The organism is Mesorhizobium sp. B2-8-5 (assembly GCF_006440675.2).
Classification (GTDB): domain Bacteria; phylum Pseudomonadota; class Alphaproteobacteria; order Rhizobiales; family Rhizobiaceae; genus Mesorhizobium.
This window is the reverse complement of record NZ_CP083951.1, coordinates 6,260,980-6,318,650: the sequence shown is the minus strand read 5'-3', so window position 1 is coordinate 6,318,650 and position 57,671 is coordinate 6,260,980. Positions and strand designations below refer to the sequence as shown.

Below are 57,671 nucleotides of genomic sequence, written 5' to 3'. Positions count from 1 at the left end.
CGGAATATAGGGCGGCTCCGGTTCCCGGCGCTGCGTCTGCACGAAGCTGCCGCGACCGACCTCGCCGGAGATAAGGCCGCGCCGGATCAGTTCCTCATAGGCGCGGCTGACGGTCTGCACCGAAAGTTTCAGATCGTCCGCGAGGCGGCGGTGCGTCGGCAGCCGCGTCCCGTTGGCGAGCCGCCCGTCATGAATGGCGCGCGCGAACTGGTCGGCCAGCGAGAGATAGGCCGGGCGGCGGATGAGAGCAGGATCTGGCTGCCACAATGTCATGACTTATTAGAGAGCCAAATCAGTGCAATTGACAATCGAAATAATGCGTCGTCATGGTGTCCGCGACGAAAGGCGAATCCCGCATGGCGGCAATGAAACTCGACCCGATCGACTTCAGGATTCTCGACGCGATCCAGCGCGACGGGCGCATCACCAAGCTGGCGTTGGCCGAGAAGGTCGGCCTGTCGCCGACGCCGTGCTGGATGCGGCTGCGCAAGCTGGAGAAAGCCGGCATCGTGTCCGGCTACCACGCCGCGATCGCCATGCGCGCTATCGCGCCGGTGGCGACGGTGCTGATGGAGGTGACCCTGGCCAACCACCGCCAGGCGGACTTCGATCGGTTCGAGCGGGTCGTGCGCGATGTTCCGGAGATCGTCGCCTGCTGGTCGGTGGGCGGCGGCGTCGATTATGTCCTGAAGGTGATGGCGCGCGACATCGATGCCTACCAGCGGCTGGTCGACAGCCTGCTCGAACGTGAGATCGGCATCGACCGCTACTTCACCTACATCGTCACCAAAACGGTCAAGGACGAGACCGTGCTGCCTGTGGCCGACCTGCTGCCCGATCAATGAAAGCGCCATCGTCATCCACGGGCGGAGCGACGCGAAGCGGAGCGCAGACCCGAGGATCCATTCCGTGACTTTCACGTAGGGTGCTGCGGAGCAGAATTCTGCATCGTCGCAACGCCTCAACGTCACGGAATGGATCCTCGGGTCTACGCCGCGTCGCTTCGCTCCTTGCTTCGCCCGTGGATGACGACTTTGAGGAGGCTCGGCCAATTTTCACGGTTCGGCGCCGCCTGCTGGCCGGCCAGCTAGAGAGTTCGTCTGCTTCCGCGCGCCAATAGAGACAATCTCTCTACCAACAGCCGCTGAAACAGTCCCATTCTTTGCCCGACACGGCCGATGCTTCGGCATCGAATGGAGACGCCGATGTCCGCGCATTTTGCCCGTACCAACCACCATGACGCGCTCGATCGGCTCGACGATCGCCGGCTGCTGCGCGCGCTCGCCTATGTCGACGGCCACTGGACGGCGAGCGAAGCGGCGGCAAGTTTTGAGGTTACCGATCCGGCCACCGGCGCTACCGTCGCCTTCGTGGCCGCGCTCGATGCCGATCAGACGACAAAGGCAATCAACGCCGCATCCCGCGCCTTGCCGGCCTGGCGCTCGGCACTGCCGCAGGAGCGCTCGAAGATCTTGCGGAAATGGTTCGATCTGATCATCGCCGCCAAGGACGACCTCGCGTTGCTGATGACGCTCGAACAGGGCAAGCCGCTGAAGGAATCGCTCGGCGAGATCGGCTACGCCGCCTCCTTCGTCGAATGGTATGCCGAGGAAGCGAAGCGCCTCAGCGCCGAAAGTGTAACCAGCCATCTGCCGAATGCCGAGATGTCGGTGCGCCGCGAGCCGCTCGGTGTGGTCGGCGTCGTGACGCCGTGGAATTTTCCGTCGGCCATGCTCACCCGTAAGGCCGCCGCAGCGCTTGCCGCCGGCTGCACCATCGTGGCGCACCCGTCCTCGGAAACGCCGCTGTCGGCTTTGGCGCTGGCCGAGCTCGGTGAACGCGCCGGGCTGCCGGCAGGCGTCTTCAACGTCGTCACCGGCGATGCGCGCACGATCGTCGCGGCGATGTGCGCCGACGCCCGCGTTCGCGCCATGAGCTTCACCGGATCGACCGAGGTCGGCCGGCTGATCGCCGCGCAAAGTGCCGCGACCATGAAACGGCTGGTGATGGAACTCGGCGGCCATGCGCCGCTGATCGTGTTCGACGACGCCGATATCGACAGGGCCGTCACGATTGCGCTGGATGCCAAATTTGCAACGTCCGGCCAGGATTGCCTTGCCGCCAACCGCATCTATGTCCAGCGGCCGATCTATGATCGCTTCTGCGCCGCTTTTGCCCGCCGCGTCGAGCAACTCCATGTAGGTAACGGTCTATCCGCGGATGCCGATATCGGGCCTCTGATGCACGAACGTGCCGTCAAGAAAGTGGAGGAGCAAGTCGCCGATGCGCTCACCCACGGCGCGCGCTGCCTGACCGGCGGCAAGCGCCACGCTGCCGGGCCGCTGTTCTACCAGCCGACGCTGCTCGTCGACGTGCCGGACGAGGCGCTGATCATGCGCGAAGAGACCTTTGGCCCGGTCGCCGCGGTGACTCCGTTCGACGATGAGGCCGAAATTATCGCCCGCGCCAATGCCACCGAATATGGCCTGGTCGCCTATGTCGTCACCGAAAACGGTGGTCGCCAGGCGCGCATGGGCCGCGCCCTGGAGTACGGCATGGTCGCGATCAACCGGGTCAAGATCACCGGCGCGCCGATCCCCTTCGGCGGCGTCAAGCAATCCGGCATCGGCCGCGAGGGCTCGCGCCACGGGCTCGAAGCCTTCACCGATCTGAAATACCTTTGCCTGGACGTTGCCTGAGCGCGCCGGCAGGATCCGAACAAGGAGTCAAAAAATGCTCGAACAGTCCAACGAACTCTCCGCCTGGGACCGCGACCACTTCTTCCACCCCTCGACGCATATGGGCACGCATGCGCGCGGTGAATCGCCGGCCCGCATCATGGCCGGCGGCGAAGGCGTCACCGTCTGGGACAACACCGGCAAGAAGAGCATCGATGCCTTCGCCGGCCTCTATTGCGTCAATGTCGGCTACGGCCGCCAGAAGATCGCCGATGCCATCGCCGAGCAGGCCAAGAACCTCGCCTACTATCACGCGTATGTCGGGCACGGCACCGAAGCCTCGATCACGTTGGCCAAGATGATCATCGACCGCGCGCCGAAGGGCATGAACCGAGTCTATTTCGGCCTCTCAGGCTCAGATGCCAATGAGACCAACATCAAGCTGATCTGGTACTACAACAATGTGCTGGGTCGGCCCGAGAAGAAGAAGATCATCTCGCGCTGGCGCGGCTACCACGGCTCGGGCGTGATGACCGGATCGCTGACCGGGCTCGAGCTGTTCCACAACGCCTTCGACCTGCCGCGCGCGCCGATCCTGCACACCGAAGCGCCCTATTATTTCCGCCGCGCCGACCGCTCGATGAGCGAGGAGCAGTTCTCGCAACATTGCGCCGACAAACTGGAGGAGATGATCCTCGCCGAAGGCCCGGACACGGTCGCGGCCTTCATCGGCGAGCCGATCCTCGGCACCGGCGGCATCGTGCCACCGCCGGCCGGTTATTGGGAGAAGATCCAGGCCGTGCTGAACAAATACGACGTGCTGCTCGTCGCCGACGAGGTGGTGACCGGCTTCGGTCGCCTTGGCACCATGTTCGGCTCCGACCATTACGGCATCAAGCCGGACCTGATCACCATCGCCAAGGGCCTGACCTCGGCCTATGCGCCGCTGTCGGGCGTCATCGTCGCCGACAAGATGTGGCAGGTGCTGGTGCAAGGCTCCGACAAGCTCGGTTCGCTGGGCCATGGCTGGACCTATTCGGCGCATCCGATCTGCGTTGCCGCCGGTGTCGCCAATCTCGAACTGATCGACGAGATGGACCTGGTGCGGAATGCCGGCGAGACGGGCGCTTACTTCCGCGCCGAGCTCGCCAAGGCCGTCGGTGGCCACAAAAATGTCGGCGAGGTCCGCGGCGACGGCATGCTGGCGGCGATCGAGTTCGTGAAGGACCGCGACGACCGTGTCTTCTTCGATCCGGCGCTGAAGGTCGGACCGCAGATCGCCACGGCGCTCGCGGCAAGCGGCGTCATCGGCCGCGCCATGCCGCAGGGCGACATCCTCGGCTTCGCCCCGCCGCTCTGCCTGACGCGCGAGGAGGCCGACATCATCGTTGCAAAAACCACCGACGCGGTGAACAGCGTGTTTGCCAGTATCTGAGAAGCGACATCTGAGAAGTGACATGAATGCCATGACCAGAACCGTTCCCTCCACGATGGCCGCCGTGCAGCTTACGGCCCATGGCGGCCTGGAGAAACTCGTCTACCGCACCGATGTGAAGGTGCCCGCGCCGGCCGCCGGCGAGGTCCTGGTCAAGGTCAGCGCCTGCGGCATGAACAACACCGATGTCTGGGTGCGTCAGGGCGCCTATGGCACGGAGGAGGACGCGGCTGCCGTGTCGACCTGGCGCCGGCAGGGCAACACGCTCACCTTCCCGCGCATCCAGGGCACTGACACGGTCGGCGCCATCGTCGCAGTCGGCGACGGCGTGCCTGCCGACCGCATCGGCGAGCGTGTCATGGTCGACTTCTCGATCTACAATCGCGACGACGATTCGCTGGCCGACATCGACTATATGGGCCATGGGCGCGACGGCGGTTACGCCGAATACCAGGCGCTGCCGGCTGAGAACGCGCATGTCGTCGACACCAATCTGAGCGATGTCGAGCTTGCCACCTTCTGCTGCGCCTATCTCACTGGCGAGCAGATGCTGGAACGCGCCGCGCTGAAAGCCGGCGAGCGTGTGCTGGTCACCGGTGCCTCCGGCGGTGTCGGTTCCGGCATCGTGCAACTGGCTCGGGCACGCGGCGCCATCCCCTACGCGGTGGCCGGCAAGGGCAAGGAGCAGGCCGTGCTCGACATCGGCGCCGAGAAGGTGATCACGCGCGGCGTGGCCGATCTGCCGGCCGTCGTCAACGAAGCGACTAGCGGCCAGCCGATCGACGTGGTCGCTGATCTGGTCGGCGGCGCCATCTTCAACGATTTGCTGCGAATCCTGCGCCCGGAAGGCCGCTACACCACGGCCGGAGCGATCGCCGGACCGGTGGTGCAGCTCGATCTGCGCACCATGTATCTGAAGCAGCTGCAGCTCCACGGTTCGAGCCAGGGCACGCGGGCCGACTTCCGCCGCATCGTCCGCTACATCGAGGAGAAGAGAATCCGGCCGCTGGTCGGCGGCGTCTATAAGCTCTCCGATTTCCACCGGGCCCAGGCGGATTTCATCGCCAAGGACTTCGTCGGCAAGCTGGTGGTGGTGCCGGATGCGATGTGGAGCGGCGCCTGATCCAGGAAGGAGGCCGGCGCGGTCGCCCCGCCAGTCGAGCCGCCGCCGGCGTCAGGCGCCGTTGCGACCAGGCACAGCAGTGGTCGGCATCCAGGATTTCAGGCGTTCAAGCATAGGCTCCGTCAGCGGGGTGGATTTCCGCTCCGCAAGATTGAAGAAGACCGTCTTGGCGGTGAGCTTCGCCGCGAGCTCGCCGCCATGCAGCCTGCGCATCTCGTAGTCCGTCTGGATGGAGGTGCGGCCGATAGTGCGGACCGTGCCGTAGATTTCCACGATGACCCCCGATGGCACTTCGCCGACGAAGTCGATCTCGTGCCGGACGTCCGCCCATCCCCTGTCTGCCCATTCGGGCGTCGTCGGCGCCCAGCCGGTCGCCTGGCCGAGCAGGATGTTGATGGCGTCGTCGAAAAAGGCGACGTAGAACCGCGTCGTCATGTGGCCCATCATGTCGCAATTCCAGGGCTGAACCACAGCTCTCGTCAGTAAGATCATTTTTGCTCCCGATAACTCGTCCGATGCGGCCGCTATCTAGCGGGGATTGGTTATCTCTGGGAGAGCCAATCGATGGTTGGAGCATTGCTCGCCCCATTTTGGCGGGGGCAAGGCGATTACAGCGACGGCAGGACACCCCGGATGTGGCTGGCAAACGCCTCGACGGCCGGCGACCTCGTGGTCTCGGCGAAGGCGATCAGAACGCCGAGCCGGGACAATCTCGGAAGCGGCGCGTTGAGGATGAAGAGATCCGACGGGACGGCCCTCTGCGTCATCACGCTTATCGCAAGGCCGGACCGCGCCACCGCTATCAGGCCGGTGAGGCTGTTGCTGGCATAGGATATCTTGTAGCGCAGTCCGGCGCGGGACATGGCATCGCAGGCAGCCTTGTGGTCCATCGCGTTCGATGCCGGCAGCGCCAACGGCACGGTCTCGCCGAACTCGTGCAGCTCCAATGTCGGCTTGCTGCCGACCCAGACCATCGCTTCCGTGCGCACGACCTCCCTGGAGGCGCTCGCGTCCGGAATGGAGACAAGCGCCAGATCGACCTGGCGCGCATGCAGCAGATTGTGCAGTTCGACAGTCGGCGCCGACACGACCTTGATCTCGATGTCCGGATAAAGGCTCCCGAAGCTTCTCAAGAGCGTGGGAAAGAAGGCGCTCAAATAGTCTTCCGGGCTGCCGAAAATGATCGATCCCTGCAGGCCCTTGCCGGAGAAAGCCGAAACCGCCTCATCGTGGATTTTGAGGATGCGCTCGGCATAGGCAAGGAAGCGCTCGCCGCTGCCGGTAAGGCGAACGCCGCTGCCGCTTCGATGAAATAAGCTCTGGCCGCCGAGCGCGTCTTCGAGCCGCTGTATCTGCATCGTCACCGCCGATTGCGTGCGCCCGACCTGCACGGCGGTGGCGCTGAGCGTTCCCGAATGCGCCGCGCGGACGAAGGTCGACAGCAATCTGAGATCGAGGGGTGCGGGCATATCAATTCCATTGATATCAGAGTCCGACATCTATCAATTTTACTGCTGTAGCGCCAGACGCTAATCTACGGGCCTGCGTTTTGGCGAGGCTGCGAGATGTCGAGAAATCTGGATAATGCCTTCTGGTCGGCGGCGCGAAAGCACCTCATCCGATATGGCGGCGCCTTCGAGCCCGCCATCATCGAGCGGGCCGAAGGCTCGTTCGTCTACGACGCCGATGCCCGGCCCATACTCGACTTCACCTCCGGCCAGATGAGCGCGCTGCTCGGGCATGCGCATCCGAGGATCGTCGCGACGGTGCGCCGCCAGGTCGAAACGGTCGCGCATCTCTTCAGCGGCATGCTGTCCCGCCCGGTTGTCGAGCTTGCCGAGCGCCTCGCCGCGCTGGCGCCCGGCCTCGACAGGGCGCTCCTGCTTTCGACGGGCGCGGAGTCGAACGAGGCGGCCATCCGCATGGCGAAGCTGGTGACCGGCAAGCACGAGATCGTCGCGTTCTCCAAAAGCTGGCACGGCATGACCGGCGTTGCGGCTTCCGCCACCTATAGCGCCGGGCGCAAGGGCTACGGTCCCGCGGCGGTCGGCTCGATCGCGATTCCCCCGCCGAACAGCTTTCGCCCGCGCTTCAAGAAAGCCGACGGCTCGCTCGACTGGGCGGCCGAGCTCGATGACGCCTTCGCCCTGGTCGACAGCCAGTCGACCGGCAGCCTGGCGGCCTTCATCGCCGAGCCGATCCTGTCGAGCGGCGGCATGCTGGAGCTGCCGCAGGGCTATCTCGCGGCGCTGAAGCAGAAATGCCGCGAACGCGGCATGCTGCTCATCCTCGACGAAGCGCAAACCGGCGTCGGCCGCACCGGCGACATGTTCGCCTTCCAGCGCGACGGCATCACGCCGGACATCCTCACTCTGTCGAAGACCATCGGCGCCGGCCTTCCGCTGGCGGCGGTCATGACGACGGCCGAGATCGAGGAAACGGCGCATGAGCGGGGCTTCCTGTTCTACACCACCCATGTGTCCGATCCGCTGCCGGCCGCCGTTGGCGTGACCGTGCTCGATGTCGTGGAAGAGGAGCGCCTTGTCGAACGCGCGCGCCATCTCGGAAGAAGGCTTTTCGACGGCCTGTCCGACCTGAAGCAGCGCTTCGAGTGCGTCGGCGACGTGCGCGGCCGCGGCCTGATGCTGGGGGTCGAGATCGTCAAGAACGGAGAGAGCCGCGAGCCCGATCACGAGCTCGGCGCGAAAATTGCCGCGGAAGCATTCAAGCGCGGACTGAGCATGAACATCGTCAAGCTCCCGGGCATGGGCGGCGTGTTCCGCATTGCCCCGCCGCTGACGATTTCGGAAGAAGAGCTCGACCTCGGATTGCGCACGATCCGCGACGCCATCGAAGCGGTGCTGTCCGCGAGCGGCGGCCGCATGGCCGCGGAGTGACGGGCAGCGACCGATGAACGAAGCGAACATGACCGAACAGGCGCCGGGCGATGCGCCGGACCGGGACGCGATGACCGGCACCATCCGCGTGCTTGTCGCCAAGCTCGGGCTGGATGGGCACGACCGGGGCGCCAAGGTGGTCGCGCGGATCCTGCGCGATGCCGGCATGGAGGTCGTCTACACCGGCCTCTACAAGTCTCCGGACGAGGTCGTGGCGGCTGCGGTCCAGGAGGACGTGGACGTCATCGGCGTCAGCCTCCTTTCCGGTTCCCATGTTCCGCTCTTTCGTGAATTGGGGCGCTGCCTGCGCGAGCAGAAGGCCGATCACATCTTCGTCGTCGCCGGCGGGGTCATCCCCGAGCAGGACTATGCCGCTTTGTGGGACAGCGGCGTCGACGCGATCGTGCCGCAGGAGGCGCGGGCCGAACTGATCGTGACGACGATCAGGAACCTGATCGCCGCTCGTGGCCGGGTATGACCGTCTTCACGCCCTCGAGACCCGTGAGGCGCGCGGCATACAAGCCCTCGATCGAGCTCGTGCCCGAAATCCTCGCGGGCAACGTTGCGGCCATCGCCCGCATGATCACGCGCGCCGAGGCCGGCTATCCGGAAGCAGCGCCCGCGCTGGCGGAGATCTACAGGCATACCGGCAAGGCGCATGTCGTCGGCATCACCGGCGTTCCGGGAGCCGGCAAATCCACGCTTGTGTCTTCCCTTATCCGGGCATTCGCGTCGGAGGGGCGCAAGGTCGGCGTCGTCGCCGTCGATCCGAGCAGCCCGTTCTCCGGCGGCGCGATCCTCGGTGACAGGGTGCGCATGAGCGAGGCGGCCTCGTCCTCGCAGGCCTTCGTCCGCAGCATGGCGACGCGCGGCCATCTGGGCGGCCTTGCCCGTTCGACGCTGCAGGCAGTCGATGTCCTCGACGCCGCCGGCTACTCGCCCATCATCATCGAGACCGTCGGCGTCGGCCAGGACGAGGTGGAAGTCGTGACGGCGGCGCACAGCATCGTCGTTCTTTCGGCGCCTGGCCTTGGCGACGACATACAGGCGATCAAGGCCGGCGTTCTCGAAATCGCGGATATCCATGTCGTCAGCAAGGCCGACAAGCCGGAAGCGGCGGCGACCGTTTCGGCCCTGCGCGGCATGATGACCCTCGGTACCGAACGGACGGGGTCGAAATGGACGCCGCCGGTCCTGCCGGTCAGCGCGGTCTCGGGCGAGCGGATCGGCGAGCTGAAGGACGCCATCTCCAGGCACTGGTCGCATCTGCGCGACAGCGGCGAGCTGGCCGAGCGGCAGCGGGGCATTTGCCGGACGCGGATTCTCGGCGCGGCCAAATATCTTTTCCAGCGCAAGTTCGATGAGCGGGCCGGCGAGGTCGGAGAGCACATCCAGGCCGTCGTGAACAGGGACATGGACCCCGCCGGCGCGGCCCGCCTTCTGCTCGGCTGGACGAACGAGGGGCAAGCGACATGAACCTGTTCTCGCAAACCGCGATCGAGGACATCCGCGAAAAGCAGGCCGCGTGGGAGGAAAAGGAACTCGCCGCCGCGCTCGGCGGCAGGCCCGAGGAAAAGCCGGCCTACGCGACCGAATGCGGCATTCCGCTGAAGCGCGTCTACACAGCCGCCGACATCGCCGACATTCCCGCCGACGAGTTGGGTTTTCCCGGCGCCTATCCCTTCACCCGCGGAGCCTATCCGACGATGTATCGCGGCCGGCCTTGGACCATCCGGCAGGTCGCCGGCTTCGGCAATCCCGAGGCCACCAACCAGCGCTACAAATACATGATCCAGACCGGTCAGACCGGGCTCTCCACCGATTTCGACCTGCCGACGCTGCTCGGCCTGGACTCGGACGATCCGAGGGCCTTCGGCGAAGTCGGGCGCGTCGGCGTCGCCATCGACACCGTCGACGATGTCGATCGGCTGTTCGACGGAATAGACCTCGAAAAGATCTCGGTCTCGCTCACCATCAATCCGTCGGCCTGGGTGGTCTACGCCATGTATGTCGCCGTCGCTGAACGGCGCGGCTGTGACCTCCATAAGCTGGCGGGCACGCTGCAGGCGGACCCGCTGAAGGAGTATGTGGCGCAGAAGGAGTGGATCTATCCGGTGCGTCCCGCGGTGAGGCTGCTGCGCGACTTGATCATGTACAGCGCCAGGGCGACGCCGAAGATCAATCCCATCAGCCTCAGCGGCTATCATCTCTCGGATGTCGGCGGCAACGCGCTGCAGGAGATCGCCTTTATCATGGCTTTCACCATCGCCTATTGCGAGGAGGTCACCGGCGCCGGCATGGACATCGACGACTTCGCGCCCCGGTTGTCCTTCTTCTTCATCAGCCACCAGGACTTCTTCGAGCAGATCTGCAAGTTCAGGGCGGCAAGGCGGGTCTACGCCAAGATCATGGCGCAACGCTTCAAGGCCAGGAAGCCGGAGTCCATGCGGCTGCGGGTGCATGTGCAGACCGCGGCGATGAGCCTGACCAAGGTCGAGCACCATAACAATCTCATGCGCACGGCCATCCAGGCGCTCGGCGCCGTGCTGGGCGGCTGCCAGAGCATGCATACCAACGGCCTCGACGAGGCCTTCGCCATCCCGACCGAAGAGGCCATGAAGCTGGCCATCCGCACCCAGCAGATCATCCGCGACGAGATCAACGTGACCTCAGTGATCGATCCTCTCGGCGGCTCCTATTTCATCGAGCGCCTCACCCGCGACATGGAGACAGAAATCTGGAAGCTGCTGGACGAAGTCGACGAGCGCGGCGGCGCCGTGAAACTGGTCGAGGAAGGCTGGTTCCAGCAGAAGCTCGCGGACTCGGCTTACGCCACGTTCCAGAAGATCGATGCCGGCGAAAAGATCTCGGTCGGCGTCAACCGGTACGTCGACGAGACCAGCCGATCGGCCGAAGTGCACATCCATCCTTATGACGAAGAGTGCACGCAGTTGCAGATCGACCGCCTCCAAGCGGCGCGGGCGGACCGTGACAACGCCCGTGTCCGGCAACTGCTGAAGGAACTCGCCGAGCAGGCGAGATCCGACGACGTCAATCTTTTGCCGAAGACCATCGAGGCCGTGAAGGCGAAGGCGACGCTTGGCGAGATCTGCGCCGCGCTGCGCGAGGTCTGGGGCGCTTACGCCGAACCGATGATCGTTTGAGGAGGACGCCAAGATGGGCGATGCCAAGATGGGCGCAGTCATTTCCAGGCACGACGGCGCAATCGCCTGGGTCAAGCTCAACCGTCCCGAACGGCTCAACGCCATGAACAGGCAACTCGTCGACGACCTGTCCGAGGCGCTGGCGCGAGCCGAAGCGGACCCGTCGATCCGTGCCGTCATCCTGCACGGCGAAGGACGCGCCTTCTGCTCCGGCGACGACCTCAAGGATCTCGACTCCCAGACCACTTCCGAGGCCACGACACAGGCCTGGGTGGACGCCATCCAGAACATCACTTTGCAGATCATGCAGTCGCGCAAGATCGTGATCGCCGCGGTGCATGGCTGGTGCGTCGGCGGTGCGCTCGAATGGGCGGTGAATTGCGACTTCACGCTGTTCGCCGACAATGCGCGCTGGTTCTTCCCCGAAGTCAGCTACGGGCTGTTCGTCACCGGTGGCGTCACCGCCCTGTTGACCAAGCAGACCGGGCCGCAGGTCGCCAAGGAACTGATGATCCTGGGCGAGAAGCACGATGCCAGGAAAGCGCTGGAGGTGGGCATCGCGTGGAAGCTTTTTCCCGAGGCGCAATTGCTGGACGAGGCGGAAAAACTCGCTTTGGCGATAGCGGAGCGTCCGGAAAGCGCGGTGGCGGACATCAAGCATGCCATCAACAACGGCTTCCACTCTTCCCTGGCCGATGCGATGGCGCTCGAGACCAGGGCCACGGTGAGCGGTTTCCTTTCCCCCGATGCGCAGGCGCGGGCAAAGAATTTTTGATCCATGACCATGCTCGAACGCGCCCCTTCTTTCTACATCCCCGGCCAGCATGACGACGATCTGGAGAACCGGGTGCTGCCCAAGATCCTGCGCATGCAGGCCGAGCGCCTGGGCGACAGCCCGTTCATCGACATTTGCGGACGCTCCGCCGGCTTCGAGGAGATGCAGGTCGCTTCAGGGCGGCTGGCGCGAGGTCTTCGCGCCCTTGGCATCGGCAAGTCCGATCGTGTGGCGATGCTGTTGCCCAATTGTTTCGAGCTGGTCGCGACGTGGTTCGCGGTATCGAGCCTGGGCGCCATAGAGGTGCCCAGCAATCCGGGCCTGAAAGGCGACTTGCTTTGCCACAACCTGAACAATTGCGGCGCCGAAGTCCTGGTCGCCGAGGCCAACGCGCTTGACGAGCTCGCCAGGGTCCAGGACCGCCTGCCGGACCTGCGCACCCTCATCCTGGTCGGCGTCGATCCGAGCGAAGCCCGGGCGGCCGGCATCCGGATCGGCCGCATCGTCGGCTTCGAGGAATGCATGGCCGGGCAGCCGGATTTCGACCTCGCCGACATCCATTATTCCGACCCGATGGCGATCCTCTACACCTCAGGCACCACCGGTCCGGCCAAGGGCGCATTGATGTCCCATCATCACTGCTATTCCTGGGCCGCGGCCATGGCTCTCAATCTCGGCTACACGACCGCCGACAGCTATTTCTCGGCATTGCCTCTGTTCCACACCGACGCGCAGATGTTCGGCGTCTACCTGCCGTTGATCTACGGCACCCGCACGACATTGGTCGACGGCTTCAGCGCATCGCGGTTCTGGGACCAGGTACGCGAAGGCGGCGCCTCGGCGACGAACCTGCTCGGCGCCATGGCGGTCATCCTGTCGCGCCAGCCGCCGTCCGATGGCGACGGCGCCAACCCGGTGCGCATATGCCAGTGCATTCCCATGGTGCCGGACAAGGAAGCGTTCGAGCGGCGCTTCGGCATGCGGCTCGTCACCGGCTATGGGCAGACGGAGACAGGTTTCGTCACCCTCGACGCGGTGGGGGATACGAAAGCGGGTTCCTGCGGCCGCCCGCATCCCGATTGGGAGGTGGCGATCGTCGATGAGCGGGACCGGCCCCTGCCGCATGGGTCCGTCGGCGAGATCGTATCGCGCCCGCGCAAGAACTGGAGCATGTTTTCCGGCTACTACCGGGCGGACGCCAAGACGGTGCAGACGCTCCGGAACCTCTGGTATCACTCCGGCGACGCCGGTTGCCTGGACGAGGATGGCTGGCTCTATTTCAAGCACCGGCTGAACGAGGCGATCAGGCGGCGCGGCGAGAACATCTCCGCCTACGAGGTCGAGACCGTCGCCGAAAAGCACCCCGACATCGTCGAAAGCGCCGCGTTCGGGATCCCGTCAGAGTTCACCGAGGAAGACATCATGGTCGTTGCCCAGCGGCGGCCTGGCTCCACGCTGGGGGCGGCCGAACTGCTGGCGCATTTCAGGGCGATGGCGCCGCGCCACATGGTGCCGCGTTATATCGAGATCACCGACACGCCACTTCCGCGAACGCCGACGGAAAAGATCGCCAGGACCGCGCTGCGCCAACAGGGTGTCGGCGCCGCCACATTCGATCGGGGCGAGCGCTAGCCAGGTCGAACGCAGGCAGAAGGAGGACGGAGCCCTACGCGATGCAGCGCCGGATGATCGCCCCCTGTTTCATGGACGACACGCTCGAATGCCTTCGCCGCCACAATGTCGAGGTGGAGCCTCTGCTGGCTCGCGTCGGGTTGCCGCCGGTGATTTCCGAGCCGATCTCGGCCGAACAATATGGCGCGCTCTGGCATGCCGTCGCGCAGGAGATGGATGACGAGTTCTTCGGCGAAGGCGCCCGGCCGATGCGGGCCGGCAGTTTCGCGTTGCTTTGCCAGGCGCTGCTCACCACCGAGACGCTCGAGCATGCCTTGCGCAGGGGCCTGCGCTTCTTGCGCGCCGTGCTCGACGATCCGCATGGCGAGCTGACCGTCGGCAACGGGCTCGCCGAAATCAGACTGAGCGATTCCGGGCCGCTGCGCTCGGCCTTCGCCTATCGCACCTTCTGGATCATCGTCCACGGCGTGAACTGCTGGTTGGTGGGCCGGCGTCTCCCGATCCGCTGGGTGGATTTCAAATGCGATATCCCGCCGACGGGGAGCGACTACCGGCTGTTCTTCGGCGCGCCGGTGCGCTTCGACCAGCCCGAAAGCCGCCTCGTCTTCGACGCCGAATTCCTGAAGCTGCCGGTCATCCGCGACGCCTGCGCGCTGCGCGAATTCCTGCGCAGGGCGCCGGCCAACATTCTGGTGCGCTACCGTCATGACGAGGGGCTCTCGGCGGCCATACGCGGACGCCTGCACGCCACTGCGCCGGCGGCGTGGCCGAGCTTCGAGCGGCTTGCCGCCGGCATGCGCATGCAGGCGCCGACCTTGCGTCGCAGGCTTCAGTCCGAGGGCCAGAACTATCGCTCGATCAAGGACGAGATGCGCAGGGCCCTGGCGATGGAGGCCCTGCTCAACGGCAGCCGCAGCGTCGCCGATCTCGCCGCCGATATCGGCTTTTCCGAGCCGAGCGCATTCCACCGCGCGTTCCACAAATGGACCGGCAAGAGCCCGGCCTTGTTCCGCCGCGAGGCCTCGTCCGACGCCGATCCGCGCGACAATGCGTCCGCGAATTAGCAGGCGAGCGACGCATTCCCGAAACATTGCAAAATCGATCACAAAATCTGGGTCTTACGGTCATCGTATGCCACTTCGCTTGCAGCCAATATGCCCTGAAGACGGGGCATTTTGGGTGCGGATTGAAGGCAAGACATCTCTGGTGACGGGGCCTGCTCCGGCCTCATGTCCTGACCCGCTCGCCTGGGCCTGACCTTGCCCAACGGCAAAAACCGGCCCGCCCAATTCAAGTCAGCTCGATGCGTCGGACGTGGGCATCGCATCGAAGCCGCAACCAGTGCCCACCACGAAAATGGGAGCCTCATATGAAAAAATATCTTTTGTCGGCGGTAGCAGTGGCCGCGCTTGTCGCCTTCGCGGGCAACGCCTGGGCGGACATCGTCATCGGCGTCGCCGGGCCGATCACCGGTCCGAACGCGGCTTTCGGCGCGCAGTTCCAGAAAGGTGCGGAACAGGCGGCCGCCGACATCAACGCGGCCGGCGGCGTGCTCGGCCAGAAAATCAAGATCGAGATCGGCGACGATGTCTCCGATCCGAAGCAGGGCATTTCGGTCGCCAACAAATTCGTCGCGGACGGCGTGAAATATGTGGTCGGCCACTTCAACTCGGGCGTGTCGATCCCCGCCTCGGAAGTCTATGCCGAAAACGGCGTGCTCGAGGTATCGCCGGCATCGACCAATCCGCAATATACCGAGCGCGGCCTTTGGAACACCTTCCGCACCTGCGGCCGCGACGACCAGCAGGGCAAGGTCGCGGGCGACTATATCGCCGCGAATTTCAAGGACGCCAAGATCGCCATCGTCCACGACAAGACGCCTTATGGCCAGGGCCTCGTCGATGTCGCCAAGAAGGATCTGAACGCCGATGGCATCACCGAGGTGATGTATGAAGGCATCAATGTCGGCGACAAGGATTTCTCCGCGCTCATCGCCAAGATGAAGGCGGCCGGCGTCACGCTGATCTATTTCGGCGGTCTCCACACCGAGGCCGGCCTGATCATGCGCCAGTCGGCGGATCAGGGTCTGAAGGCGACGCTGTTCTCGGGCGACGGAATGGTCTCGAACGAGCTTGCCTCGATCGCCGGCGATTCGGTTATCGGCACCTTGAACACCTTCTCGCCGGACCCGCGGAAAAACCCCGCCGCCAAGGACATCGTCGAAAAGTTCCGTGCCTCGGGTTTCGAGCCGGAAGCCTACACGCTCTACTCCTACGCGGCGGTCCAGATCGTCGCCGCCGCGATCGACAAGGCGGGCTCGGCCGACGACGCGCAAAAGGTCGCCGCGACCATCAAGGCAGGCGGCCCGTGGAAGACGGCGATCGGCGACATCGGCTATGACGAGAAGGGCGATATCACGCGCCCCGACTATGTCATCTACGAATGGAAGAAGGGCGCGGACGGCAAGCCGACTTACGCCGAGAAATAAATGCCGCCCAGGCGGGTGAGCGTGACAGAGGATGCCCGGTCCAGACCGGGTGTTATCATCGGGATCACGCGCACTTGCCGTCGCGAATGCCGATGGCGGCGATGAAAACCGTCGTCAATTGCGGCTGGTTCGGCTTCGCTGCAGCCAGCCGTTCAACCCGTTCGGCCATGCGATGACGAAGACCGCCAGCAGCAGCCCAAGGCCGATGTTGCGGTAGTCGGACAACTCCCGCATGCCTTCGTCGGCCAGCATCAGCACGGCGGCGCCGAGCAGGGGGCCCCATATCGAGCCGAGGCCGCCGATGACGATCATCGCGATCAGGAACAGCAGCGTCGAGAAGGAAAAGACCGTCGGGCCGACGACGCGGAAATGGATGGCGTAGAAGCCGCCGGCGATGCCGGTGAAGAAGGCGGAGACCGCGAAGATCCACAGCTGGTATTTGAAACGGCTGATGCCGCGCGACATGGCGTAGCCCGGATTGTCGCGTAAGGCCCGGAATGCCAGGCCGAGCGGTCCCCGGATGACGACGATCGAAATCGTCACCGCGACCGCCAGCAGCGCGAGCCCGACATAATAGTGGGCGATGTACCATTTCGACGGGAACAGCGCGCGCAGGCCGATATCGCCGAACTGGCCGATGCCGCGCACGCCGCCGAACAGCGGCATGCAGCCGCCGACGGTGGTGAAGCAGTCGGTGTCGTTGACGATGAGCACATACATGACCTGCGCGATCGCCAGCGTCAACAGCGCCACGTAGGGGCCGCGCAGGCGCAGGCAGGCGAGGCCGATCAGCAGGCCCATCGCGACGGTAATGACACCCGCCATCGGGATGGCGGCAAGCATGGGCACCTTCCAGTAAAAGCCCAGCATCGCCGTGGCGTAGGCGCCGGTGGCGAACAGCGCCATCTGCGCCAGCGAGAAGATGCCGCCTATGCCGAGCACGAGGTTCCACTGCACCACGACGATCGCCCAGATGAAGAACAGCGTCGACTGGGTGATGACGTAGCGCCCGGGCATGGCGAGCGGCAGCGCGATGGCGAAAGCCAGGCAGATAATACCGATCAGGATGTCGCGGCGGATCGATGTCATAGGCGCACCACCTGCTGTTTGCCGAACAGGCCGTAGGGCCGCCAGATGAGCACGAGGATGACGAGAAGCAGCAAGGTGGCGAAGCTCCAGCGCACGCCGAGCACATATTGGGTGGCGGCCTCGAGCAGCCCAAGCGCGATCGCCGCGATCACGGCGCCGTAGACATTGCCCAACCCCGCGACCACGCAGACGATGAAGGCTTTCAGCATCGGGTCGCCGCCCATCACCGGCGTCAGCGTGGCGATCGAACTGATCAAGATGCCGGAAACGGCGGCGAGCGCGCCGGAGAGCGCCAGCACCTGCGCATAGACGCGGCCGACCCTGACGCCCATAAGCTGCGCCGCTTCGCGGTTCATCGAGGTGGCGCGGATGGCGCGGCCGGCGCTGGTGCGCTGCAGGAGGATTGCCACCGCCACCATCAGCACGATGGCGACGCCGAGGATGAAGACGTTCTGCAGCGGTATGTGCACATTGCCGATGACGACCTGGCCGCCAACCGCGAGCGGCTGCGGGATCGGATAGGGTCCAAAACCCTTCAGCATCAGGTTCTCGATGACGCTGCCGATGCCGATCGTGGCGATGAAGATGTTGGTCTCGAAATTCTCGGCCCTGAGCAACGGCAGCGCCGCGCTGAAATAGATCAGCAGCCCGACCAGCGCGCAGACGAATGCTGCGGCAAGAAGCGCGAGCACCGGATGCAGGCCGGCATGGACGATGGCCGCGTAGCAGATATAGCCGCCGAGCGTCAGGATGGCACCGTGCGCCATGTTGAGCATGTTGAGCGAGCCGTAGACCAGCGACAGGCCGATGGTGGCGACCGCGTACATGGCGCCGAGCGTCAGGCCGGAAGCGACGATCTGGATCAGGACGTCCATCGCTCACACTCCGAGATAGGTTTCGACGATTTCCGGGCGCGCCATCAGTTCCGCGCCCAGGCCCGACCAGGCGATGCGGCCATTGTCGAGCAGGTGGATCATGTCGGCATGCTCGGCGATCCGCTCGGCGTTCTCCTCGACCAGAAGAATGGTGCGGCCCTCGCGTCTTAGGTTGAAGATGACCTCGTAGATCTGCTCGATGACGATCGGCGCCAGTCCCAGCGAGGGCTCGTCAAGCATCAGCACCTCGCCGCCCGCCATCAAGCCGCGGCCGATGCCGCACATGCGCCGCTCCCCGCCTGAAAGCGTGCCGGCGGTCTGGTTGCGACGCTCCTTCAGCTTGGGCAGCAGCGCAAAGACGAAGTCGAGCCGCTCGGCCAGTCCGCCGCTGTTGGCGTAGGCGCCCATCAGCAGGTTCTCGTGCACGGTCATCGCCGGAAAGAGCAGGTCGCCCTGCGGAACCTGGATGACGCCGCGTTCGACGATCTGATCGGGGCGCAGGCGGTCGATGCGCAGGCCGTCGAGGCGGATCTCGCCCGACGTCACCGGCACCAGTCCGGAAATCGCCTTGAGCAGGGTGCTCTTGCCATGGCCGTTGGGGCCGACAATGGCGGTGAGCTCGCCCTTCCTTGCCGACAATTTGATGGCGTCGAGCACGATGCGGCCGGCATAGCCGGCGCTGGCGTCGACGATCTCGAGCGCCGCCTCAGCCATGCGTGGTTTCCATGAAGGAGCGCAGCCGCTCGGAGGCGCCCTGGCCGAGATAGACGTCGACGACGGTGCGGTCGTCGAGAAGCTTTGTCGGCAGGCCTTCGAAAATCTTTTCGCCGTGATGCATGATCATGATGCGGTCGGAGAGGCGTACCAGGAAGCGCATCACATGCTCGATGAGGATGATGGTGACGCCCGCCGCCTTGATGGCGCGCACTGCGTCCATCACACGGTCGACCTCGCGTGCGGTCAGGCCGCCGACGGGCTCGTCCATGAGAAGCAGTTTCGGCTTCGTCGCCATGGCGCTCGCCATCATCAAGAGCTTGCGGTCAAGCACCGGCAGCTTGCCGGTGACCTTGTCGGCGCAGTCGGCGATGCCCAGTATTTCAAGCGCGGCATCGGCGGCCTCATGCGCCGCGCGGCCGGCGCGCAGCGTCGGCACGGCCCGGTTGCTGCGGCCGAAATAGGCGCCGACCAGCACGTTCTCGCGCGCGGTCATGCTGTCGAAGCCGGCATTGAGCTGGAAGGTTCGGGCAACGCCGGCATGGCAGATCTGCTCGGGCGCATGCCCGGTGATGTCCTGGCCGTCGAGCACGATCGCGCCGGTGGTGGCCGGGTTCAGCCCCGATATCACCTCGAACAGCGTCGTCTTGCCGGCGCCGTTCGGTCCGCCGATGCCGAGGATTTCTCCAGCCCCGACATCGAAGGACAGATCGCGGACCGCCGCCAGCGCGCCGAAGGACTTGCCGACATGCCTGCACGACAGCAATGGCGTCGCGGCGGCGTCTCCCGTCATCCGGCTAGGCCTTGATCCATGGCGGCATCATGAACTTGGCCGTGCCGTAAGGCGCCGGCGCGATCAGGCCGGGACCCTTGGTGTAGTCCTGGATCTGCAGGAATTGATGCGGCATGCCGAGCGATGAATCGTTGACCTGGGTCGGATAGGTGTAGGCGGCGTTTTCGAGCGGCATGAAACGGGTCGTGCCGGTGACGCCGCGCCATATCATCGTGCTCATCCGGGCCGCGACCTTGCGGTTCTGGTCGTTGTTGCCGGGTTCGCCCGTGCCGCCGGCAAGCGCCGCGGCAGTCGCCCAGACATAGGCGCCGTCATAGGGCTGCGCGCCGGAATTGTGGCCTGCGTTCGGGCCGAACTTTTCCTTGTAGCGCTTCTCGAAGGCGGTGCCGATCTCGTCCTGCAGTGCGCCGACGACGGTCGCGTAGATGATGCCGTTGGCCGCCTGCTTGGCGATATCGCGGAAGGCCGGGATCGACGGGCCGTATTGCATATAGACCAGGCTCGGCGTCGGGTTGGAGGCGAACTGCAGCGCGAACTGCCCGAGATCGGCAGGCAGGAAGTGGGTGATGCAGATCACCGCTGGCGGATCCTGGCGGATCTTGGCCAGCGTCGGTCCCCATTCCGAAGCGGGCACGCTGACGGTCTCGAACAGGCTTATGTCCCAACCATAGCTCTTGGCCTGTTCCTTGACGGCGTTGGCGATGTTGGAGGCATAGACGCCGGCCGACAGGATCACCGCCATCTTGTTGTTCTTGCGCTTCCACTCGCCGTTCTCCTCCAGTCCCTGCAGGAACTTCAGGAAGCCGGGACCGTACCAGTATTCGGCCGGATCGCCCTGGAACGAGCCCCAGTAGCGGTCCGGGTTGGACTTCACCAGATTGTTGTGGCCGATCGTGGTGTCGTAGTGGACGTAGATGATGCCGTTGTCGGCGGCGACCTCCTGGATCGCGGCGCCCGAGCCGATATTGTAGCCGTTGAGGATGGCGTGCACGCCATGCCGGTCGACGAGGCGCTGCGCCGCCTGCACGTTGGTGGCGTCGCCCATCTGCCCGGTGTCCTCGAAGGACGGTTCGAGCGGCCGGCCGAGGATGCCGCCCAGCGCGTTGATCTCCTCGCAAGCGAGCGTCAGGCCGTTCTTGAACTCGATCCCGTCGGGCGCGGCGAAGTCGGTGGTCGGCCCGCACTGGCCGACCGGGATCGGGTCGCCTTCGGCGCGCGCCTCGTTGTTCATCGCAAGCAGCATGGCCGGCATGCCGGTCAGCGTCGCGGCGGTCGCAAGTCCGCCCTTGATCAGGAAGTTGCGGCGAGAGCCGGCAATCACATTCGGCGTGGTGAGTTTCGAACTGCGCTTCATCTCGATTCCCCTTATAGGTTTTTGTCAGTTTATGTTTTTGACCAGTTCGGCCGCCTGGTCGATGATCGCCGTCTGATGCGGCTGCGCCGACATTCCACCCCATTGTCCCATCAGCTGATCCCACGGGTCCTCGACGCCCGTGCGGTGCCCGCAAAGCTCCTCGATCACGGCCAGGCCGCAGTAGGGCACGTACATTTCGGAGTAGCCGCCCTCATGCGTCATAACCAGGCGCCCGCCGCACAGCTCGCGCGCCGCGTCGAGCAGCATGCGCGCCAGCCTGCGGTAGCCGCTGGAATTCATCAGCATGCGCCCCATCGGATCGACGCCGGAAGCGTCGAAGCCCGAGGGCACCACGATCAGCTCCGGCTTGAAGCGCGTCAGCGCCGGGATCACCACCCGCTCGAACGCCGCGGCGTAAGCGCCGGGACCAGACCCCGGGGGCAGCGGCACGTTGATGTTGAAGCCCTTGCCCTTGCCCTCGCCATTTTCGGCGATCGCGCCGGAATTGGCCGGGAACAGATTGTCCTGATGCAGCGAGATCGAAAGCACGCTCGGATCGTCGTAGAAGATCGCCTGCGTGCCGTTGCCGTGATGCACGTCCCAGTCGACGGTCGCGATGCGGGTGAGGCCGTGCAGCTGCTGCGCATGGCGGATGGCGATCGCCGCATTCGAGAACAGGCAGAAGCCCATGCCGACATCGGCGGTGGCGTGATGGCCTGGCGGACGGATCAGCGCATAGGCGTTGTCCACCTGGCCCGTGATGACGGCCTCCATCGCCTTGATGGCGCCGCCGGCTGCCAGGAGTGCGATTTCATAGCTGCCGGCGCCGAGCGGCGTCAGCGAGCTGGCGTCGCCATAACCACGGTCGCTGATCTCCCTGATCCTAGCGATATGCGCCGGCGTGTGGACCCGCGACAGTTCCTCGACAGTGGCGCGCCGCGGCTTGATGGCGACCAGATGATCGAGGATGCCGCTCACTTCCAACAGGTTGCGCAGGCGACGCTTGGTCTCGGGATTTTCGGCATGGGTGCCGGGCTGAACCGTCAGGCTCGGCGGAAAGACCTGGTTCCAGTTCCAGGTGTTGTGCCAAAGATAAAGTTCGTGAAAAACGAAACCCGTCGCCATGCGGCTCCCACCCAGCGTATTTCGACCGGATGATGGCCCGCTACATGAGCGCTGTCCCGACACCTTCGGGTAATGGGTGGTCTTTTTGAGCCCACCCTTTCGGGTGGTTAGAGCAATTCCAGGAAAAGTGGACGGTTTTCCGTACGGAATTGCGTAAAATTAAAGAGATAGAGCGGTTCACCGTTTCCGTGAAACGGTGAACCGCTCTAGCCCGCCAATTGCCGCTCCGTGGCGGCGTCGAGCCCGATTTCCTTCAGCTTGAGGACGGCTTCCGTGCGGCTTGAGACGCCGAGCTTGCCGAATATGTTCTTCAGATGCCATTTCACGGTGTCGGGCGCCATGGACAGCGTCTCGGCCAACTGGCGGTTTGTGTAGGCACGCAGAAGCAGGGCGGCGACATCGGTTTCCTTGCTGCTCAGCATCTGCTTCCTGCCGGCGATTGCAATCGGGCGCGCGCGTTCGGGCGCGGTCTTGCCCAGCTCGCGCAGAAGCGTGTCGACAAAGGTGGCAGTGCTGGAATTGCGCGACCAGGCCGGAATTCGTGCCCGGGCGAATTCGAGCACCTCGCGCATCGGCAAGCCCTCATCGATCAGCGAGCGCAATGCGTTCTGTGGCAGCGCCAGGGTGACGACGTCGACCGCCGCCGCCAGCGCCAGCAGCGTTTCGCCCGCGCTGTGCGCGGCGATCGCGACAAGTGCCCGCACCTGCATGAAGCCGCGCAGGCGGCCATCGCGCCGCATGCGTTCGGCGATACGGTCGAGCACGGCGATGGCCTTCGCCGGGTGGCCCTCGGCGATCAGCACGCGCGCGGCGCCGATATGGGCATATTCGTCGAGCGGATGGATTGGCGCGGGCCGGCTTTCGGCCGAAGGCTCGATGCCGCGCGAGCGCAGCGCCAGTCGCGCGGCGCGGACGTCGCCGCGCGACAACAGCAGCCGCACCCGCTCGTTCAGCGCGGCGGCCGTCAGCCGGCGGTAGCGCTTTTCGATGCCCAGCCGTTCGGCGCGTTCGAGGAAGACGATGGCCTCGTCATGCCGCCCATGCGCGGCGGAGAGCCGCGCCAGATGCAGCTTGCACGCCATCTCGTGCACGACGAGCCCGCATTCCTCGATGACCTGCCGGTGCTGGTGCAGGATGCGCTCGGCACCCTGCAGGTCGTTCCATTCATAGGCGAGCTCGACATGGAAGATCGCCGTCATCGCCTCCGTGTAGGAACCGGACCCGAGGCGCTCGCGGGCCAGCCGGCATGCGCGGTCGAGCAGCTGGTGGGCCTCGGCAAGGTTGCCGGCGGAGATCTCGACCAACCCCAGCAACAGGTCGCAATAGACGATGCCGAAGACGGAATTGGCGGCCGCGTGATGGTCGCGCGCCGCGAGGCTGCGCAGCCGCGCGGCGTCCAGCTCGCCGAGCGAATAGTGGCTGAAGGCGCAGATATTGGCGAGCGTGCCGCGCGCGAAAGGCTCGTCTTCGGGGAAGTCCGCCAGCCAGCGCGAGGCGACGCGGATCGCGGTGCGGGAGCGGTCGGTGGCGCTGATGACGCCGGCCGTCAGCGTCTGCAATTCGGCCTTGAGCGAGCGGGTGGTCGCGCGGTCGATCTCGCCGCGCTCGGAAAGCTGCCCGACCAGGATTTTGGCCTGTTTGAGGATGCGGACCGCCTGGCGCGGCCGGCTCATGTGGAACTGCGCCCAGACACGTGCAAGCAGCAGGCGAGGGCGGGCGGCGATGAGGTCCGGGGGAAGCTGGTTCAGCCACTCGGTCAGCTTGGGGATGTGGCCCTGCATGGTGAGCGGCATGGCGCATTCCTCAACCAGGCGCGCCGCATGGTCGGCATCGCCGCTGGCAAGCGCGTGGTCGACCGCGTCGGAGATATGGCCCCGGGCCGCCAGCCAGGCAGCGGCGGCGCGATGCAGGTCCCTGCGTGCCTCCGGCGCCCAGGCATCCAGCCTGTCGCGCAGGAATTCGGAGAACAGGTGGTGATAGCGGAACCATTGTCCCGTGGAATCGAGCGCGATCAGGAAAAGGTTCGAGTGCTCGATGGTCGCCAGTGCGGCGGCGCAGTCCCGTCCGGGACAGACCGCCTCGACAAGGCCCAGGCAGAAGCGGTCGAGGATCGAGGTCCTGAGCAGGAAATCCTGGATTTCGGGCGCCTGCCGGGCGAGCACGTCGTGGGTCAGGAACATCGCCACGTCGCGCTGGCTGCCGGAAAATTCGGCAATGAAGGCTTCTCGTGAGCCCTCATGCGCCAGCGCCAATGCGGCCAGCTGCAGGCCGGCCGGCCAGCCTTCGGTCTTGTGGTGGAGCGCCACCACGGCCGAGACGGCGAGGTCGAGGCCGCAGACATTGGCAAGATAGTCCTCGGTCTCCTCGAGCGAAAAGCGCAGGTCGCTGTCGCCGAGGCTGACGACATGTCCCTTCATCTTCATATGGGCGAGCTCGAGCGGCAGCTCGCCTCGGGTTGCGAGCACGATGCGCAAGGCCGGGGGCGCATAGGCGACCAGCATGTTGATGCAGGCGGCGATCTCGCCGGAGACGAGCAGATGAGCGTCGTCGAGAACGAGGTAGATCGGCGCGGCCCGGCGCGACAATTGGTTGATGATGGCGGTGAGGATGGAATCGACCGGCGTCACCGGGCTGGAGTCGATCAGCGATTCCGCGTTGCCGGCAATATCGGGGTCGACGCGGTGGAAGGCGGCGGCAAGATATTTGAGGAAGCGGGCGAGATCATTGTCCAGCCGGTCGATCGACAGCCAGGCGACCTCGGCGATGCCGCCGGATATGCCGGCCGCCCATTGCGAGAGCAGGGTCGATTTGCCGAAACCGGCAGGCGACGTCACCACCGTCAGCTTACCCGCCGTCGCGGCGTCCAGCGTGCGCAGCAGCCGCGGCCTCCGGACCAGGGCGTCGCGCAAATGAGGCGGCTGGAGCTTCGTCTCTATCAGCATCTGGTTCTCGGTTGCTGCTTTCGGCGCTTTTAATAAACGCGCGGTGCGGCGCGGAGGCAATGGTCGGGCTGGGAGCACGTCGATGATCGCGATCCGGTTCGTTGTTGCGAATCCGTTCTGTCGTTGCGGTGCCGAAGCCCATGCGGTAATCTCAGGCGGATTGGACGATACGCATGCATCCTGTCGTTAGTGCAAGGGTTCCATCCTGCCTGGGCGGATTGTGAACTCTTTAACAGACCTCCGCGTCGCAAGCTGCATTCTTGTGGCCGACAGGTCATAGCGGTTAAGGATTTTGCCATGCTGCGACGCTGCGCGCTGATTGCAGCCTTGATCCTCGTGGGCCTCACGACGGTGCAGGCGCATGCCGATCGAAGGGTTGCGCTTGTCATCGGCAATTCCGAATACCGCGAGATCCCGGCCCTCAAGAATCCCGACAAGGATGCGGAAGACGTGTCGAACACGTTCCGGCTGGCCGGCTTCGATGTGTTCGTCGCCAAGGATCTGACCAAGCTCCAGTTCGAGAAGGAATTCCGCAATTATCTCGCGGCGGCGGACGGCGCCGATCTTGCGGTCGTCTATTATTCGGGACACGGCTTTCAGATTGGCGGCGAGAATTTCCTGATCCCGGTCGATGCGTCGCTCAAGGCTGCGGCCGACATCGAGGTCCAGGCGGTCAAGCTCGACGATGTCCTGCAGCAATTGCGCACCAAATCGAAGATCCAGGTGATCATCCTCGATGCCTGCCGCAACAACCCGTTCCCGCGCAAGGATTACTGGCTGCGCGACCAGTTGATCGCGGCCGGCGGCACCGGCCTTGCGCAGGTGAAAAGTTCGCTGAACACGCTGATAGCCTTCGCCACCGAGCCCGGCGCGGTCGCCTATGACGGCTCCGGCGAGCTCAGTCCGTTTTCATCCGCCTTCTCCCGCCGCGCCCTGGCGCCGAACCAGGAGATACGCTCGGTGATGGCGGCCGTCCGCCGCGATGTGGTCGAAGCCACCAAGGGCGCGCAGGTTCCTTGGGAGAACTCCTCGCTGATCGACGAGGTGGTGCTGATGCGCCGCGCCAATCGGCCGGCTTTGCCGCCGGTGCTGGAGAAGACCGTGCCGTCCGGCGTCGGACCGGTCGCGCTCGACCTGCCGGTGCCGGTCGATGTCGACGGCGGCGCCGTCAGCATCAGCATCGAAAGGCCGCCGGCCCTGGGGCGCCTGATCCTGGACGGCAAGCCGGTCGCAACGGGCGAGCCGATAGAGGGCAAGGATCTGCCGCGGCTTCAGATGGATGTGCCGAAGGGCGCCGACGCCGAGGATCAGGTCGATATGCTGGCCTATGCGACGCACGACGAATGGGGCGGCGGATCGCAGGGCATCCTGGTGTTCCGGGTCAAGAATGGCGATGGCGCCGCGGGCAAGCAGCTTGTGGCCTCGCTGGAGTCCGAGCAGAAGCAGGAGGTGGTGGAGCGGGGCATCCACATCGCCGGCGCCGCCGAAGCGATCGACAACCGCGACGTCAAGATACCTGTCGGCGTCGGCCCTGTGCCCCTGAAACTGGATGTCCCGACCAAGGATCCCGGCGTCAGCCTGAAGCTCGCGAGCTATCCGGCAACCGGAACGCTGTCCCTGCCGGATCGCACCTTGTCGCCGCAATCGAGCCTGATGGCCGATGAAGTCGATAAACTGCGCTACGAACCGCAGATAGGCGCCGCAAAACCGTTGATCGTCGGCTTCGACATCATAGCCGACAACACACCGTCAAAGCCGGCGACGATGAAGCTGTCGCCGAGCGTCGATCCTTGCGACACGCGGGCCGGCGAACCTTTGGACCTGCAGGGCGTCGTCCCCGGCCTGTTGCCGAACGAGATCGGCGCGGGAGCCGTGGAGGCCTGCCAGGCGGCGGTGAAGGCTTATCCCGATGTCGCGCGCTTCCATTACGAGCTAGGGCGCGCTCTGCTCGCCGCCGGCAAGGTCGACGAGGCGAAGAAGGCGATCGAGGAGGCCGCCGACAAGGGACATGTCCGCGCGGTGTTCGAGCTTGGCTACCTCAACGCGACCGGGGCGGGTATGCCCGCCAACCGCAAGCAGGCCAACACCTTCTACGCGGCGGCGTCCGACAAGGGCGACCCCTATGGCATGACCTCATGGGGCCGCGCCTTGTTCAACGGCTACGGCGTCGACCGCGATACCGGCAAGGGGCTTGACCTGCTGCTCAGGGCGGCGGCCATGGGCCATACCTATGCGATGAACGATCTTGCCGCGATCTTCACCGAAGGCCGCAACGGCGTGCCGGCCGATCCGGCGCGCGCCGTGGCCTTTCTCAGGGCCGGCGTGGAGCGGCAGGATATGTATTCGATGAACCTGCTCGGCCGCAATTATCTCGCCGGCACGGGGGTCGAGAAGGATCCCAAGACCGCGCTCTCGCTGTTTCAGAAATCGATGGATCTCGGCCAGCCCTATGCCCCTGGCAGCCTTGCACGCATGTACAGGGACGGCGTCGGCGTGCAGCAGGATTTGGCTGAAGCGCAAAGGCTGTTCGAGCTGGCGACCGACCGCGGCGATCAGTCGGCCGCGTATGATCGCGCGGCGCTGGAGATGCAAAGGGGCGACAAAGCCGACCAGGCGGTGGCCGCGCGCTATCTTGCTTTCGCGGCCGCGCTCGATCTTCGCAACGAAATTCCGGACGCAAGGACCACGCTGACGAAATTCGGGGCGAAGGCGAAGACAGCGGCTCTGAAACAGATGCGTGGGGAACTCAAATCGAAGATTTCGGCGGACGGCTCATTGGACGATCAACTGGTCAAGACGGCCAGGGCGGTCTGGGAACAAGCCAATCCGCGCCGAGACTTGTTCTGATCAACAGGAGGCACTGTCGTGGGCTGGGCATCGAAACACGCAATCGTCGCAACAATCCTATCCGGTGCTCTCGCGGTCGCAGGCTGCACGACCGTGACGCCCAGGGTCGAGCCGGCTCCGGCGGCGAAGCACAGGACGAAGGTCGTTCGCACGACGACCGCGCCAAAAGTCGTCGAGCGCAAGAAGGTCACCGCCAAGAAACTGATCAAGCCCGTTCAGACGGAAACCGCGCCTGTCATTGCACCGTTGGGCGGAGGAGGCGGCAGCGGGGGTAACGGGGGCAGCGGGGGCAGCGGTGGCGGCGGAGGAGGCGGTTGGGGATGAGCATTCGATAGCCGCGGCCGGCCATTTACCAGGCCCGCCGTAACCGCTCGCCAAGCAAGGGCAAGTGCTCTATGCTCCGGTCACGTGCCGGTATCGAGATCGGGTTGTCCTGGCGGGGGCGTTCCATGTTCGAAGTCGTCGCATTCTGGCGAAAAATGCTAACCAAGGCTGCGGCTTTTGGCTTGATCGTTGCCGCGCTGCTGGTCTTCGGATCGCAGGCTGCGAGCGCCGCGCCCAACTGGACGCTCGATCCGTCCGCTTCGGTGCTCACCTACCAGTCGGTCAAGAAGAACACGATCGTCGAGACCAACAAGATCAGGAACATCACCGGCACGCTGAGTTCCGCCGGCGATGCCAAGATCAGCTTCGACCTCAATTCCGTCGACACGGGCGTCGACCTGCGCAATGTCCGCATGCGCTTCCTGTTTTTCGAGACCTTCACCTATCCGACGGCCGAGGTGACAGCGAAGGTGGACCTGGCGGTGTTCGCCGATCTGCCGACCAAGCGCCGGGTGAAGACGACATTGCCGTTCCGCCTCAGCCTGCATGGCGTCGACAAGGATCTAGAGGCAAGCGTCGTCGTCACCATGATCAGCGATACCCAGGTTTCCGTCGCTTCGGAGGCGCCCGTCGCGGTCCATGTCGAGGATTTCGGGCTCTTGCCCAACATCGACAAATTGCAGCAGGCCGCCAACGTGACCAACATCGTGCCGACCGCTTCGGTATCCTTCGATTTCGTCTTCACCGCCGACGGCGGCAAGCCGGCCGCCGTGCAGACCGTCGCGGCCAGCACCGCCGAGGTCGGCCCCGTCGCCACCGATGCCGCGAAAGCCAATTTCAGCGACGAGGAGTGCCTCAACCGGTTTGCCGTGCTCTCGCGCACCGGCGCCATCTATTTCCGTCAGGCGAGCGCAAGGCTCGACGCGAAGAGCCGCCCGCTGCTGGCTGAGGTGGAAGGTGTCGTCGGCAAATGCCCTGCCCTCAAGGTCGAGGTGTCCGGCTACACCGATTCCGACGGATCGCCCGAGGCGAACAAGGCGCTCTCCGAACGGCGCGCCCAGGCGGTCGCCGATGCTTTGGTTGCGGACGGCGTCCCGCGCAACCAGCTCAGCTCGGCCGGCTATGGCGAGGACAAGCCTGTCGCCGCCAACGACACGCCCAAGAACAAGGCGCTCAACCGGCGGATCGAATTCTCCGCAAGCAAGCTCGCCAATTGAGGTGGCGGTGAGCTCCGCTCCGATCGCCTTTTGCGGTGGTCTGCTTCGCGCCGCTGGACTTGCGGTGCTGGCCTTGCTCCTGACGTTGACGGCCGCGAACGCCGAGCGGCGGATTGCGCTGGTGCTCGGCAACTCGCAGTACCAGCACGCGGCGCCGCTCCTCAATCCGGCGCGGGATGCGCAGGCCATGGCCGAGCGGCTCAAGGACCTCGGCTTCGAGGTGGTCTCCGGCTTCGACCTCACCAAGCAACAGACACAGGCTACGGTCGCGCAGTTCGCCAAGCAGGTGCGGGGCGCCGACATCGCGCTTTTCTTCTATGCCGGCCATGGCCTGCAGGTGTCCGGCAAGAATTATTTGCTTCCCGTCGATGCCGCGCTCGAGGACGAGACCTCGCTCGATTTCGAGGCCGTCTCGGTCGATTTCATCTTGCGCCAGATGTCGCGCGAGACGAGCATAAGACTGGTTTTCCTAGACGCATGCCGGGACAACCCGCTCGCCGAGGTGCTGGCGAAGACCGCCGGCATCAAAGGCGCAAGCAGCGGCCTTGCCGAAATCCCGATCGAGAATGGCGGCGCCGGCACGCTGGTCGCCTTCGCCGCCAGCCCGAACCAGCTTGCCTATGACGGGTCGGGCGACCACTCGCCCTTCACCACGGCGCTGCTCCAGCATGTCGGCGAATCCAACGTCTCCATCACCGAAGCGATGAACAGGGTGACCAGCGACGTCTTCAAGGCCACCGCCGGCAAGCAGCGCCCCTGGATCAACGTCTCGCTGACCACCGAGGTCGTCCTGCACAGGGTCGATCTCAATGCGCCGCTGATCGTCGGCGAGGCAAGCGCGCCGCAGGCCGAAGCGGGCTCCGAGACGCGCAACACCGGCACCGGCCAGACCGACGACCAGCTTGCGCTCAATGCGCTGCGCGAAAAGATTCCGAAGCTGGCGACGGACGGCCCGATCCTTTTCGATCGCCCGGTCAAGTTCGGCGACCCCGCGATCGACGGCAAGAGCATAGCCCAATTAATCAAGGGGAAACCGCTTTTCAGTCCGGTCGAAGGCCTCGACAAGTCGGTCTGGCAAGGCAAGCACTGCGACGGCTGCCACGAGTGGAACGAGACCCGCCTGTGCGAGCAGGCGAAGAATTTCGCCGCCAACGACGTCTCCGTCCTGCGCCTGCAACATCCGCTTGGTACCCGCTTCAAGGTCGCTTTGGCCAGGTGGGCGCAAGGCGGCTGCCAGTGAGCCCGGAAACCCCCTAATACGCGTCGACAGATTGCCGCTGGGCCTCCATCTCCACCATCTGGATGCCCATTTCGACGAAGGCGGAAAGCACGCCAAAGCGGTCCGCGGTCGAGACGCGCGCCAGCCCCGCCAGGATCCCAGCGTTGACGGCGTGGGCGGCGGGAAATCCGGTCGATAGCATGTCGAAGGCCGGGTCACGCCATGCCGCCGACAGCGCGATCCATGCAGCCGGCGTCGCTGGCGACGGATCGACGGCACTGCTGAGCGCCGCTCGATGGCGGGGATTGCCGGGCTCGCCGACCCAATCGTTGACGAGCGCCAGCAATTCGAGGTCCCTATCGGCAAGGAGTTCTGAGAGATGGCTCAGGCATTCATGCCCCCACCAGACCGCGGCGCGATCGGGCAGGAGATAGGCGCAGAACGTGACGGCCTCCTCCGGCACGCGTCCGGCGAGCAGGGCGCGGCAGAATTCCAGCGGGGGTTGGTTGGCGGCAGGCAATTTCATGTCCCGGGCGATCGCGGGACAGGCAAGAAACAGATCCCTTGCGGTTCTGTATCCGAGTTCGTTGGCCATGGCTGCCACACCCCGAGAGCCAGCTGACAAGCACTCAAGCCTTTAGGCGAGAGCCGGTCAAGCCTTAGCTTCTAGCAGGTGGCGGCCGTTGGCAACGTGCGCTTGGTCACAGACAATCGTTTCAAGATTTGATATGGTCCGCGCCAGCGAAACCCGCTCAAACAGGAGAGACGGTCATGCGGTGGGGCAGCTCAGCCTTGGCATTGGCGACCGTGCTTTTTTCAACGCACGTTTACGCCGATCCGCTTCAGAAATCGGAAGACATCGTAAAATACTTCGCCGGCCAGGGTAATCTTGGCGCGTCACGCGGCATCTGCGTCGGCACCGAGGAAGAGTGCAAGAGCAAGGCCGAGAAGAACGAGGCGCCGCCTCAAAAGGCCGGTCTCGACATGATGATCAATTTTGCCCTGGATTCGGCCCAGCTCGACCAGACCGCGCGCACGGAACTGGACGAGTTCGCCAAGGCGCTGAAGGACAACCGGCTGAGCACGTTCAGCTTCGTCGTCGAAGGTCACACCGACGCGACCGGTACGGATCGCTACAACCAGGACCTGTCGCAGCGAAGGGCGCAATCGGTGGCGGCCTTCCTGGCGGCGAACGGCGTTCAATCTACCCGGCTCGAGCCGATCGGCCTGGGCAAGTCGCATCCGCGCGTCGCCAATCCCTACGATCCGGTCAACCGCCGGGTGGAAATGCGGATCAGGACGCAATAGGGCGGCCGGCCCAGGCCAGTCAGCTCATAGCGAATTGCCGATGCGGGCGCTGCCGACAGGCTAGCTCTCATCTTCGATCGGTTCTTGAGTGCACCGCCCACCGCAATAGCCGGGCGGTCTTGCACAGCCGAAGCCTCCGCGGCATTGGACCGTGCAGCGATTTACCACTCATTCACGATATTAGCGCAACCTGATATTCGGTCATGCTGGTACAGCGTACATGCCCAAAGCCCTAAAGCGCGTCGCGTCGAAACGGATTCACGCGACGCGCTTTAGGTCGTTACTTGATGCATGTCGTTGTCGCAAAACGGAGGTCATTTTGCGCGACATGCATTAGCGCCGATCCTTCAGCGCTGGGGCTTTTTACGCATGATCCATTCGACTATGTTGGGGTCGACATAATCGTCTCCGGTCACGATACGGACCAGCTTCGTTGCGCGCGGCCGCCATTGATCTTCAGGAACCTTGTCTTCGTCGACCCAGCGCTTGAACGCTTCGCGCATGACGTCGAATTCGAAGTATGAACCGTTGTCGTTGGATTGCTTTTTGACCATGGCGGGCAACGTCGAATTCGCTGAAATGTTCCAGCCTCAGATGCGAGCCTCGCCACTTGCCCGAACCGTTAACGATATTGTTGCTCTGCGGATCACCATAACATGAGTGAATCCTAATGGAGGTTTTGTGGATGGTGCGGCGATGGCGGGCAGCGCGGTTCCGTCCATGCGCAGTTCGTCAAACTAGTCACCCCGCGTCGAAAAACGCTGTTGCTGGTGAACCGAGAACTAGCCGGGCTCCAGCGTATTCTGGATCGAACCTATCAACGCGGCGATCGCCTGCTTGTATTTCTCGAACTCCGGCGATGTCTGCCGGACCTCGGTCGTGGTTGTCGTCGGCTGGCCCTGGTCGGTGACCACGCGCGGCGCTTTCTGCCCCATTTTCCGCTCGGCCCAGTCCACGACATAACTGGCGGTCTTGCCGGTGAGGAACGGGTTGGCCTGGATGACGGCGGATCCGAGAACCGCAGTCAACTGCGACGAACCCGGCGCCGCCAGCACCTGATGCGCCCCTTCCATGCCGAGGAAATGGCAAAGATAGAGGCGTCCGGCGGTGATCTGGTGGCCGCGCGCGCGCAGATAGGCTTCCCCTTCGCGCGCCAAGTTGCGCACCATTTCACGCGACAGCGTGGCGTCGTAGCGAAGCGCAAGCAGATCGGCGGTCGACAGCGAGCGGGCGAGGTCGGGCCGATAGGTGTTCATCATCCGGATCCAGGTCTTGGAGATGAACTGGCCGGCGCCGGTTGCCGAGGAAAGCGGATTCTTGGCTCGCGCGCTGCCGCCGCTTTCGACATGCACGATCCGGTCGGTCAGCGTCTCGACCGCGGCATCGCCGGAGCCGCCCGAACTGACGGACACGGCGGTGGCGACCGAGGTGACCGTCCCCAGCGGGTCGATCGCCTCGCCGTTCTGGTAGAGCTCGAAATGCAAATGCGGGCCGGTCGAAAGCCCCGTAGTGCCGATATAGCCGATGACGTCGCCGGCCTTCACCTTGGTGCCGACGCCGCTGGCGATCGCGAATTTCTGCATATGCGCGTAGCGCGTCTCGCGGCCGTTGGCATGCGTGATCTTCACCAGATTGCCATAGCTGCCGCCATCGCCCTGGAACGAGATCTCGCCGTCGAAGGCGGCCATGATCGGCGTGCCGACCGGCGCCGCCCAGTCGACGCCCTTGTGGATTCGAACCGTGCCCAGGATCGGATGCTTGCGCGGGCCGAAGGTCGAGGTCATCACTCCGGCGACCGGCGTGACCATGCCGTTGGTGACGGTCAGCGAGCGGACCTGGTCGTCGCCGGTCACACAGGCATACTGGCCGTCGCTCTGCTGGAAGACGAAACAGTCGAGGCTCTTGTCCGTGCCCTGGACACCGACATAGAGCACCCGCCCGGAGATCTCGCCCTGGCCGCGCGGCGTCTGCGAATAGATCAGCACCAGGCGCTGGTCCTCGCTGGCGAAGGCGTCGAGGTCCTGTCCCCGCGACAGATACATGATCGCCTCGCCGATGACGCTGGTCGGCACCTTGTTGCGCGCCGCGGTCGAGTAGATCGCGTCGAGCAGGCGGTACTGCCGCTTGGGCCCGCCCTGATCGGAAGCGCCGGAATAGTTGAAGAGGTCCTCGCGCACCCAGGGGTCGACGCCCGACACGAAGGCGCCGGCTGCGTTGCGCGTCAGCGTGCCGACATAGACGTTCCTCGCGTAGATGGAGACCTGCATCAGCGACATGGTCGTCGTCTCGCGATTCGACCGGAACCCGCGCATGGCCACGACAAAGCCGGACTCCAGCCCGTCGCGGTTGAACAGCGTCTTCAGCGCTTCGCCCGCAAGCTTCGCGTCGTCGGCGGAGAAATGCGCGTCGAGCGCGACGCTGTCCAGGCTGCGGTCGTTGAGGATCTTCACGAAGGTGTCCTCGGTCGCCTCGAAGCGCTGGTATTCGCTGGCGACGGTCGCAACGGTCGTGTTGTTCTCGATCGCGGTTTTCGTGAAAGCCGGGAGTGCTGCCTCCCCCTGGTCGATGGTCTCGCCCCAGCCGGCCTCGGGGTCGTCGGCGTCTGCCTTGGGCGCCGAGCCGGCATCGCTTTCGTCCGGCGCCACCTGGAGATCATTCTGCAGGTCGCCTTGCGGATCGCCCTGTTGATCGTCCGGCGCCGCGGCCGGAGCGGGCGGGGCCGGTTGCTCATCTTCCGGCTCCGTTGCCGAAGGCTTCGGAGCAGCCTGCCGCTGTGCCTGGAAGAAGGCGAAATCCTCCTGCGTCGACGGGATCGTCGTCATGAACTTTTCGCTGGCGCTCAGCATCACGTCGGACAGGATTTCGATCTGCGGCGAAGCCCCGGAACTGTCGAGTTCGGCTGGACGCGCTACGGTCTTGCCCTTTGTCGCGGTGTCGGCATCGGGCGCCAGCGTGATCCACATCGGATCGCCGGCGAGATCGATGATCGCCGGCACATAGACCGAGGCGTCGGGCGGCACGTCTTCCATGCCCTCGACCGGATGCAACTCTTCGTCCTCATCGCCGAACGACCAGTAGTCCCTGGTCAGGTAGAAGCCGGTGGCTAACGCGACGACGGCGAGCGTGGCAAGGCCGGCAAGGGCCCGCCGCCAAAGCTTGCGCCGTTGCGCGGCCAGGCGCGCCTGCTTCTTCTGTCTGAAGCTCGTGTCGATCGAGTGCGTCACGGGCTGTTTCCGGTCAGGAAATAGGTCCAGCGCACCTGCTCGAGCGTGTCGACCTCGACGAAGCGCGCCGCGATATGGCCGCGCTGCCAGCACTCGTCGATGCCGCGGATCGAGAAGCGCCGCCGGTCGATGCACATCTCGGTCGAGCCGTTGAGGATCGCGTGGCCGAAGACGTCCGTCGCGTAGAGATAGATATAGCGGTTGGTCAGTTCCTCGCGGATGACGTTGACGCACTGGTTGGCGCCGATCGTCCACCAGCCGTCCGTCTGGTCGGCATTGTCGACCTTCTGTCCGACGGCCAGATTGACGACGTCGAGCGTCTGGTTGCAGACGGTGAATTCGGCATGCGCCTTGCCGGGCGAAAGGATCGAGAACAGCGCCGCGCCAAGCAGCGCGGCAAGCGTCATGCGGCCCGGGAACGGCGATCGGAGCCGGTTACGCTGCTTGCGTGGCGGGGGCTGGTGCGGAGAGCGCAGGGTGCGAAGGTCCATCGGCGTTCATGCTATCCGCCAAGCCGGAAATAGGTGGCCGTGGCGGAGAACTGCGATCCGTCGGCCTCGATCTCCTCGAGGATCCTGGGCAAAAGCTCCGAGGCCGGCGTCGGCCTGGAGAACATGGCGGCCTGGATGTCCTTGGGCCCGGTGATCACCAGCATGATCTGCGGCACCGCCTTGCCGGCTGCCTTGTCCGCGGCGGCGAGGCCGATCGGGATGTTGAAGGTCACCTTGTCGGTTTGCGGCACCATGCGGTCGTCGAGATTGAACGCCACGCCCTTATGGTCGATCAGCATGATGTTCGAGACGAGCCCGCCGCCCGTATAGAGCGCGCCGCTGACCGGCGAGCCATCCGGGACCGATGTCCGGTCCAGGACAAGCTGCGGCTTCGCGGCCGAGCTCCGGTCGAGGAAGCGAAGGAAAGTGGGCACTCCGCACTGGGAGAGCGTGATGAGGCGCACGCTGATGTCCGGCTCGATATGGAACCTGGTCTGGAAATCGCTGAGCAATTGTTCGAAGGGTTGGACCGCCGTCCCGTATCCCTCGATCGCGGGGGAAGCGCCCGGTCCCGATGTCACGTTCGCGTAAAAACAGCTGCCGCCGCTGAAATCGCGAACCCAGGAGCGCTGGTCGTTCCAGTTGGCCGTGTCCTCTTCCAGTGACGGAAGCGCCGGCTTTGGCACATTGATGGCGACGTCAGTGTCCGGCTGCTTGGTCGCCGGCGGCTGCGGTTGCTGGGCCGGCTGTGCTGGCGCTGTCGGCGTTTCCGGCGGGTTGGCTGTTGGGGTCTGTGCCTTAGGCTCGGCCGGCGGGGTGGTCGGCTGCGCCGGCGCCGGACTCTCCGGAGCGGGGGGCGGGGAAGCGTTCGGCTTGGGCAGCTTGGAAAGCATGTCAACGAGGTCTTTTACGCTGGGCTTGGCTGCCGGCGGATTCGCCTCCTGCGCCGGCTTGTTCTGAGCCGCCTGGCTCGGTTCCGGCGTCTTGACCACCGGCTCGCTCGTCGGCTGCGCCGGCTTCCGGCTTTCGGCGGCCGTTGGTGCGGGAGCCGGCGACTGCTGCGCCAGGGGTTGCACGGGTTTGGTCCCGACCTGAGGCGTCTGGCTTTTTGCCTCGCTCTTCGGCTGAGCGGCAGGTGGCGTCGGCTTCTCGACGGTGGCGGCGCCGTCAGTTTTCGGCGATTCCAGCTGAGGCGCGGACGGCGTCTGCGGTTGGGGTTTCGGCGCTTCCGGCTGCTGCGCTTCGGCCACTGGTTTGGCGGCTTCGGCGACCGGCTTCGGTGTCAGCGGTGTGGATTTTTCCGTCACCGGCGGGGGCGCCAGGACGCCGCTGAAATAAAGGCCACTCCCAACCAGCACAGCCAGCGCCGCAACGCCGCCGGCGATGACGGGTATCCGTGAAGCCTTTCGCGGCGCAGCCGGTGCGGTCGCAGGTGCGCTCGCCGGAGCGGCAGCCGGGGCGGGCCGTTGCTCCGACAGGTATGCAGGGCGCACATGCTCGACGAAGCGCGGCTCGCCGGGAGGCGTCGGCGGCTGGGGCTTGGAGTCCGGCGGCGCCGTCCACCCAGCGCGCGGCAAACCGGAGCGTTCGCGTGCTCCAAACGACACCGGCGGCGGCAATGTCGCCTCGAGATCCTCGCCGCGCGTCGCCCGGGCGATCTCGCTCATGCTGGCCGGCCGGTCGCGCGGATCCGGCTGCAGCATGGCCGAGATCAGGTCGTGGAAATCGGGATCGATATCCGACAGGTCCGGCACGGTCCGGCGCTTCTCGATGACCTCGTATTGCGACCCGCTCATGTCGAGCGGCTTTCCGCGCAGTGCCGCGGCCAGCACCAGCCCAAGGCTGTAGATATCGGATTGCTCGCTGACATCACCGCCATAGAGACCGAGCTGCTCGGGCGAAACATAGTTGTATTTGCCGGCGAATTTTCCGCCGATCAGCGTTTCGCCGCCGACGGTCGCCGAGCGCGCGATGCCGAAATCGATGATCTTGGCGCGCTCCACCCGGCCGCCGGGCAGGATGATGTTGTCCGGCGAGAGGTCGCGGTGCACGGCGCCCGCCTGATGCACGGCGCTCAAGCCGGAAGCGAGGCGATGGCAAAGCCGGCGCACATCGTTCCCCTGCATCGGTCCGCGCCGCATGACGTCGAACAGTGACTCGCCGTCGACGAACTCCATCGCGAGATAGGGACGGCCGATCCCCGTATCGATGGTGAAGACGTGGTAGCGCACCACTGCGTCATGCGACAGATGGTTGAGGATCGACGCCTCCTTGCGGAACAGCGACAGGATCGTCTGGTCGCGCGCGAATTCTGGCAGCACGATCTTGATCGCCACGTGGTCGCCGGTCTGGATGTTGTGGCCGCGATAGACTTCGCCCATGCCGCCGGAGGCGATCCTCTCGTCGAGCTCGTAAATGCCGCTGAGCTGCGTGCCCACCCCGGTATAGATGACGTTCGTCGAAATCCGCGTCTTGTCGTCGTCGCTCATCTGGCCTGGCCCTCCACTGCGGACCGATCCGGATGGAGCGCGCCGTTGCGCCCGCCGCCGATCTTCACGAGTACAATGGTCACATTGTCGGTTCCGCCGCGCGTCAGCACCATGTCCAGCAGGATCTGGCAGGCCGCCCGCGGCGTGGCGGATTTGACCGCGGCCTCGATTTCGGCGTCGCTGACATGCGCGGTCAGTCCGTCGGTGCCCAGGACGAAAACGTCGCCCGCCATCAGCTCGCCCTGCTGGAAATCGATCTCGAGCTCGTCGCTGACGCCGACCGCATGCGTGATCACGTTGCGGCGCGGCCAGGTGCGCGCTTCCTCCGCGCTGATCATGCCGCGGTCGAGCAATTCCTGCACCTCGGTGTGATCCTTCGAAACCTGGAAGATCGAGCCGTTGCGCACGAGATAGATGCGGCTGTCGCCGGCCCACAGGCAGGCGAAACGTCCATCCATGGCAAGCAGGGCCGCGAAAGTGGAGCCGATGGTGACGCCGCGCGATCGCGATATGTCGCGGATCTCGGCATTGGCGCGGCTGAGCCGGTCCTCGAAGCGGGCGCGAAGGTCCGGCGCGGAGCTCGCAATGCCGATCGTTGCCAGATGGTCGACGATGCTGGCCGAGGCGACTTCACCCGCCTCATGCCCGCCCATGCCGTCGGCCACCACCCAGAGCCCGGTCTGCGGTTCGATGAGGTAATTGTCCTCGTTGTGATCGCGCACGCAGCCCTTGTGGCTCACGCCGAAGCTTTCGATGGGGAGGGCGACAGTGCTCAATTTGCCACCAAGCGCTTCGCGAGCGTCCTCTGTGACCAGTCACGGGCCGCGTGCCCAGGCCACTCTGCCACAAGCGTATACATTAGAGTACCGAAATGAAGGCTCGCTCCAGCCATGTCAGAACGCCTTCGGACAGCTGAAGCCGGACAAGGCAGGCAGCAGCAGGGGATTGGCGCCCGAGCCGACCTGGATCGTGTAGGCGACATCACGTCCGCCGATCACGAAGCGGGCTTCCGTGTTGGCGCCGTCGCCGGTGATGGTCGCCTTGTCGAAAAGCCGCTTCAACGCCCACGGCCCTTCGAATTTGAGCGCGGACTCGCGGCCGGGCATTTCCGGCACGAGGCTGAGGCTCGCCGATCCGGAAGCGGCGCCGCTCGGCCATGTCACGATGCTCGGAGCGTTGCCGGCCTGGGCGCTCTGGACCGTCTGCCCGTCGACATTGAGCACAGCGCTGTCGACTTCGCTGTTCACCGAGGTGGGGGTGATGGTGATCGAGACCGAAGGCACCGAGCCGCCGGAAGGAAAGAAGGTGTTACGGATTTCCGCGGCCGACTGGAACGCTTTCAAGGTCGACTTCGCAAGATCGCGGCTGGAGCGAGCGTCCTGTTTCCAGGTCCATTCCTGGCCGGTCATGTCGATCAGCGGCGCAAGATTCTGCGCGAAGAAACGGTCCATCAGCCCGCCCGGCGCGAACAGCTTGGTGAAATCCGCCATCGAGATCTCGTCTGTGCCGTCGCGGGTGAAAGGATAGCGGCCATTGACCGCCTCCTCGCAGGCGCGCGTCACCGTCTGGTCGAGGTTCTGGTTGAGGTTGGCAACGGAGGTCTCGGCGACATTGCCTTCGAACTCGTCCGCCGCTGCGTTGACCATGCGCGCCAGCGGCTTCGGCAGGCGCGAGACATTGGCGCGCAATGTCGAGATCTGTAGCTGCAGGTTGGCGTTGACGCGCTCGGTCTGTGTGGGGACATCGGCCGCGAGCTTCAGGCTCTGGAAGATGTCGTGGAAGTTCTGCGTCAGCGCATCGAGCGGCCGGTGTCCGGCGGCCCCGCCAACCAGCGCCTGGAACGAGCGGAACTGCGCCTCGACGCTCGCGCCGGCATTCTGCGCGACGGCCGAGCTTGCGCCGGCGCGGCTTTGCGACTTGCCGCCGGCGATCTGGAGGCCGATGCGGGCGAGGCCCTTGGCCATGCTGGCGGGGTCCTGCTGCGCCGTGCCGGTATCGCCCTCGGCGGCGCTGTCCTTCGTCAATGCGGTTTCATCGGCGATCGCGGTGAAGAGCTGGTCGAGAGGCGAGTCTGGCGCGGCGACGGCCGAGAGCGCCAGATATTGCGGCTTGTCCTTCAGCATCGTCTTGAGCTTCAGCTGGTCGAGAACGCCGTTCCAGGCGGCGGCGAATTCCTTGCCGTAGCGGTCGATGAGCTCGGGGCCGAGCTTGGGCAGGTCCTGGTCGATGCCGCCCTGTTCGCCGCCGCCGCCAAGCACCCATTGATCGTCCACGAGCATCTGCGCGATGCGCGACAGCTGCGGCAGGAAGAAGCTATTGAACCCGCCGCGCGTATAGAGGCCGGTGACCTGAAGATCGGCAAGCTCGCTGCCGTCCGTGCGCTCGAACAGCAACTGCGCTTCCGGACCGGCTCTCGCGGCGATGGAGAAGTCCTTGAGCCTTGCAGCATAGACCGCCGACTTGATCTGCGCCCAGGCGCGGTCGGTGAGGCTCATGCGTCCGAGCGAGCGCTGCGCGGCCTCCACCAGCGGCTGGTTGAGCTCGAAGACGGGATCATAGGCGTCGTCGAGCGCAAGCATGGCGCGCAGGTGCTTTTCGAGCTGCGCGCGGCCCTCGCGGTTGTTCTCGCCGGGGTAGCGGTTCTCCTCCCAATCCTGCTTCATCCAGGAGACAACCAGTTCGTCGTCGACCTTCGGCGCCTTGCCGCCCAGCATCAGGTAGATCTTTAAAGGCTCGTAGAGCGCGACGGGGTCGGCCATCCGAGCCTGGATCGTCCGCTCCGCCTGCACCAGCAGCCGCGAGCGGAAGGTTCGCTCCAGCGCTTGCCGGTAGGCGGTCTTGGAGGCCGACAACAGCCTCTCGCGCTGGCTGAGCCCGAACGTCTCCTCGATCGGCTTTGCCTGGTCGCCGTTTTCGAAGCCGGCCGGCAGGTTGCGCAACTGGTCGAGCGGACCGATGACGTTTTCGAGGTCGACGTCGGTCACCGTCGTGCTGTTCAGCAGCGTATCGGCGCTGTCGCGATAATGCGCCATGGCCTGCCTTGTGGAGGCGATCAGCTGCTTGTTGGCGAAGAAGCTGAGGCCCAGCATGCCGAGCGCCGCCAAAGCCGCCAGCGCGATCGCGGCGAGGCCGCCGAACCTCGCGAGCCTGGCGCGCCGCTCGGAGGCCCTGTCGAACGAGACCCAGCCCGATTCCGGAAAGATCACCTTGACCAGCAGATCATGCAGGAAGAAGCTCTTGCCGGCGCCGGAGAGATGCGCTTGCGAAGCACTGCCGAAACTGCGGCCGATCGCGCCTAGCACCTGGTCGAAAGGCGTCCCTTCCTGGGTGCCCGAGGAGAAATAGAGCCCGCGCAGGCTGACATTGACCTGACTGCGCGAGGTGTCGAACAGGCTGCCGACGAACTGTGTTATTCGGGCCTTCAGCGCGCCGAACTGCGCCGGGAAGCCGAACAGCGTGATCCGCGCTACCGGGTCGGCCTCTTCCTGCAGGCGGTCGGCGATCTCTTCGGCGAGCCGCTTCGCCAGTTCGTCGAAGGCTGCGGGCGCCTCGCCGGCCATGTTCCTGGTGCGGTCGGCCGTCTGGAATGTCGCGCCCCACACCTTGCGCCTGCGTGCCTCGTCGAAATCGCCGAAATAATCCATGAAGCCGCGGATGAGATCGGCCTTGGTAAAGAGCAGATAGACCGGGAATTGGATCTTCAGCGTCTCGTGCAGTTCGCGCAGGCGGATTCGGATCTCGGTGACATGCGCGTCGAGCTGCCGGTCGTCGAAGCCGATCAGGTCGGCAAGGCTGATGGCAAGGATCACGCCGTTGATCGGTTGCCTGGTGCGGTGTTTCTTGAGCAATCCCAGGAAGGCGAGCCAGCTTGCCTTGTCGTGCTCGCGGTCCGTCTCCTGCGTCGTATAGCGGCCGGCCGTGTCGATCAGCACCGCCTCGTCGGTGAACCACCAGTCGCAGGACCGCGTGCCGCCGACGCCGGCCACCGGCTGCGCGCTGCCGGAGCCGGCAAGCGGAAACTTCAGTCCGGAATTGACCAGCGCCGTCGTCTTGCCGGCGCCGGGCGGGCCGATGACGATGTACCAGGGAATGTCATAGAGGAAATTGCGCTTGCCGCTCGTCCGCTTCAGCGTCGCGATCGCTTCGCTCATGCGCGCTTCGAGCACCTGGGATTCGTCGTTGCGCTCGTCGCTGCGCACGATCGCCGTTTCGAGCGCCTTTTGCGCCTTGCGCCGCTGCCAGAAGCGGACCCCGTAGAACAGCGCGAGCACCACGATGGTGACGCCGATGATCGTGGCCCTGAGCCACGCAGGCGCAAACGGGCGTGTGTCGGCGAAGCGGATCAGCGGTCCGGCATACCAGACCGCCGCCGAGAAACCGGCAAGCGCAAGCAGGCTGAAGATCCGCGGCGTCCAGCGCATCAGTTGCCGTTCTCCGCGGAGCCGTTCTGCAAGGTCTCCTGTTTCGGGATCATCATGGCGACGCGGCGGTTCTTGGCGCGGCCGTCCGCCGTGCCATTGTCGGCGATCGGCTCGTCCTCGCCCTTGCCGTCGGCACTGAGCCGCGACGGATCCTTCAATTGCGTGGCCACCAGCGCCTGGACGGCCTTCGCCCGGGCGACGGAAAGATCGAAATTCGATTTGAACGTGCTCGACTTCTTTGGTTTCACATTGTCGGTGTGGCCGACGATCTTGATCGGCCCGGGTTCGGCGTCGAGCGCCGTGGCGATGGCGGCCGCGATCGGCTGGAATTGCGGCTTCAGCTCCGCCTGGCCGGGAGCAAACAGAAGCTGGTTGTTGATCTCGACGACGATGAACTCGCCCTTCTCGCCGACGCTCAGTCCGCCGCCGGCGATCTCCTTGGCAAGCGCCGCGCGGATACGGTCGATCTGGGTGGCATCCGGAACCACGGGCGGCGGCGGGCTGGCTTGCGCCGGCTCAGTGGGCGCCGCCACGCTGGCGCGCTCTATGGTGACGGGCGTGGAGGGGTTGAGCGCCAGCAACTCTCGGGCGGTCGCATCGCCTTCATCGGTGATCAGCACCCGCAGTCCGAAGAAGGCCGCCGTCACCAGCGTCGCTGCGGCGGCCGCGACCGCCCAGAGCGGCAGCCGCGCTCTTGGCTTCGGCAATGCCGCAGCCATGCCCTGCCAGCGGGGCGAGACGTCGTCGGCGGCGCGCGGCTTGAAGTAACGCAGCGTGTCGTAGACGTCGCGCCGGACACGTTCGAGCGTGTTTCGCTCGCCCGCAAGCCCCCGATACTGGCCCTCGAAACCCAACGAAAGGCATGCATGCATCAGTTCGAGCAGGTTGTAATGCGCTTCCGGCTTGGCGAGGACGTTGTTCAGCGCTTCGTAGAAGCCGGCGCCCGTCGGCTGGGTGTGGAAGAACTGCGCCACAAGGCTGTGCTGAAGCCAGCTGTCCTTGCTCGGCCATGGCAGATTGCCGACAAGATCGTCGGCGGTTCCGCAAAGGGCGAATTTCGCGATTCGCGCGTCTTCCTCGGCTACGCCGGCTTTCGCGATTGCAAGCTCGAAGGTGTCGATCGCTTCGGCTATATGCTCCGCCAAGGGCGCCGCTTGCCGTTCGACCGGCATCAGCCGCAATTGGCCGAGAAGCATCAGCAGCGGCGCCGCGGCGGCAAGGTTCGGATTAGCCGCGGCGTATCTCACGCCGCCGGCGGCGTCGAGCAGGGCATCCTGCTGCACCCCCGGCGCCGCATTGGCCTCTGCTCCCGGGGTAGGTCCCTGAAAGAGCACCGTTCCAGACGACCAGCCCGTAGGCATCTGCCGGCCGCCGCCGGGATCGAACACCGTCGATTCGCGGGAAGGCGATGGAGCGGACCGAACGCCTTCCGGACCGGAACTCCCGGCAGCCGCGAGCGGTCGTTGCTTCGGCCGCGGCGCGCGGATGACGGTTTTGTCCAGCGGCCTGGAGGGATCGTCCTTCGAGCTCATCGGCGACGACCCGCCGTCGAATTGCAACGAGCATGTCTTTGCCCGGCAAAGCGCGCTTCAGGCTGAGCCTCGGCGGGCCGCATGGAAAGGCACATCTCGCCGAAACATGACATTGCTGCACACGCCCCAAGCCACGCCGCGTTGCCCGCCAGGCAAGCATCCCTGCCCATTCTAATCGCCCGGGCATTCAATTGAAACGGGGCCGCCGATTGAAATCGGAAAGCAGGATGATCGAAGAGGCGGCTTCTTCTATGAGAACCGTCACATACAGCCGGCGCGGTCCGTGCGATCCAGGCTATTTCTGCTTGTCGGCCTTGGCGTAGGCTTCGGCGAAATAGGCGAGGAAGACATCCAGCATGCCGTTCTCGTGCTTGTCTTCCATCGTCCGCCATGTCGCGACAAGCGCATCCCAGGCCTGGCTTTTCCTGGACGAGAAGGATGCCGGCGGAATTTTCTTGGCGATCGCCTCCGGCGACAGGTCGTCGAGCAACCGCGACAGCGCGGCCTGCATGGCGGCGTAGGTCGCGATTTCGTGCGCCTTCAGGTCGCGAAACGCGTCTTCGACACTATGCCTGGCGTCGAGATAGCCGGCCCTGCGCTTGGCGAACATGATCTCCAATATGTCGTCGATGCCCGGCACGAATTTCAACGGATTGTTGTCCTCGGCGCCGATCATCGTCCGGTTCGAACTCTTGGCGAGCACCTTTGCCGCCGCGCGCGCCTTGAGCAGCAGGGACAGTTGCTCGACAGTTGTCCTCAGCACGGAGCCGATCTCGGCCGCGACATCGTGCGGATCACGCGACTGCAGCAACTCCGGCGCGATGCCCGCCGCCTTGGCGATCTCCCGCAATATCGCGTCCGCCTCCGCGGGCCGGTTGGCTGGAACCGCCGGGCCGGGCTGCAGCGCCGAGGATGTCGAGACGGGCGCTGCCCCGGTCGAGCGCTGTTCCGCCGGAGTGAAGAACGGCTGATGGCCGGGATCCAGCGGGCCGCCGGTCGAGGGCGGCAGCTCGCGCTGCGTCGATCCTGTACTGGCCTGAGGATGTCCGGTCGCGGCTCGTTCGTCTTCGATCGAAACGCCGACGACATAACGGCCGATCAGCAGCCGGTCGCCCTGGGCCAGCCGGTGCGGCCCGCTCATGCGCTGGCTGGAACCGTTGATGAAAGTGCCGTTGCGCGAGACATCGTAGAGCCAGAACGAGCCCGCCTGATAGCGGACCTCGCAATGCCGGCCCGAGATGAACTTGTCCGGATCGGACAGCGTCCAGTCGCAATTCTCGCGACCGATCTCGAAGCTGCGGTCGCGGGCGGCGTAGCTGGCGGCGGTGCCGGCCGGCAGCCTGTCGACATTGCTGATCTGGAGCGAGATGAACATCCGGAAGCGTCGCCCAACTTGGTCAACAAATGCTTATTTTCCGCGCAATTCCAGGCGGAAACGCCAACGCACCTTTCCTGGAATTGCCTTGGCATTCTAGCAGCTTGCGAGCGCGGCGGGAGAGGAGCGTTTCACACCGGCGCATGGGCAGTTTAGCCACAGCTGTTATTTGGCCGCCGCCAAACATATGCTAGGCTGAAAGCGGTCCGGTGCGGTGGGCGTGAAAAGTTCCCGAACGTGATGCGGTTAACATAGCGGGGGCTTCAATCCATCATACTGGCGGCCGCGTCCAGGAGGGGCACGACCCATGCCGAACGAACGTGCCACGGTTGTACAGACGCCGGCTGGCGCCGACCTGACCTTCACCCATCTCGTCGGCCGCGATGAGATCAGCCGTTGTTTCGCCTATACGGTCGGCTTCGTGTCGAAGAATCGTGACGTCGATCCGCTGAAGATGCTGGGCGGCGTCGTTTCGGTCGAGGGCGAATCCGATCCGAAGCGCTGGTTCAGCGGCCTTGTGTCGGATTTCAAGCTTACCCGCATCGAGGACCGGCTGGCCTTTTACGAGGCGACCGTCAGGCCATGGCTCTGGTTCCTCGGCAACACCACCGATTGCCGTATCTTCCAGAACATGACGGCGGTGGAGATCGTCGAGAAGATATTCTCGAAATACGGCATCGCCAAATTCGAGAAGCGGCTGCAGGGATCCTATCCCCAGCGCGAATATTGCGTCCAGTACGACGAGAGCGATCTCGATTTCGTGCAGCGGCTGCTCGAACACGAAGGCATCTTTTATTTCTTCGAGCACGACGAGGGCAAGCACACGCTCATTCTCTGTGACGCGATGAGCAAGCTGAAGCCGGCGCCCGGTTACGAGAAGGTGCTTTACAATTTCGAGGGCCAGGCGTCGCGGCGCGATGTCGAATACATCACCGAGTGGATACCTGGCAGCGCGGTGCGGCCGGGCGCCTATGCACACACGGACTACGACTTCGAGAAGCCCGGCGCCGATCTGATGGCGAAATCCGCCCAGCCTTTCGCCCATAAGGAGGCCTCGGGCGAAAACTATCGTCAGCCTGGCGCCCATCTCGATGTCGGGCGGGGCGACAAAATAGCGGGGATCCGCCGCGAGGAACTTCAGGCAGTGCACCAGCACAGCACGGCGGTTGGCACGGTGCGCGGCCTTTTTTCCGGGTGCAAGTTCACGCTGGAGAGCTTTCCGCGCGACGACCAGAACCAGGACTATCTGGTGGTCAGCGCCGAATACCGGCTGTTCGATCCGGGCTACCGGACCCAGAACGAGGCCCACAGCGAGAATTTCAAGGTAGTGCTCGGCGTGGCGCCCACCAAATTGCCCTATCGCCCACCGCGCATCACGCCGCGCCCGATCATGCGCGGTCCACAGACGGCGACCGTCGTCGGCCCTTCGGGCGAGGAAATCTTCACCGACAAATATGCGCGCGTGAAGGTGCAGTTTCACTGGGACCGGCTCGGCAAGAAGGACCAGAACTCCTCATGCTTCGTGCGCGTCTCGCAAACCTGGGCAGGCAGCGGTTGGGGCTTCATCCAGATCCCGCGCATCGGCCAGGAGGTCATCGTCGATTTCATCGAAGGCGATCCGGACCTGCCGATCATCACCGGCCGCGTCTACAACGCCTCGCAGATGCCTCCCTATGGCCTGCCGGGCAACGCCACGCAATCGGGCTGGAAGTCGAATTCCTCGAAAGGCGGCGGCGGTTACAACGAGCTGATGTTCGAGGACAAGGCGGGTTCCGAGCTGGTCAACTTCCAGGCCCAGAAGGACCACCATCTGCTGATCAAGCACGACCGCAACAAGACGGTCCAGCACGACCAGTCCGATCGCATCGACCACGACGCCAAGCACTCCGTCGGCCACAACCTCGACGAGGACGTCGGCAACAACAAGACGGTCAAGATCGGCGTCGACCAGACGACGAACATCGGCAGCAACGACACCGAGACGGTGGGCGCCAACCGTTCGCTGACGGTGATGGCAAACGAGACGATCCACGTCGTCGCCAACTCGACGGAGAACATCGACGCCAACCATTCGCAGACGGTGGGGCTGAACCAGACGGTCACTGTGGGTGTCGCGCGCGTGGACACGGTGGGAGCCGCCGAAGCGAGAACCGTGGGCGCCTCGCAGACGAACACGATCGGCGCGACGCGATCGGTAAGTGTGGGGATCAGCCAGAGCCATGACATCGGGGCCAGCGACAGCTGGAACGTCGGAGCCGGTCAGACCGTTAACATCGGCGCCGACCAGAACGTGACCATAGGCACCGCCCAGTCGTTCAATGTCGGTGCTGCGCGCAGCGCCAGCATCGGCGCCGACGACTCGACGAATGTCGGTGGCGCCCATTCGCTGACTGTCGCAAAGGACAGTTCGATCGGCATTAGCCAAAACAGCGCGATCAATGTCGGCAAGAAGCTGGTGATCAATGCCGGCGACGAGATCCTTATCCAGACCGGGTCGGCCAAGATCATGATGAAGAAAGACGGCTCGATCGCGATCGAGGGCAAGGATATCTCGGTCAAGGGATCGGGTAAGATCGTTATTAAAGCATCGGGCGACATCACCATGAAGGGCTCGAAGATTGCGGAGAATTAGGAGGGCGCATGGCAAAGCTTCGTAATCGCATCGAAGGTGTCGTCATTGGCCAGTTTCTTGGCTTTGACGGCGACAAGCCGCTGGTCGTTTTTCCCGGCAATCCCTGGGAAACCGCGTTGCCGGCACGCAGCTTGGCCTCCTTGAGTTCCGACATGATCGGACAGGAGGTCGCGCTGCTGTTCGAAGACGGCAATCCGCAAAAGCCGCTGATCGTCGGCCGTATCGTGGAGCCTGCCAAAAAGCCAACAGGAGCTCAGGTCTTTCGCGATGGCGAGCGTGTGCGGATCCATGCCGAGGAGCGGCTTGAACTGCGCTGTGGCAAGGCCACGATTCTGATGGAGGCGGACGGCCGCATCACTATCCGCGGCACCTATGTCGCCAGCCATGCGAGCGCGACCAACCGCATGCGCGGCGGGTCGATCAGCCTGAATTGAAGCTCAGATGGCGGGCGCGGCGAAATTGAACCGGCCGCCTATCGCGGCGCAAGAGCAGATCGTCCCCGATATCGTACGCCAGCACGTCGAGCAGGCCGCATTCCTCTGGGCGCAGCGCGACATGCTGGCGGCCCAGAAGCCGCCGGACGAGAAAGCCATCGTGGGTATCGACCGGCGACTGGAGGCTAATCTGGACGGCGTGCGCGTCGCCGGAGCTGCCGCTTGGCCATTCATCACCGCAGCCTATGATGACTTTCCCGAGAGGGGCGAACTGTTCGTCTATGGCTGGACGGCAATAGAACAGACGGATGGGCGACGTATTCTCGAAGCCGTGGAGCTGGGCCGCACACGGGACGACGAAGTGCACGGGCTGGTCGGCGCACTTGCATGGCATGACGCCAAGGCGATCGGACCGCTGGTGCGCAACTGGATCGCGTCCGAGGATGGGTTCAAGCGTTATCTCGCGGTTGCCGCATGCCTGGAACACGGCGTGGATCCCAAGGACGTCCTGGTCCGCCTTGTCCGCGATCCAGATATGCGCGTGTGCGCAACAAGCCTGCGCCTTGCCGGCAAGGCGAGGCGCGCCGACCTAGTGCGCGAGATCGCTGCCGCCCTGGAATCGCAATATGAGGCGGTACGCCTTTCCAGCGCCCTGGCGCTGAACGAACTCGGTCACGCCGCTCTGGCAAAGCCCGAACTGCACAAACAGGTCCTGGCTAACGGACCCGACGCGCTGATTGCCTTGCGCACCATTGTGAAGATCGGGCCGGACAAGGATGTCCGCGCCTGGATGGGCGGGTTGCTGAAGTCGCCTGACACCGCGTCGCTTGCCGTGCGCGGGGCCGGCATGCTGGGTGACCGCACGATCCTGAACTGGCTTATTCATCAGATGCGCAATCCTGCGCTCGCCGTGGCGGCGGGCGGCGCGTTGCTCGAGCTTTTTCCGGAGGCGCGCAACGCGGATCTCTTCACGCTCGAGCCCGCGGAAATCGGCCAGGCATTCGAGGACCATTTCGGAGATTTCGGCCCGAATGTGCCGGTGGCCGACAAGGTGGAGGCCTGGGGAAGAGCGGCTGCCCTGCTTGGCTGACTGAGCCGGGTCACGGTTACGAGGTTATGCGGACGTCCAGGCGCTCGGCGCGGCAAATCGATGGATCCAGTCCACTGTGCAGGCCCTCTCGGCGAACGGTCCTTCGAATTCGGTGATGTCCGTCAGCAATACCGGATCGAGGAGAGACCCGGCCGTGAAATAGGAGGCCAGTTCAGGTTCCCGGCGGTGTCGGTCACCCAGGATGGGCTTCTCCCCGAGCTGAAGCAGTGCGCCGGACCCGCAGGGCTTGAGCACCGTACCGGGTATCGTCTTCAACGACTGTCGCTGGCGCGCGAGTTTTGGATCGGCCAGGAACTTGGCGCCGATGAATGTGAGCCAGGAAATTGCCTTCATGCCGTTGTGCATGAACGGCAAAGCCGCGTTCAAATCCTCGACATCGACAGCCCAGTAGCGTTTCGCCCACGGGAAAATCTGGGCGAAAGCGGCTGCCTTGAAGTAGGGATCGTACAGGTGACAAAATCCGGCATGGCCGGACAGATATTGGATGTGTTTTCCCACTTCGTTGGCCAGGCTTGCCACCAGAGCCGGTGCCGTGTCCCAGGGAAAGAGAAACCGGTAGAAGGCGTGCTCCGGCTCGTTGGCCTGATGCGCGAGGCGGTATATGCAGGCGCTCCAGCTTTGCGAGAGCTTGCCGTCCCAGATGCGAAATTCCGTGCGCCATCCTCGGATGGTCCGATGACGGATCCGGTGCAGGAACGGAAAGGTTGCGCCATCCGAAAGCGGAGCGTTGATATAGTTGCCGGCAGGCAGCCTGCTGAAGCCGATATCGGGAGAGGCCTTAACCTTCGTCCAGACGTCTGCCGGCGCGTATTTTCGGTAGATATCGAGAACCGCCTCCCATTCAGGTACCGATAGGCGTTCTGCATAGATAGTGAGGTCGAGCCCGATCTCCAGCAGGGGAGAGTCGAGATCTCCGGGGGAAGGCAGTGTCAGGAGGGCGGGAGACGTCATCTGGAATCCCTGGTTACTCTTTGGGGTCCGGACCGGCGTCCGCCCCCTTCTCGTCCTTGATCCACTCGCGCACCTCGTCGTAATTGCTCTTGAGATATGCAGCCATGTCCTTATGTCGGGCCAATTCTCCCTCTTCGTAGGTGTATTCCACGACATCCATTTCGCCGTCGGCCCGGCGGGTGTCGATGTCGAGGTAAACGACAAAGGTGGTATCCGCGCCGCCGACGATCAGCAGATTATCCGGATTGTAAGGGTCTTCTCCCTCGCGCATCATTTTCTTGAAGCTTTTGACGCGGTCACGAATTTCCTCCTCATGGCGCTGTGCCAGGGACAAGAGGTCGGCTTCGTCCTCCAGGGCTATCCAGCCATCGTGCAGCAGCAGCATCTCGCGATAGCTTGGAGGCAGCGCGTAACCGAGGCTGCGTTCCAAGGCTTGTAGCTGCTGCTCGGAGGCAGGTGGCCCGAGGACTTGATCTGCTGATTGACCAAACGCCACCTGGTAGAACTCTTCCCGGGCCTGATATAGTTTCGAGACCAGAGCCTGTAGCCGTGCACGGATATCCTTGGCCATCGTTCCCATCCATCTATTTGCAGCAATCGAGCGTGACGCCCGTGTGTGCCTTGACCTTTTTCCCGTTCGCGTAGGTAAAATCGGTGGTCTTGAAGGCCCTCATCTTCGAACCAATCCATTCGTTCGGTTTTGACGGCATCATCCTAAGGTTCGCGAAGTCCTTGGTCGCACCGCCCACCTGAATTTCCTTCATGTGATCGGGGCTCATCCCCGGCAGGTTGGGTTTGGCTCCCTGATCCTTCCATCTGTCATGCGCGCATTTGTGGACGAAGTTGTCTTTGATGTCGTCGGGCTTGGCGGTGCCTTTGGGGGGGAGCTGGTCGGTCAGCGCCTTGCGATAGGCGTTGGCCCCCGCGTTGCCGAGCTTGCGCAAGCTTTTTCGCCCGCCCGACCGCGGCGCGTGCGAAGCCTGACGCCGAAAATCGCCTTGCTTGTTCATTGCCAGGCATTTGGCGCACATGCATTTTATGTCGCATTCACGCTTCTCTTTGTTCCGTTCCTCTTTGTAGTCGGAGCATTTGATAATCAGCGGATTGCTGCCGGCTTTGCATACGTCTGGGATAATGCCTGCCATACAGATCGTGTTGCCGTGGTTCATCTTCAGCTTGTCGCTGAACCGGCAGACGTTTGCCCCGTCCATCTTCACATCGAAGGAATACGTGATCCACGTCGCCTCCTTCATAAAAGTGCTCGACACGACGCCGCCCGCGGTTCCAGCCTCATCGCCCGAGCAGCGGCTGAGTTCAGAGCCCTTGATCGCGCAGGAGTTGCCGTCCGCCGTGACAGTTGTGGTGCCATTAGCCAGGTCGCTGGCGTTTGAAATGATGACGGGGTATGGGATAGGCACTGGTCCGCCGGGGCTGGGTGTCTTGCACACGTCGGGAGCCGTGCTCATCGCGAAGTCGGAGCTGCCCTTGTGGACGATTCCGTTCATCGTGCCGTTGACCTTGACCGTTACCGACATCAGCGCGCCTGTGCCTCCGTGCGGACGTGGACGAGAAACCCGCAGCGTTCGCCCGATTCCGAACTCGTGAATGCCGCCAGGACAGGTCCTGCGGCGTAGCGTTTCCTGGTGGCCGCCTCGGCCAGCATGAGCAGCAGCGGTCCGGAAGCCGCCCCCACATCGCCCCAGCAATCCGCCGGCGCCGTAAAGGCGTCGGGCGCGCGGAACAGCTCGGCCGCGCGGATGCTCGCAAAGCCAAACTCATCCGCACGGTAAGGCTCGCCATTCATGTCGCAATACAAATGGTCTACCTTGATTGCGGGCGGGTCGCCGGCCAGGATTCGAAACATCGCCAGCAGGCCTTCGCCGGTGCACACGGTATCGGTCTTGATCAGGTTGGTTTCGCGGGCGATGGCAACCGACATGAGCTCTAGCGCTGCTGAGAGTTGATATGTTTGCGCCGCGGCTGTGGTCGTCAGCAAAACAAACCCCGCGGCTTCACCGGGGATGAAACCATAGGGATTGTTCTCCGCCCCGGCCGAGTGAACCTGATCGTTTTCTTCCAGCCATTCCAACGTTTCCGGCTCCAGATAGGAATCGACGCTACCTGCCAGCGCGAACTCGCAGGCGCCCGACCGCACCGCCTGCCACGCCCTTTCGATCGCCATCGTTCCGGCAGCGTGCCCGGATTCGATGACGATGGTTTTTTCGATGTGGCACAGAGGAGCCAGTTCCTCGCGCAGCCGGTCGACGACGATGGTGGCCACGTCACTTTCGCGGCCCGGTCGGGCAGACGGCAAGCCGACGAATAGGGAAACCCGAAGTTCGCCGGCCCAAGGCGCTGATGAAGGTCCGACGGCCTCTACTGCGGCGGGCGCCGCCAGTTCCGCTAACCGGGCCGCCCCCCTCACATCTATGTCGAGGTATGGCGCCAGGGCCACGATCATGCTCTTGCCGGCAGTGTCCACCACGAAAGGATGTTCGCCGAAACCGGCAATACCGGCACGCACGGCGGCAGCTGTCGCCGCTGCTGTCATGCCAACGGCCGTTCGGGCTCCTGATCCGATAAGCGCCACTCTCACCGCCCTTAACCACCTTCTTCATCAGGATCGCGCCAACTCTCATCGATCCCGGATGGGACCGAGCGCGGGTGTGCGTTCGTCACCGACAACAGGCTCACGCGCGTCCGGTCTAGCCGCTGCACATTGGCATGCGCCGGCAGCGACGTTCGCCAGACCAGCACCACCCGCGGCACGTCCGGCTCGATTATGACGGTGTGTAGGGTCCCTCGGTGCGTGATGCGTGGCTTGCCCTTGATATCCGTCTCAAACCGGAAGGCGAGGCGAGGTAAAAGAAACGCCATCCGCCCGGCTGGCGTCAGGTTCAGCAATTCCACAGGCTCTCCCCCTCGGAAGAAATGTTTCGGTCGCTGGTCCTCGGGAGAGCAAAGAAAGAAGCGGTCATCCAGGTCGAACGGATAGAGCGGGAAGTGATTTTTCTGCCACGCTTCATCATAGGTGCCGGCGTGTTGGGCACGCTGGCGCCAATGCGCGGGGATCGGTCCGAAGCCGGCCGCCTTGCTGCCACCGTTAGAGCCCAAGGTTTCAATATTCGGAGCGATCTTGCCGGGCACGGGCACCAGTCCGGTCCCGACTGGGTTGTATTGATCGAAGTGGGGCCGCTCCGGATCCTTGACCGGATCGGGCTCGCACCCGCCATACGCGCGCTCGTAGACCAGCGGCATGCGCATGAAAGGCTGCGGCGATCCGACACTGACACCGGACACTGAGTGCTGGTAGACGCGATCCCCGGTGACTCGGAGAGATTTTTGCAGGTCACCTATTCTCAAACTCACGTCCACGGACGTCGCGGGTTTGTCCCCAACAGCGTAGGCATGGCCGCGCAGCAGCACGTCGGTCGTCGGTTTCGTCAGGTAGAAATCGGAATCGTACACCAGACTGCCGGCGCCCGGCCCGATGCCGAATTTGGGGGCCACGACCGGAGGCTCCTGTTCATCGGCGACAGCCGTTGTCCCATCCGGATTGACGCGCAGGCTGCATCGTACGGCGACCATCCAGACCTCGCCTCCGTCCCGGCCTCTGGTCCAGAGCCCGCTTGCTATGAACGGCGTATCGTTCTCGACCTGCCACATCAGCTGGTCTCCCAACTAGCGGCGAAGATCTGCTCCAGCGTCGATTGCGGCGCCTGCGGATCGACGTCGAAAATATCCGTATGCGCCGTCCACGCCACGAGGTTGTCGATGACATCGCTCTCGCCTTCGACAAGCGGAACCGGCATGGCGGCCACGGCCGAGTCGAGCTCGTCGGGCGTCAGCTCCCCGCGCTGCGCGGCAAAGGCTGCGCCCTCGATGCCATCGAACCAGCCATCGCAATAGGCCAGCTTCAGCGGCGCGTCCGGGAGCCTTGCGACGACGCTCAATGGAAATTGCCGGCCGACCCGGTCGGCGCTCTGCAGCACGATGCCAGCCGAGGCGCCGAACGAAGCGGGGCCGCTAAGGAAGCGCAGCGCCGTGCTTGCCGGCCAGGTCTCTACCCCGAACAGCGGCACGATGTGCTGCGCCAGCCAGCGGTCCCACACGCGCACGAAATCGCCCGGCAGCCGCCGCGTCACGAAATCGCCGGCGGTGGGCATCTTGCCGTAAAAGCCGGGCAGGATCAGATCTGTGGCGGACATGTGAACTTCTTGAACATTTCGAGCGTGTAGGGGTTCTCGACGCTGGCCGCCTTGAGCTCGAAATCGGCCCACATCCCCTTGGTGCCGAGCCGCAGGCTGTAGACGTCGGTGAGCTTGGTCGCGTTGAAGCGGCCGCCGCGCAGCATTCTCAGCCACGCCCAGCTGCCGGTCTCGTTGAGCATTAGCTCAGGCGAGCCGTCGACGGGCTGGAAGGCGAGCGAGATCACACCGGTGCCGTCCTTGCCGGGCCATGTCATCGGCTGCGGCCTTGTCGCGTTGTTGTAGTAGACGAGGTTCTGGCCATCGAGGTTGAGCGTCACCCGCGCCACGTTGGGCGACAGATCCTTCGGCTCCAGCGTAAAATTCATCACAGGGCCGGTGCCGCCGGGGAAGAGATCGTCGCGGATGTGGCGCGCCTGCTCGAAGGCCGCCAGCGCCGCCGGGTCCAGGCCGAAATCGGCGCGCCATTTCCACGGTTCGCTGGCGGTGTCGACGTAGTTGATCAGGTGGTCGTTGGTGAAGGCGTCGATCAGCCCGGTCGGCCCGAACAGGCGCTGGAAGTCGCGCACGTTGACGTCGACCGCGCTCTCCGGACTGAACGGATAGCGGTTGTTGAGCGCGGCCTGGCAGAAGGGCAGGATGTCCGCCCGCCAGATGGCGTTGAGCTCGTTGGTGACGGCTTTCTGCGACAGGCCGCTTGTGTCGCCGGCAATCCCGCCCAGCCAGTCGTTGATCGGCGAAGGAAGGATCTGCGCTTGTCTGGCAACCGCGCCTGTCAGTTCGGCGAGGCCGCCCTGCTTCTTGATGGCGTCCTGCGGGTCGGGATTGGCGGTCACGGTCTGCAGCACGTTGGACAGCGCCGTCAGCGCCACGACGGCGGCATCGAGCGCCGGCGGTTGGCCGTCGACCTGGGCGATCGTGCCCTTGAGCGGCTTGAAATGCTCGGCCACCAGGCTGCCGGTCATGTCGACCTGGTCGGCCGAGCCCGCGCGGGGCAGCAATTTCGCGCCGGTCTTCACCACCTTGCCCAGTTTGCCGAGCTTGCTGAGCAGCTTCGAGCCGGTCTTGGCGGCGCCGCCGCTCTTGTCGTCGGCCGCCGCGTCGTCCGAACGGGTCAGGTCGGTCTCCTGCACCACCGCGGTCAGCAGGCGCTTCAGCGCGGAGTCGGCGCTGGAAAGATCCTTGAGGTTCTCGCTGGCGACGTTGAGGTCGGTCAGCGGCGCCAGCCGCATGTCGCGCAGGAACGAATCCCACTGCGCGATATAGTCGTCGTAATAGAGCTTCAGGATGTCTTCCGACAGCGCCGAGACCGACGTCTCCGAATTCTCCGAGCAGCCGCCGGCAAACACGGCGCGGTCGAGCGCCGCCTGTCCGGCGACATCCTCGACCCGGTCGAGGATCGCGTCGTGGAAGCCGGCATAGGTGTAGGGGCCCGGCACACCCACACGCAGCGTTTTGTCGGAACGGCGCGCGAACACCTTGGCGCCGTTCGGCCCGGCAAAATTGGCCGGCACCCATTCCTTGACCGCCGCCACTTCCGTGTCGGCCAGAAGCTGCTTATAGGCGCGCTCCGGCAGCGAGATCGTGCACACCGTCTTCAGCGCCTCGGCGACCAGTTCCTTGTCCGGCGCGATGTAGCTGTCGTCGACGGCCATGCGGCGGATCGCGGCAAGCTGGTGCTCTTCGGCGTCGGCGGTTGGGAAGGGGGCGGCAGGCGCGAATTGCGGCAGGCTGTTCACCCACCAGTTCTGGACGAAATCGGTGTCCATCTGCGACAGGCCGGTCATCATGCGGTAGGTCTTCAGCGCGCCGAGCATGAAGTCCGGATCGCGGATCTGCCGCCACATCGTGGCTTCCAGCAGCGCGACCATATGCGGCTCCAGCACGTTGCGCAGCGCATGGTCGTAGGTATCGGTCTGCGCGCGCACCAGCTCGGCCGATGCGGTCGGGCCGAGCAGGTTGTGGATCGCGTCCGGCGGTGCGGTGCGGGCCGTCGCCACCGCGTCCATCGCCGCCAGCGCGCCGTCCATGGTCGGCTGCTCGACCGCGGCCGGCATGGCGGCGACGTCCGTGAGCGGCGCCTGCAGCGCCTCGAATTGGCCGGCCTGCTCGGTGATCGCATTGCGGTTGTCGAGATAGGACCAGGTGAACAGTCCGCCGGCGAGCAAGGCGGCGAGCGCGCAGGCGGCGGCGGCTCCGCGCCAGATCCAGGCGCGGCGGCGCTGCGCCAGCGGATCGAACGTGCCGAGGCCGGCTTCCTTGAAAATCACTTCGGTGAGCAGGTTCCTGAGGAAGAAGCTGCGTTTCTCGACGCGCGCCGCCGGCATGGCGCGGCGCGGCGGCAGTCCGAAGGATGAGGAAAGGGCGGCGGTCAGCCGGTCGATCGGCGCGCCTTCCTGCGTCGCCGAGGTCAGATAGAGGCCGCGCAGCCAGGCGGCCTCCTCGTAGCGGCTTTCGCCGAACATCGACTCGACCAGCACCTGGATCGGCTCGGAGAGGCTCGCGAGCTGCGCCGGGAAACGGAAGATCTCGGCGCGCTGGCCGAGCTTGTCCTCGTCCTCGAGCCGCGGCACCAGCCGCCGCTCCAGCTCGGAGGCCAGCCTGGCGAGTTCCGTCTGGATCGTGCCGGGGTCGACACGTGCGTCGAGCGGAAAAGTGGTTCCCCACACCTGTTCGCGCGCGGTTGTCGACAGGCCGCCGAAAAAGGCCTCGAAGCCTTTGATCAGGTCGGCCTTGGTCAGCATCAGGTAGACGGGCAGGCGAATCTCCAGCCGATCGTTGAGCTCCGCCAGCCGGCGGCGGAT

45 protein-coding genes (2 of these 45 only partly in view) are annotated in these 57,671 nt (G+C 64.6%); 19 read left to right on the top strand and 26 right to left on the bottom strand.

Translation table 11 applies throughout. The annotated features are described in order from the left end of the window. Window positions 1-273 carry the start of a PLP-dependent aminotransferase family protein gene (locus FJ430_RS30910; RefSeq protein ID WP_140643244.1) on the bottom strand. 1,113 nt of this gene lie to the left of the window's left edge, so 273 of the gene's 1,386 nt are visible here — the first part of the coding sequence; the start codon lies at window positions 271-273; the stop codon falls past the left edge of the window. Window positions 274-356: 83 nt separating this feature from the next. On the opposite strand from FJ430_RS30910, the gene FJ430_RS30905 reads away from it, so the two are divergent. The 4 genes from FJ430_RS30905 (at window position 357) to FJ430_RS30890 (ending at window position 5,236) form a co-directional block, all read left to right on the top strand. Next, window positions 357-845, top strand: coding sequence for an Lrp/AsnC family transcriptional regulator (locus FJ430_RS30905; RefSeq protein ID WP_140706236.1), 489 nt, complete (start codon window positions 357-359; stop codon window positions 843-845). A gap of 360 nt (window positions 846-1,205) precedes the next feature. Beyond that, the gene (locus FJ430_RS30900) at window positions 1,206-2,699 is read left to right on the top strand and encodes an NAD-dependent succinate-semialdehyde dehydrogenase (protein ID WP_140706235.1); all 1,494 of its coding nucleotides are present in this window, start codon (window positions 1,206-1,208) and stop codon (window positions 2,697-2,699) included. A 34-nt stretch (window positions 2,700-2,733) separates the two neighbouring features. Next, window positions 2,734-4,113: an aspartate aminotransferase family protein gene (locus FJ430_RS30895; protein WP_140706233.1), complete on the top strand. Its 1,380-nt coding sequence runs from the start codon at window positions 2,734-2,736 to the stop codon at window positions 4,111-4,113. A 22-nt stretch (window positions 4,114-4,135) separates the two neighbouring features. Continuing rightward, entirely contained in the window at window positions 4,136-5,236 is a 1,101-nt protein-coding gene (locus tag FJ430_RS30890; RefSeq protein ID WP_140706231.1) for an alcohol dehydrogenase family protein, read from the top strand. Window positions 5,237-5,287: 51 nt separating this feature from the next. Here the strand turns inward: FJ430_RS30890 and FJ430_RS30885 are convergent, their stop codons facing one another. Together FJ430_RS30885 and FJ430_RS30880 are read right to left on the bottom strand one after the other, a co-directional pair. Then, on the bottom strand, window positions 5,288-5,728 hold the full coding sequence (locus FJ430_RS30885; RefSeq protein ID WP_140706229.1) for an acyl-CoA thioesterase: 441 nt from the start codon (window positions 5,726-5,728) through the stop codon (window positions 5,288-5,290). A 116-nt stretch (window positions 5,729-5,844) separates the two neighbouring features. Then, window positions 5,845-6,705 (bottom strand): LysR family transcriptional regulator, encoded by an 861-nt coding sequence (locus FJ430_RS30880; protein ID WP_140706227.1) that lies wholly within the window; start codon window positions 6,703-6,705, stop codon window positions 5,845-5,847. 96 nt (window positions 6,706-6,801) lie between these two features. Here FJ430_RS30880 and FJ430_RS30875 point away from each other — a divergent pair, with 96 nt between their 5' ends. From FJ430_RS30875 to FJ430_RS30840, 8 genes are all read left to right on the top strand, one after another. Continuing rightward, window positions 6,802-8,133, top strand: a complete 1,332-nt coding sequence (locus FJ430_RS30875) for an aspartate aminotransferase family protein (RefSeq protein ID WP_140706225.1) — start codon at window positions 6,802-6,804, stop codon at window positions 8,131-8,133. Between the two features lie 70 nt (window positions 8,134-8,203). Beyond that, the gene (locus tag FJ430_RS30870; RefSeq protein ID WP_181175442.1) at window positions 8,204-8,611 is read left to right on the top strand and encodes a cobalamin B12-binding domain-containing protein; all 408 of its coding nucleotides are present in this window, start codon (window positions 8,204-8,206) and stop codon (window positions 8,609-8,611) included. A gap of 23 nt (window positions 8,612-8,634) precedes the next feature. Next, window positions 8,635-9,609: a methylmalonyl Co-A mutase-associated GTPase MeaB gene (gene meaB / locus FJ430_RS30865; RefSeq protein ID WP_226892015.1), complete on the top strand. Its 975-nt coding sequence runs from the start codon at window positions 8,635-8,637 to the stop codon at window positions 9,607-9,609. After that, the gene (locus FJ430_RS30860) at window positions 9,606-11,297 is read left to right on the top strand and encodes a methylmalonyl-CoA mutase family protein (protein WP_140706221.1); all 1,692 of its coding nucleotides are present in this window, start codon (window positions 9,606-9,608) and stop codon (window positions 11,295-11,297) included. The genes meaB and FJ430_RS30860 overlap by 4 nt, the downstream gene beginning before the upstream one ends. Window positions 11,298-11,310: 13 nt before the next feature. Next, complete coding sequence (locus FJ430_RS30855; RefSeq protein ID WP_226892013.1) at window positions 11,311-12,072, top strand: enoyl-CoA hydratase/isomerase family protein; 762 nt, start codon at window positions 11,311-11,313, stop codon at window positions 12,070-12,072. A gap of 3 nt (window positions 12,073-12,075) precedes the next feature. Further along, the gene (locus FJ430_RS30850; RefSeq protein ID WP_140706219.1) at window positions 12,076-13,704 is read left to right on the top strand and encodes an AMP-binding protein; all 1,629 of its coding nucleotides are present in this window, start codon (window positions 12,076-12,078) and stop codon (window positions 13,702-13,704) included. 41 nt (window positions 13,705-13,745) lie between these two features. Continuing rightward, window positions 13,746-14,768, top strand: coding sequence for an AraC family transcriptional regulator (locus tag FJ430_RS30845; RefSeq protein ID WP_140654692.1), 1,023 nt, complete (start codon window positions 13,746-13,748; stop codon window positions 14,766-14,768). 305 nt (window positions 14,769-15,073) lie between these two features. Beyond that, window positions 15,074-16,192 carry a branched-chain amino acid ABC transporter substrate-binding protein gene (locus tag FJ430_RS30840; protein WP_140706217.1) on the top strand — a complete coding sequence of 373 codons (1,119 nt, stop codon included), beginning with the start codon at window positions 15,074-15,076 and terminating at the stop codon, window positions 16,190-16,192. Between the two features lie 114 nt (window positions 16,193-16,306). On the opposite strand, the gene FJ430_RS30835 is transcribed toward FJ430_RS30840, so the two are convergent. The 7 genes from FJ430_RS30835 to FJ430_RS30805 form a co-directional block, all read right to left on the bottom strand. Then, the gene (locus tag FJ430_RS30835) at window positions 16,307-17,281 is read right to left on the bottom strand and encodes a branched-chain amino acid ABC transporter permease (RefSeq protein WP_140643218.1); all 975 of its coding nucleotides are present in this window, start codon (window positions 17,279-17,281) and stop codon (window positions 16,307-16,309) included. Continuing rightward, complete coding sequence (locus tag FJ430_RS30830; RefSeq protein WP_140706215.1) at window positions 17,278-18,156, bottom strand: branched-chain amino acid ABC transporter permease; 879 nt, start codon at window positions 18,154-18,156, stop codon at window positions 17,278-17,280. The genes FJ430_RS30835 and FJ430_RS30830 overlap by 4 nt, the downstream gene beginning before the upstream one ends. 3 nt (window positions 18,157-18,159) lie before the next feature. Beyond that, the gene (locus tag FJ430_RS30825) at window positions 18,160-18,870 is read right to left on the bottom strand and encodes an ABC transporter ATP-binding protein (RefSeq protein WP_140654700.1); all 711 of its coding nucleotides are present in this window, start codon (window positions 18,868-18,870) and stop codon (window positions 18,160-18,162) included. Continuing rightward, window positions 18,863-19,663, bottom strand: coding sequence for an ABC transporter ATP-binding protein (locus FJ430_RS30820; protein WP_140706213.1), 801 nt, complete (start codon window positions 19,661-19,663; stop codon window positions 18,863-18,865). The genes FJ430_RS30825 and FJ430_RS30820 overlap by 8 nt, the downstream gene beginning before the upstream one ends. Before the next feature lie 4 nt (window positions 19,664-19,667). After that, on the bottom strand, window positions 19,668-21,017 hold the full coding sequence (locus tag FJ430_RS30815; protein WP_226892012.1) for an ABC transporter substrate-binding protein: 1,350 nt from the start codon (window positions 21,015-21,017) through the stop codon (window positions 19,668-19,670). Between the two features lie 24 nt (window positions 21,018-21,041). Beyond that, the gene (locus FJ430_RS30810; protein ID WP_140706211.1) at window positions 21,042-22,142 is read right to left on the bottom strand and encodes a class II histone deacetylase; all 1,101 of its coding nucleotides are present in this window, start codon (window positions 22,140-22,142) and stop codon (window positions 21,042-21,044) included. Between the two features lie 206 nt (window positions 22,143-22,348). Further along, a complete protein-coding gene (locus tag FJ430_RS30805; RefSeq protein ID WP_140706209.1) occupies window positions 22,349-25,084 on the bottom strand; it encodes a LuxR C-terminal-related transcriptional regulator in 2,736 nt (911 codons plus the stop codon). Between the two features lie 297 nt (window positions 25,085-25,381). On the opposite strand from FJ430_RS30805, the gene FJ430_RS30800 reads away from it, so the two are divergent. From FJ430_RS30800 to FJ430_RS30790, 3 genes are all read left to right on the top strand, one after another. Beyond that, window positions 25,382-27,931 (top strand): caspase family protein, encoded by a 2,550-nt coding sequence (locus FJ430_RS30800; protein ID WP_140706207.1) that lies wholly within the window; start codon window positions 25,382-25,384, stop codon window positions 27,929-27,931. Between the two features lie 449 nt (window positions 27,932-28,380). Beyond that, window positions 28,381-29,472, top strand: a complete 1,092-nt coding sequence (locus FJ430_RS30795) for an OmpA family protein (protein ID WP_140706205.1) — start codon at window positions 28,381-28,383, stop codon at window positions 29,470-29,472. A 7-nt stretch (window positions 29,473-29,479) separates the two neighbouring features. Further along, the gene (locus FJ430_RS30790; RefSeq protein ID WP_226892004.1) at window positions 29,480-30,712 is read left to right on the top strand and encodes a caspase family protein; all 1,233 of its coding nucleotides are present in this window, start codon (window positions 29,480-29,482) and stop codon (window positions 30,710-30,712) included. 13 nt (window positions 30,713-30,725) lie between these two features. On the opposite strand, the gene FJ430_RS30785 is transcribed toward FJ430_RS30790, so the two are convergent. Next, window positions 30,726-31,286: a DUF6931 family protein gene (locus FJ430_RS30785; RefSeq protein ID WP_226892002.1), complete on the bottom strand. Its 561-nt coding sequence runs from the start codon at window positions 31,284-31,286 to the stop codon at window positions 30,726-30,728. A gap of 176 nt (window positions 31,287-31,462) precedes the next feature. Between FJ430_RS30785 and FJ430_RS30780 the strand changes: the two genes are divergently transcribed. Then, on the top strand, window positions 31,463-31,999 hold the full coding sequence (locus tag FJ430_RS30780; protein ID WP_181166824.1) for an OmpA family protein: 537 nt from the start codon (window positions 31,463-31,465) through the stop codon (window positions 31,997-31,999). Window positions 32,000-32,346: 347 nt separating this feature from the next. On the opposite strand, the gene FJ430_RS30775 is transcribed toward FJ430_RS30780, so the two are convergent. The 8 genes from FJ430_RS30775 to tagH form a co-directional block, all read right to left on the bottom strand. Next, window positions 32,347-32,562, bottom strand: coding sequence for a hypothetical protein (locus FJ430_RS30775; RefSeq protein WP_140643195.1), 216 nt, complete (start codon window positions 32,560-32,562; stop codon window positions 32,347-32,349). 219 nt (window positions 32,563-32,781) lie between these two features. After that, on the bottom strand, window positions 32,782-35,223 hold the full coding sequence (locus tag FJ430_RS30770; protein ID WP_140706201.1) for a M23 family metallopeptidase: 2,442 nt from the start codon (window positions 35,221-35,223) through the stop codon (window positions 32,782-32,784). After that, window positions 35,220-35,714, bottom strand: a complete 495-nt coding sequence (locus FJ430_RS30765; RefSeq protein ID WP_181175425.1) for a DUF1036 domain-containing protein — start codon at window positions 35,712-35,714, stop codon at window positions 35,220-35,222. Before FJ430_RS30765 ends, FJ430_RS30770 begins: the two co-directional genes overlap by 4 nt. Before the next feature lie 11 nt (window positions 35,715-35,725). Beyond that, the gene (locus FJ430_RS30760) at window positions 35,726-38,203 is read right to left on the bottom strand and encodes a serine/threonine-protein kinase (protein WP_140706199.1); all 2,478 of its coding nucleotides are present in this window, start codon (window positions 38,201-38,203) and stop codon (window positions 35,726-35,728) included. Then, window positions 38,200-38,979: a PP2C family protein-serine/threonine phosphatase gene (locus FJ430_RS30755; protein ID WP_140643189.1), complete on the bottom strand. Its 780-nt coding sequence runs from the start codon at window positions 38,977-38,979 to the stop codon at window positions 38,200-38,202. Before FJ430_RS30755 ends, FJ430_RS30760 begins: the two co-directional genes overlap by 4 nt. A 117-nt stretch (window positions 38,980-39,096) precedes the next feature. Further along, window positions 39,097-42,624, bottom strand: a complete 3,528-nt coding sequence (tssM, locus tag FJ430_RS30750; RefSeq protein WP_181175423.1) for a type VI secretion system membrane subunit TssM — start codon at window positions 42,622-42,624, stop codon at window positions 39,097-39,099. Beyond that, complete coding sequence (tssL, locus tag FJ430_RS30745; protein WP_140706194.1) at window positions 42,624-44,156, bottom strand: type VI secretion system protein TssL, long form; 1,533 nt, start codon at window positions 44,154-44,156, stop codon at window positions 42,624-42,626. The genes tssM (FJ430_RS30750) and tssL overlap by 1 nt, the downstream gene beginning before the upstream one ends. Before the next feature lie 295 nt (window positions 44,157-44,451). Continuing rightward, window positions 44,452-45,531, bottom strand: coding sequence for a type VI secretion system-associated FHA domain protein TagH (gene tagH / locus FJ430_RS30740; RefSeq protein ID WP_140706192.1), 1,080 nt, complete (start codon window positions 45,529-45,531; stop codon window positions 44,452-44,454). Between the two features lie 307 nt (window positions 45,532-45,838). On the opposite strand from tagH, the gene tssI reads away from it, so the two are divergent. Genes tssI through FJ430_RS30725 form a run of 3 tightly spaced genes read left to right on the top strand, consistent with a single transcriptional unit; the run spans window position 45,839 to window position 49,687 of the window. Beyond that, window positions 45,839-48,163 carry a type VI secretion system tip protein VgrG gene (tssI, locus tag FJ430_RS30735; protein ID WP_140706190.1) on the top strand — a complete coding sequence of 775 codons (2,325 nt, stop codon included), beginning with the start codon at window positions 45,839-45,841 and terminating at the stop codon, window positions 48,161-48,163. An 8-nt stretch (window positions 48,164-48,171) separates the two neighbouring features. Next, a complete protein-coding gene (locus FJ430_RS30730) occupies window positions 48,172-48,597 on the top strand; it encodes a DUF6484 domain-containing protein (protein WP_140706188.1) in 426 nt (141 codons plus the stop codon). Window positions 48,598-48,604: 7 nt separating this feature from the next. Then, window positions 48,605-49,687, top strand: a complete 1,083-nt coding sequence (locus tag FJ430_RS30725) for a HEAT repeat domain-containing protein (protein WP_140706186.1) — start codon at window positions 48,605-48,607, stop codon at window positions 49,685-49,687. A gap of 24 nt (window positions 49,688-49,711) precedes the next feature. Here the strand turns inward: FJ430_RS30725 and FJ430_RS30720 are convergent, their stop codons facing one another. The 7 genes in view from FJ430_RS30720 to tssM (FJ430_RS30690) are tightly spaced (at most 50 nt apart) and all read right to left on the bottom strand, a layout consistent with a single transcriptional unit that may run on beyond the window. Further along, entirely contained in the window at window positions 49,712-50,659 is a 948-nt protein-coding gene (locus FJ430_RS30720) for a type VI immunity family protein (RefSeq protein WP_181175421.1), read from the bottom strand. Between the two features lie 13 nt (window positions 50,660-50,672). Then, window positions 50,673-51,230: an SMI1/KNR4 family protein gene (locus FJ430_RS30715; protein ID WP_181175419.1), complete on the bottom strand. Its 558-nt coding sequence runs from the start codon at window positions 51,228-51,230 to the stop codon at window positions 50,673-50,675. 13 nt (window positions 51,231-51,243) lie between these two features. Continuing rightward, window positions 51,244-52,194, bottom strand: coding sequence for a DUF4150 domain-containing protein (locus tag FJ430_RS30710; protein ID WP_140706179.1), 951 nt, complete (start codon window positions 52,192-52,194; stop codon window positions 51,244-51,246). Continuing rightward, complete coding sequence (locus FJ430_RS30705) at window positions 52,194-53,210, bottom strand: beta-ketoacyl synthase N-terminal-like domain-containing protein (RefSeq protein WP_140706177.1); 1,017 nt, start codon at window positions 53,208-53,210, stop codon at window positions 52,194-52,196. Before FJ430_RS30705 ends, FJ430_RS30710 begins: the two co-directional genes overlap by 1 nt. A gap of 50 nt (window positions 53,211-53,260) precedes the next feature. Continuing rightward, window positions 53,261-54,325 carry a DUF2169 domain-containing protein gene (locus FJ430_RS30700; RefSeq protein WP_140706175.1) on the bottom strand — a complete coding sequence of 355 codons (1,065 nt, stop codon included), beginning with the start codon at window positions 54,323-54,325 and terminating at the stop codon, window positions 53,261-53,263. Then, window positions 54,325-54,867, bottom strand: a complete 543-nt coding sequence (gene tagF / locus FJ430_RS30695; protein ID WP_181175418.1) for a type VI secretion system-associated protein TagF — start codon at window positions 54,865-54,867, stop codon at window positions 54,325-54,327. Before tagF ends, FJ430_RS30700 begins: the two co-directional genes overlap by 1 nt. After that, window positions 54,849-57,671: the 3' portion of a type VI secretion system membrane subunit TssM gene (gene tssM, locus FJ430_RS30690; RefSeq protein ID WP_140706173.1), read on the bottom strand. It continues 720 nt past the right edge of the window; the window shows 2,823 of its 3,543 coding nt (coding positions 721-3,543); its start codon lies off the right edge, out of view; its stop codon occupies window positions 54,849-54,851. The genes tagF and tssM (FJ430_RS30690) overlap by 19 nt, the downstream gene beginning before the upstream one ends.

Excerpts from the sequence above, each read along its gene's own strand:
- FJ430_RS30900 (WP_140706235.1), top strand. The coding sequence starts at position 1,206 with ATGTCCGCGCATTTTGCCCGTACCAACCACCATGACGCGCTCGATCGG.
- FJ430_RS30880 (WP_140706227.1), bottom strand. The coding sequence starts at position 6,705 with ATGCCCGCACCCCTCGATCTCAGATTGCTGTCGACCTTCGTCCGCGCG.
- tagF (WP_181175418.1), bottom strand. The coding sequence starts at position 54,867 with ATGTCCGCCACAGATCTGATCCTGCCCGGCTTTTACGGCAAGATGCCC.
- FJ430_RS30815 (WP_226892012.1), bottom strand. The coding sequence starts at position 21,017 with ATGAAGCGCAGTTCGAAACTCACCACGCCGAATGTGATTGCCGGCTCT.
- FJ430_RS30805 (WP_140706209.1), bottom strand. The coding sequence starts at position 25,084 with ATGCTGATAGAGACGAAGCTCCAGCCGCCTCATTTGCGCGACGCCCTG.
- FJ430_RS30725 (WP_140706186.1), top strand. The coding sequence starts at position 48,605 with ATGGCGGGCGCGGCGAAATTGAACCGGCCGCCTATCGCGGCGCAAGAG.
- FJ430_RS30905 (WP_140706236.1), top strand. The coding sequence starts at position 357 with ATGGCGGCAATGAAACTCGACCCGATCGACTTCAGGATTCTCGACGCG.
- FJ430_RS30835 (WP_140643218.1), bottom strand. The coding sequence starts at position 17,281 with ATGACATCGATCCGCCGCGACATCCTGATCGGTATTATCTGCCTGGCT.
- FJ430_RS30845 (WP_140654692.1), top strand. The coding sequence starts at position 13,746 with ATGCAGCGCCGGATGATCGCCCCCTGTTTCATGGACGACACGCTCGAA.
- FJ430_RS30830 (WP_140706215.1), bottom strand. The coding sequence starts at position 18,156 with ATGGACGTCCTGATCCAGATCGTCGCTTCCGGCCTGACGCTCGGCGCC.
- tssL (WP_140706194.1), bottom strand. The coding sequence starts at position 44,156 with ATGAGCTCGAAGGACGATCCCTCCAGGCCGCTGGACAAAACCGTCATC.
- FJ430_RS30820 (WP_140706213.1), bottom strand. The coding sequence starts at position 19,663 with ATGACGGGAGACGCCGCCGCGACGCCATTGCTGTCGTGCAGGCATGTC.
- FJ430_RS30710 (WP_140706179.1), bottom strand. The coding sequence starts at position 52,194 with ATGTCGGTAACGGTCAAGGTCAACGGCACGATGAACGGAATCGTCCAC.
- FJ430_RS30875 (WP_140706225.1), top strand. The coding sequence starts at position 6,802 with ATGTCGAGAAATCTGGATAATGCCTTCTGGTCGGCGGCGCGAAAGCAC.
- FJ430_RS30800 (WP_140706207.1), top strand. The coding sequence starts at position 25,382 with ATGCTGCGACGCTGCGCGCTGATTGCAGCCTTGATCCTCGTGGGCCTC.
- FJ430_RS30855 (WP_226892013.1), top strand. The coding sequence starts at position 11,311 with ATGGGCGATGCCAAGATGGGCGCAGTCATTTCCAGGCACGACGGCGCA.
- FJ430_RS30780 (WP_181166824.1), top strand. The coding sequence starts at position 31,463 with ATGCGGTGGGGCAGCTCAGCCTTGGCATTGGCGACCGTGCTTTTTTCA.
- FJ430_RS30850 (WP_140706219.1), top strand. The coding sequence starts at position 12,076 with ATGACCATGCTCGAACGCGCCCCTTCTTTCTACATCCCCGGCCAGCAT.
- FJ430_RS30810 (WP_140706211.1), bottom strand. The coding sequence starts at position 22,142 with ATGGCGACGGGTTTCGTTTTTCACGAACTTTATCTTTGGCACAACACC.
- tagH (WP_140706192.1), bottom strand. The coding sequence starts at position 45,531 with ATGTTCATCTCGCTCCAGATCAGCAATGTCGACAGGCTGCCGGCCGGC.
- FJ430_RS30885 (WP_140706229.1), bottom strand. The coding sequence starts at position 5,728 with ATGATCTTACTGACGAGAGCTGTGGTTCAGCCCTGGAATTGCGACATG.
- tssM (WP_181175423.1), bottom strand. The coding sequence starts at position 42,624 with ATGCGCTGGACGCCGCGGATCTTCAGCCTGCTTGCGCTTGCCGGTTTC.
- FJ430_RS30760 (WP_140706199.1), bottom strand. The coding sequence starts at position 38,203 with ATGAGCGACGACGACAAGACGCGGATTTCGACGAACGTCATCTATACC.
- FJ430_RS30715 (WP_181175419.1), bottom strand. The coding sequence starts at position 51,230 with ATGGCCAAGGATATCCGTGCACGGCTACAGGCTCTGGTCTCGAAACTA.
- FJ430_RS30825 (WP_140654700.1), bottom strand. The coding sequence starts at position 18,870 with ATGGCTGAGGCGGCGCTCGAGATCGTCGACGCCAGCGCCGGCTATGCC.
- FJ430_RS30700 (WP_140706175.1), bottom strand. The coding sequence starts at position 54,325 with ATGTGGCAGGTCGAGAACGATACGCCGTTCATAGCAAGCGGGCTCTGG.
- FJ430_RS30870 (WP_181175442.1), top strand. The coding sequence starts at position 8,204 with ATGACCGGCACCATCCGCGTGCTTGTCGCCAAGCTCGGGCTGGATGGG.
- FJ430_RS30895 (WP_140706233.1), top strand. The coding sequence starts at position 2,734 with ATGCTCGAACAGTCCAACGAACTCTCCGCCTGGGACCGCGACCACTTC.
- FJ430_RS30795 (WP_140706205.1), top strand. The coding sequence starts at position 28,381 with ATGTTCGAAGTCGTCGCATTCTGGCGAAAAATGCTAACCAAGGCTGCG.
- FJ430_RS30765 (WP_181175425.1), bottom strand. The coding sequence starts at position 35,714 with ATGGACCTTCGCACCCTGCGCTCTCCGCACCAGCCCCCGCCACGCAAG.
- FJ430_RS30705 (WP_140706177.1), bottom strand. The coding sequence starts at position 53,210 with ATGACAGCAGCGGCGACAGCTGCCGCCGTGCGTGCCGGTATTGCCGGT.
- FJ430_RS30860 (WP_140706221.1), top strand. The coding sequence starts at position 9,606 with ATGAACCTGTTCTCGCAAACCGCGATCGAGGACATCCGCGAAAAGCAG.
- FJ430_RS30840 (WP_140706217.1), top strand. The coding sequence starts at position 15,074 with ATGAAAAAATATCTTTTGTCGGCGGTAGCAGTGGCCGCGCTTGTCGCC.
- FJ430_RS30785 (WP_226892002.1), bottom strand. The coding sequence starts at position 31,286 with ATGGCCAACGAACTCGGATACAGAACCGCAAGGGATCTGTTTCTTGCC.
- FJ430_RS30890 (WP_140706231.1), top strand. The coding sequence starts at position 4,136 with ATGAATGCCATGACCAGAACCGTTCCCTCCACGATGGCCGCCGTGCAG.
- tssI (WP_140706190.1), top strand. The coding sequence starts at position 45,839 with ATGCCGAACGAACGTGCCACGGTTGTACAGACGCCGGCTGGCGCCGAC.
- FJ430_RS30720 (WP_181175421.1), bottom strand. The coding sequence starts at position 50,659 with ATGACGTCTCCCGCCCTCCTGACACTGCCTTCCCCCGGAGATCTCGAC.
- FJ430_RS30730 (WP_140706188.1), top strand. The coding sequence starts at position 48,172 with ATGGCAAAGCTTCGTAATCGCATCGAAGGTGTCGTCATTGGCCAGTTT.